Genomic DNA, 57,671 nt, shown 5'->3' on the forward strand with positions numbered 1-57,671 from the left:
CAACTGCCAGCAAACCTACCAACGCGGCACCATCACCTGGACCCCCACCACCGGAACCCGCATCACCTACAAATAGATCCGATGATTCATCCCGCGACTCATGTGATGTCCGTGCGATCGAGCGCACAAGCGATTAGGGTTCAGCAATAGAGAAGCGCCCCTGGCCGAGTAGTCAGGGGCGCTTCTCTATTGCGCCTACTTCTTGGGACTAAAGGACGGGCGGCGTGTGGGCACGGCCGCGGACTGCGGGTACTCCGAGAAGCTTCGTGGAGTGGGCGTGATTCACACCACACCAATGAGAGATACGGACTTCCGGCGTCCTGATGCGAACAGGATTCCCTCGCTCCTCGACGCCCCCAAAATTCTCTGCAATCCATTTCGGCGAAATCAGGGCGACAGTCGGGCGGGTGCACCGCACCCGGATAGCTGGCGCCATGGGCGTCGCGGCGAGCGGGAGGGACGCGGTCAACTGAGCAGGGACGACTCCGATGGTCCATCTCACGTCTGGCTGCAAATCGTCACGGGCTGTGAGGGGCGACCAGATCAAACGGCCTCACCGACGTGAGCCCTGGCACATTCTGAAGGTCCTCGTCTAATCAGCACTGGCTGCAGCGAACCGCCCCCGAGCTCTGACGGCCTGCCGGCACTATAGCTGGTGACGCACTTCCGCCTGTCGGTCCTCCGGCAGAGTCCGAATCAGGGTGCCGATCGGTTCTTCCCGCGGTGCACGGAAGAGCGCCTCGAAGACACCCTTGGCAACCGACTTGGCCCACAATCCCTTGTCAGCCGCATGAGGGCCCTGGCCTAGCGCATGAACGACGTAGAAGGTGGAGTCGAAGATTTTCCTCGGCAGTGACAGTTCCGGGTTGGTCTTGATGACCCAGATCTGATTCCGCAGGTGGTAGAAGAGGCGTCCCTTCATGTCCTTCGAGCCACCGGCATTCATCGGGTGCTTGATTCTGCTCCTGCTCACCATCACGGCGGGAGCCAGCCTCGAGAGACGAAGCGTGTACTCCATGTCATCGATCCAGATGAAGTAATCCCGCTGCGGCAGGTGGGTAGTCCTGGCGATGGCGACGTTGACCAGGACCCCGACGAAGGTCGCAGCACGGACCGCGATCGTACCGATTTCCTGGGCCTTCAGCTGATGCTTCATGTCACTGCTGAGGACTGGCAGGTTACCGGCGTTCGGAGTGCCGTCCTCGTGCGTCGTCACCATGGAGGCAGCGAAGGACAAAGGTTCGTTGCTCGCCTCGACCGCTCCCATCAACTCTTCGAAGGAGTCCAGGTCCGGCTCGCCGTCGTCGTCCATCAGCCACACGTAGTCGTGGCCGCGTTCCGCAGCGAGCTCCACTCCCCACGCAAATCCGCCTGCCCCGCCGAGATTGGCTCCCGTCTCGAACAGGAAGACCTGGGGATACAGCTCCCGAACCATCTCCGGTCCACCGTCCGTCGATCCATTGTCGATGACGATGACCTCATCCAGGGGGCGTGTCTGCTGGGTCAGCGCGGACAGGCATTTCTCAAGCAGTTCCCTCCGGTTGTAGGAGACAACAACTGCTGCATTCGACATGGTTTCCTTCGCTTCTTCCCTTGCATCAACGATCCGATACTATCGGGCCCGGCCACCGACAGCTCCATCACGACGGCGTGGCCCGGACTACCACTGCCGGATAAAGGCCTACTGCTCGAGCAGGCCCATCAGGTACCGGCCATAACCGCTCTTGATCAACGGCTTCGCCCGCTCGGCAAGCTCGTCGTCCGAAAGGTTGCCGAGGCGCCAGCTAATCTCCTCCGGACAACCGATCGACAGCCCCTGACGCTTCTGGACCGTCTTGATGAACTCGGATGCCTCGTTAAGTGAGTCGAAGGTACCCGTGTCGAGCCATGCGGTGCCCCTGGGCAGTATCTCGACACGCAACTTCCCGCGTTCGAGGTACACCCGATTCACATCGGTAATCTCAAGCTCGCCGCGCGGCGATGGCTGCAGATCGGCAGCGATGTCGAGGACGTCGTTGTCATAAAAGTAGAGACCGGGCACGGCGTAGTGGCTTTTGGGGTGCTCCGGTTTCTCCTCGAGTGACACGGCCCGCCCGTCGGTATCGAATTCGACGACGCCATAGGCCGTCGGATCAGCTACCCAGTAGCCAAAAACAGCACCACCGTCGATGTCGGCGAAACGTCGAAGCTGTGTACCCATCCCTTGGCCGTAGAAGATGTTGTCGCCGAGTACGAGCGCCACGGGGCCACTGCCGATGTGTTCCGCACCGAGGATGAACGCCTGCGCGAGCCCATCCGGCGAGGGCTGCTGTGCATACGTGAGGTTCACCCCGAACCGGCTCCCGTCCCCGAGCAGCCGTTCGAACTGGTCCGCATCGTGAGGAGTCGTGATGATCAGGATGTCCCGGATACCGGCAAGGATCAGCGTTGACAGCGGGTAATAGATCATCGGCTTGTCATAGACCGGCACCAACTGCTTGCTCACGCCGAGAGTGATGGGGTGCAGCCGGGACCCAGTTCCGCCTGCAAGAATTATTCCGCGCATGGTGGCCATCATTCCGGGGATCGACGACGAACAGCAAGTTCGCCCCGACACGGAGGATTAGCGGCGGTCCAGTCCGCCTGGTCGAGCACGTGACGCTTCCGCGATTGTTGTTCCAGGCGGCCTGCGGTGTGCCTCCGGGCAGGCGCCTGAAAAGCAATATGGGATACTGAGGCAGTGAATCGCACCTGGGTCGTCATTCCGATGTACAACGAAGCAACTGTGGTCGGCTCGGTCATCGAGGGCCTTCGCCCCGTTTTTCCCCACGTGGTCTGCATTGACGACGGCAGTTCGGATGGTTCACAGGACATCGCTCGGGCAGCCGGAGCGGTCGTCGTGCAGCACCCGATCAACCTCGGCCAGGGCGCTGCCCTGCAGACGGGAATCGAATTCGCGCTACAGGATCAAATGACCCGCAACATCGTCACGTTCGACGCGGACGGCCAGCACCGGGTAGTGGATGCCGCAGCGATGGTTACGCGTCTGGACGCCGGCGAGGCAGACATCGTGCTCGGCTCCCGGTTCCTCGACGACAGGACTCAGATCGGCCCGATGAAGCGGCTCGTGCTGAAGACGGCCGCCGTGCAATCGCGGCTGGCCACCGGGATGAATCTCACCGATGCACACAACGGGCTGCGCGCCATGAACCGCGAGGTCGCTTCGCGCATCCACCTCACCCAGAACCGGATGGCCCACGCGTCGGAACTGGTCCATCAGATCGCGGAGATAGAGCCTCGCTGGGTCGAGCATCCGGTGGAAATCATCTACACCGACTACTCCAAGTCCAAGGGCCAATCGCTGTTGAACTCCGTCAACATCCTCGCCGAACTCTTCTTTAGGTGATCCCGTGCTGCTGATAGTCCAAATAGTCCTCGTTCTCGCCGTGATCCTGGTGTCGCTCGTGCTGATGCGTGGCGGCACCAACGCACGCCATCTCGCGATCCGTCGGATCATGCTGATGATCTTCGCAGTGGCCGCCGTCGCCTCGATCTTCTTCCCGAACGTGCTGACGTCCCTGGCGTCCTTCCTAGGGATCGGCCGGGGCACCGACCTGGTGCTCTACGCGACCATCGTCAGCTTCTTCGTCTTCATGGCAACGACGTACCAGCGATTCCGCCACGCCGAGAACGCCCTGACGGCCCTGTCCCGGCGCATTGCGCTGGATGAGGCACCCAAGCCCTGGGCTGAGGACCGCCACTAGTTGACGCGCTCCACTACGTTGCACCCGAGGGAGTCCCGCTCCGTCCCTCATCCGCGGTGCGGGCGGGGCGCGTCCTAGCGGACGACGTGCCGGGTAAGGCTCGAGATGGATGCCTTGCGCCCCTTGAGGAGTGACGTGGCGAGCAGTGCCACAGCGTTCAGCCGTGACGTTATGTGCAGTGACGCCGCACGGGCCGCCTTGTGCCACCCGAGAGCCGCGAAGCGCTCTGCCTCGATCTCGAAAAACCGGCGCTCCTCGTCAAAACGCCGGCCGTCGAGCGCGCGTACCGACGAATCCGACCCCGAGTGGCGGCGGTACAAGAAGGCCAGTTCGGGCTGTAGCACCATCGTTCCGCCGCCGGCAGCGATATCGAGCAGGAGGGCAAGGTCCTGCACGACGTCGAACTCCGGGCGGAAGCCGATGCGCGTGATGGTTTCGGAGCGCCATGCGAGCGACGGGAAGTAGTGCCAGCCGGCATGCAGCAGGCTCGTGGCGAGCCGCTCTCCCTGCAGCACCGTCGGCGTAGGAGCGCCGCCGGGCATGGCGATGCTCTTCACCCTGTCCACGAGGGGTGCGACGGCCGCGCCGTTCTCATCGATGACTTGCACGCCGGGCTGAACCACGTCGGCGGTGGGGTACGCGGCGAAGGTGTCGACGACCGTCTGCAGGTAGTTCGGCAGCATCAGGTCGTCGGCGCCCATGATGACGGTCAGGGGTGCCTCGACGAGCTCGAGAGCGCGCCGGTAGTTCCCGTTCGCGCCGAGGTTGGACGCATTCCGCTGGTAGGAGACCCGTTCGTCGTCGAGCTCTCCGAACCAGCGGGCAGGCTCGGGGTCGGGGTACCCATCGTCCACCACAACCAGCCGCCAATCCTGGAACTGCTGGCTCAGAACGCTGCGTGCAGCCTTCTTCATGAGTTCGACATCCCCGTAGTAGGGGAACAGGACATCAACGGAGGCCATGGAGAACTTTCTGCAGGAGTACGGCTGGGACGGATTTATCCCGAAGAACAGTCCAACTATAGGGATGTGGATTGTACGAAGTGAAAAAGCGCGTTGGGTAGACTCGTTCGGGATCATCGATGACTAGGACAGGATGGGCATGGGAGCGGGCCAACACTCCGACGAGGAGCGCAGCATACGCGCCAGCGTATGCATGGCGTCCTACAACGGATCAGCCCACGTGGTGGAGCAGCTGGAGTCGATTCTGGCTCAGCTGGGACCAGAGGACGAGATCGTCGTGGTCGATGACGCGTCCACGGACTCCTCCGTCGACGTCATCGCGGGTCTCGAGGACGGGCGGATCCGTCTCATCCGCTCCCCCGCCAATCGCGGTTACGTGAGGACCTTCGAAGCGGCACTGCTTGCGAGCCGCGGCCAGTACATCTTCCTCTCGGACCAGGACGACATCTGGTTGCCCGGGCGCCTGGAGCTGATGCTTGGCGCGCTGTCCGCGTCACCCGTCGTTGCCAGCAATTTTTCATTCTTCGGCCAGCCGCCGCGAGCCATCGAGTCGCTCCGCCTGAAAGCGGACGACAGCACGAAGAAGTGGACGAACCTGCTGCTGCTGTGGATCGGAGTGCGCCCGTACTACGGCTGCGCCATGGCGTTTCGTCGCGACGCCGCTCCCTTGATACTGCCTTTCCCAGCGTTCCTTCATGAGACGCACGACCAGTGGATTGCCATGGTAGGCAACCTCGCCGGCGGCATGCAGCACCTGGAGCAGGACACGCTGTCCCGCAGGTTGCACGACACCAACACGACGCCGAAGAAGGTTCGGTCGCCGCTGCTCATCCTGCGGGCAAGGATCATGCTCGCCCGGGCGTTCCTCGTCGCGGTGCAGCGTGTCCGGCGGTACCGGAACCAGGAGGCCTCCCGTGGATGACGACTTCTCCGGAAGCTTCGGGATCGTGGCTCTCGCCGCCTACCGGCCCCCCGAACGCCTCTTCGCACGCCAGCTGCTGTCGATCCAGGCGCAGACACACAAAGACTTCCGGTGCCTCATCTCGGTCGACGGCGACCACGAACAGGTCGCGAAGGACGTTGAACGGATTTGCGGCGGGGATGAACGCTTCGAGGTGATCGGTTACGAAGATCGCCGGGGCTTCTACGGCAACTTCGAACGCGTGCTTGAGGCGGTTCCGCCAACGGCGCGATGGATCGCCCTCAGTGACCAGGACGACTACTGGTACCCGGAGAAGCTGGCGACGCTGCTCCCCTACCTCGCGCACAACTCGCTGGTGTCCGGGCAGGCACGAGTGGTCGGCGACGACGGACGCGTGCTCACCGCCTCCACGGCACGGCGCCGCGTGCAGCTCGTCGATCTCTTCACCGAGAACCAGGTCACCGGGTCCCTCAGCGTCCTGCGCACCAACCTCCTGTCCGTAGCACTCCCCTTTCCACGGCTCAACACTCCGGCGCAGTATCACGACCACTGGTTGGCGGTCTGCGCCGGCGCTGCCCACGGCTTCAACGTGGTCGATGTCCTCGTCCAGGACTACATCCAGCACCAGAACAACGTCGTGGGCGAGAACCGCACGGGTGTCACTCGTCTGGTGTCCCGCGTCCGAAAGCTAGGGCGCCGGTTCGAGGGATCGGCGTCGCCTGCGGCGCTCGCCCGATTCCTCGCTGCGGCCGGAATCGGCTGGCGGTCCCTGATGGCCGATACCCTCGCGACGAGGACGTCGGTCAGGACGGCGGAGCTCAACTCCGCTCTTTCCGCCTACTCGTCCGATGCACGCCGCGGCGCCGCGGCCCTCGCCGTCGCCCGCGGTGTCCGACGCGGGACGGTACCACTCCGGCGCGGTGCCGAACTAGCCGCAAGCCTTGCCGCTGCCGTCGTCCTCGGCCGACCTGCCAGAGGGGAACTGTGAGCGACCCGATCGTCGTCGCGGTGGTCAGCAGCTACCGCCCGCCCCAAGCCGTCCTCGCAAGGTACGAAGCCCTGGCGCGTCAGGTTGCCGCCGTGGTGGTCGCCGATGACGGCTCCGGGCCGGACGCCGAAGGAGTCCTCGGACGCCTGGAGTCGCTGGGGGCCGATGTGGTCCGGCGGGACACCAACGACGGCATCGCCGTCACACTGAACGCCGGGATCTTCCGGGCGCGCTCGGACCACGGAGCCGAGTGGATCCTCACACTCGACCAGGACACCGCCTTGGTTCCCGGCTACGTCGAACAACTGTTGGCGACTGCACGCGCAGCGCTTCAGGCCGGACTACCGGTGGGAAGCGTCTCCTATGCCGAGCAGAACGGACGCCCGGTGGCCCGGCTCGGAACAGAGCAGGGCTTCGACCTCGCATACGACCCCATGCAGTCGGGCCTTCTCCTGCCGGTCTCCACACTCGACACCGTCGGAGGGCTCCGCGAGGACCTCTTCATCGACTGGGTGGACACCGAGTTCAACGAGCGCGTGCGTGCGGCCGGTCTCCTGACGATTGTCGCGGCCGGTACCAACCTGGACCACTCACTGGGCGCCATGCGGCGCCTGACGGTTCTGGGACGTCCCCTGATGCGCCATGGCAAACAGTTGTCGGTCGCCTACCATCCGCCGTTCAGGACCTATTATATGAGCCGAAACGCGGTTCTGGTCGCCCGGCGTTCGTTCCCACGCCATCCCCGCTGGACCGCGTCACGCCTTGCGCACGACCTGATCGGGCATGCCGCGAGGGTCGTCGTCGGGCCGCAGCGCCGGAGCCATCTCCTGGCGATGGCGGCAGGAGCCGCCCACGGCCTTCGCGGCCACGCGGGCAAGATCCCGGCACCACTCCTGCAGCGTCTGTCCTGACGCGCCAGCGAGCCGACGACGCCCCGCTTGACCACCACCGCCCTCCCTCGAACCCGTTAGGCGCACTGTGAGACCGTTGATAGCGCGATTCGGCACGTACACAGCGGCCGTCGCTATCACCAGCATCATCGGGCTGATGGCGATTCCCGTCGTCGTGACCCAGGCCGGTGACGTTGCGTGGGGCGTTATCGCCGTCGCGCAGACGCTCGCCGGGTTGCTCGGGGTCATCGTGTCGTTCGGCTGGGGCACGACGGGACCGGCGATGGTCGCCGGGATGCCGGCTAACGACCGGCCGCAGATGTTCATGGAGTCCCTCGTATCGAGGCTGTACCTCGCCACCGTCACCTTGCCGTTCGCGATCCTGATTCCATTCCTGCTCACCACCCCGGAATACCGCGGGATGATGATCGCTGCCTGCTGCGTGTACCTGATTCCCTTCCTCGGCGGAGCGTGGTATTTCGTGGGCGAGGCACGCCCCCGGCGGCTGATCCTCTTCGATTCGCTTCCGATCAGCATGGGGACGCTGGCGGGGGTCGTGGGCATCCTGCTCACCCAGGAGATCTATGTCTTCATCGCCTGCCAGGGTGTCTTCAATATCGTCGCCGTCCTCGGGACCGCCTCAGTGATCCGACGGTCCGGGGGCACGATGGCCCGTCCTGATCCTTCCCCCCGCGCCGCGTTCGGTCGGTTGCCACGCCAACTCCACGGGGTGATCACGGCGGCCACCTCGTCGCTGTACGTCGGCGCACCGCTGATCATGGTGTCCGCGTTCCTTCCCGCGTTCAGGGAGGTGTACGCCATGGCCGACCGTTTCATCAGGTACGGCCAGATCGCCCTCGGACCCGTTGTCCAGGTGCTGCAGGGGTCCATCGCGTCGACGGACAAGACGGTCGAACGCCTCCGAATCGGGCGCACGACGCTGCTGGCTCCGCTGGTCGGCCTCCTCGGCGGCGCGGGCATCGCCCTCGTGCTGCCGTGGGGCAGCGCGCTGCTGTCCAACGGCAGGATCCACGTCGGCTTCGCGCTCAGCATCCCGATCGGCGTCGTGTTCGCCGGCGTCGCCGTGTCGTCCATCGTCGGCCTCGCCTGCCTGATCCCCTTGGGACAGGGCAGAGCGCTGGCCGTTTCGACCGTGCTCGGCGCGTCCATCGGCCTGCCGCTCATCGTCCTTGCCGCGGCCTTCCTGGGACCCGTCATGGTCGCTTGGTCGGTCGCGATCTCCGAACTCGTGGTGGCGTCGTATCAGGTAGCGACCGTCCGCCGAGTACTGAGGGAGGGCAAAGGATAGCCCTGGAAGCCGTTCGTGTCGGAAACTGCGGGTAATTGCCTACCAGCAACGCTGCGGTTACAGTCCGCAAGACTCGATCTTGTAGACGGCTGCGCCGTCGTCACTGTGATCCACTAGTGTGAGATCGCCCGGAGGAATTCCCGCCGCGGTCAACCCGCCCATGTTCTTTCTGTGGATGATCTCTGGAAGGTAGCGGCCGTCGTCGTCGTAGAAGTAGGAGACGCGGTATTTACGAATCAATTCACAGACGCGAGGGTCGCTGTCCAGCCGGTAGAAATTACGACCGAGATACTCTGCGTCTAGGTCCCACGCGCCAGTACCTGTTGGGAAGACGACGTCGCGGTCCGCCAGAGCGTACACGAGGGCGGCGCCGGACGTCGGATCGCCAAGCACAACTGCGTCCTCTGGTAATTCATCGCCCAGACGTTCAATCATCTGCAACTCGGACAAACTCGCGATGCCATCGCTCCACTCGAGGTGTCGCCAGTAATCCGCAGCTAGGCGGTCGGATCTAGCATCCGCCCGCAGCTCTCCTGTCTGCGGATATAGGACTGCAGCCAGTGCAACCACGAGGGCGAGCGCAACAGCGCCGGCCACTTGCGGGCGAGCGAGTAACGGAGTCCGGGCGGCGGCGGCTGCTATCCCGGCCTCCACAACCCTGGTGATCGCGAACGCGGCCAGGAGCGATGTAAACAGCGGCACGAGTCCCCCAAGCCGGACGGGATCGGAGTACCAAAGCCCGACCAGCGGGCGCAGGACCGTCTGTTCACCGGCGGCGACGACATACAGCAGGATCGTGGTCATCCAGCTTATCGACACCCACCGCCCCTCCCGCAGGGCTATGGTCAGAATGAATCCGACGATAGCAAGTAGTCCGGCCACCCAAAACGGCTCCGTGTTGCCATGAGCAAGTGGTGCAAGCATGGTGTCAAAGACCGCTGCGCCGACCGCATCTGTCGCCGGTCCAACTGGAGTCGTCTCGAAGTAGAATACCGATCGAACGCTTGGAATGGTGCTAACGGCGGCAATGACGCCCAAGACTGCAAGAATTGGCGCCGCAATCAGTGCCACCACGAGAGCTTTCCGTCCACCCCTGGATAGGTCCTGGATCCCGGCAACGTAGCGGTAGACCACAAAGGGCACGCTGAGGTAGGCAGCAGCGATGGTGGCAGTGGGATGGCAGAGCGTTGCTCCAGCGAGCGCGATAAGCAGCAGCAGGACGAGTCGGATTCTTGCGGCGCATGTAGTGCGGCTAGACGTGATCAGGAGGAGCAGTGCCAGTATCACCGGAAGAATCGCCGTACCCATTGCTGCGGGCCAAACTGTGCCGTAGGAAATCATGCGGGCCGGGAAGGCAACGAACCCCGAGGCGATGACCGGAGCCAACATCGGAATCCACGTCAGGCGGGGGAAGGCTACTCGCGCGAGGTAGGCCACGGATAGGGGCCAGATGACGCAGGCCATCACCAATGCGGTCACGTTGATGCTCACGCTGATAGGCAGTTGCCCCACTGTCAGGCTGACTAAATCGTGCCAAGCCCCGGGATAGAACGCTGGGGCCTTGCTATTGGACGCTACGGCGCCCAAATTGAGGCTTGACCCGTTACCGGTCTCGATGATGTAGCGCACCGAGCTGTGGTGATGGATGGAGTCCCAGGTAAGTGCTGGGTAGTCCGGCCACCGCATACCTTCCTTCAACGGCGTGAAGCTCACGATGGCGGCCACAACGACCCCCATCAGGGTCGCAATCCCGCGCGGCACCCTACGCCACCAGGACCTGCTCGGCGTCTCGATGGGAGCGGCCCTCGGTACGCCTGCCGTCGCCCCTCCACCAACGTAGATCGTCAGGACCCTGGCGAGAACGAAAACAGCAACCGTCACCGCCGCAGTGAAGCCCAGGTAACTCCAGAGCGTCCATTGGACACCCAGAAACGCCAACAACACGGCACCGACGCCAGCCAGCCCAAGAGACAGTGCGGGCGCGAGAGCAAGCATGCCAAGCCCCCGGGCGCCAGCCGCCAAGCCCACCAGTATGCCCGGCAGAAAGAAGCAGGCCAGCGTCGCGAAAGCGACCGGGAGCACCTCCACCCAACTCATCGCCGTGCTCCCCCCGAATGGTCGATGCTTGTGCTAATGACGACTCCTGAGCGTCGCAACGGCGTCATCCACGGTTGAATCGAGAACGACCCGACCGTGCTCCAGAAGGACGCCACGCTTGCAGATCTGCGCCACCAGGTCGAGGTCGTGGCTGACGACCACCAGCGTCTTCCCGTCGTCCGCCAATTCTTTGATGCGAGCAATGCATTTCTTCTGGAACGGCTCGTCCCCTACGGCGAGGATCTCGTCGACGAGGAACACTTCGGGATTCGTATGGACCGCTACCGAGAACGCAAGCCGAAGATACATTCCGGAGGAGTAGAACTTCACCTCGGTGTCGATGAACTGACCGATCTCGGAGAATTCGAGGATGTCATCGAAGCGCTCCTCAATTTGCTCCTCACTCATGCCCAGGATGGCACCATTGAGGTACACGTTGTCGCGACCCGACAAGTCAGGATGGAAACCGGCACCGACCTCGATCAGCCCTGCAACCCTTCCCCTGGTCTGCACCGTTCCCACGTCCGGCAGCATCACTCCGGAGATGTGCTTGAGTAGCGTCGATTTCCCCGAACCGTTCAGACCGAGCAACGCGACGGACTCGCCCTGCTCGATGGTCAGGCTTACGTCGCTGAGCGCATGAAACTTCTTGGAGAGATCTCCCTTGCGCCCCTTCATGATCCACACGAAGGCTTCCTTGATGGAGCGGGTATGCCTCAGGACGAATTCCTTCGATATTCCTCTGACCTCTATTGCCGTCGTCATTGTCAGAGCTCCTGAGCGAAACGGCCCTCGAGCCGCCTGAAGGTGAACTGGCCCAGGAGGATCACGAGGACCGAGATCGCGACCCCGATGGGCATCCATAGGTCGAGCAGGTTCGGCGGGACGGCTGTCAGCGGATCTGTCACGCCGCTCGTGGTCGGCATCCAGAAGGCGAAGTGGAACAGTTCCACAGCGATGGTGAGTGGATTGACCTGATAGATGGTGTGCAGGATTCCGCCGGTTCCTGCGCCGAAAGCGTCGAATAGTCCGTCCCGAACCATCGTCCACGAGTAGAGAACTGGCGACGCCCAGGTCGCAATCATCAACAACATGTCGACGAAGTTCTCCGAATCGCGGAAGTAGACATTGACGGAGCCAAAGAACAGGCCGAGGCCGATCGCCAACAGCGCGACGATGAGGAAACCGATAACAGCTGCGCCGATCTGCACCACCCCTGGTGTCCAGCCCGCGATGAAGCAGGCAATGAGCAGGACGAACAGTTGCGGCACGAAGTGAATTGCGGATACCCAGACTGAAGCCACCGGGAACAACTCCCGGGGAAGATATATCTTTTTGATCAACCCGCCGTTGCCGACGATGGATCGAGACGCGTTGCTCAACGCTTCGTTGAAGAAGTTGATCAGGACGATGCCGGAAAACAGGTAGATCGGGTAGTTCTCCGTATTTCTGTTCATCCCCAGGAAGATCCCGAGGGCGAACCAGAACACGACGAACTGCACGCCCGGTTTCACGTAGGACCACAGCAGGCCAAGGACCGAGCCGCGGTAGCGAACCTTCAACTCCTTCTGTACCAGGAGTTTCAGTAGGTACCGCGACCGCAGCACGTCCTTGAGACCACCTCCGAGGCCGGGGGTGGTCAGGTCGATGGTGCTCAATCTACTTGCCTTCCCCGGAATGCTGGTCGAAGGTCTTCTTCCAGGACTCGAAGGACGTGATGTCGTCGAGCGATGCCCGGTACTGCTCCCGCAGTTGTGGCCACTTCCTGAGGATCTCCGCATTCAACCGGCCGGCCTCAGCGAGTAGAGCACGAAGCTGCTGCGGATCCCTGCGGTACCAGGACGCCCCGGTTCCTTCAGCATTCGACACGATCGCGCTGTCGTATTGCGACATCCGCCACCACTTGTTGTCCTGGTGCGCGACGAATGCCTGGGGCCGCTCCTTGCTCTCCGAAGCAACCGGCTTGCTCAACTGACGCGCGATCGTCTTCACTGCCCACGGCACGAGTGTCGTGTAGGAAGGAGCCTTGAAACCCTGCCCATGACGCGGCGGTTTGTCCATCTTCGGAGCCGGGAAGTCGTCGGGGTTCGGCTTGAGTTGTGCATCGGAGTGCCCCTGGCTCAGGGCCCGGATCTCGGGAAGCTTCGTCGCGAGAATGGCGTGCAGCTGATCGGGACCACGCAGGACATCGCGCATGGCCATCACGCGGCCACGAGCTGTGTAGTACTGCATCGACACGAGGTGCTTCACGTCCGAGTACCCGGACTCGCGGATCACCCTGCCCCCCCGTTCGTACGGGCTGTGGATCAAGGCCGCGATCATGCGGTTGCGGGTGTGGAAGTAGGCCTGCCACCCGACCATGTCGTCCTTGTCGATCCAGGACACGTGCCATACTGCCGATCCAGGCATCGAGACGGTCGGATAACCTGCCTTCTTCGCCCGCAGGCCGTACTCCGCGTCATCCCACTTGATGAAGACCGGCAGCGACAGACCGATCTCGCGAATGACCTGAGTCGGAATGAGGCACATCCACCAACCGTTGTAGTCGACGTCGATCCGTCGGTGCAGCCACGGCGTGTGGCGGAGATTGGAGCGCATGAAGTCGTGCCCCAAAGTCTGCTCGGCGACAGGCTGGTCCGGCTGGAACCGGTAGGGGTTCACGATCTCGCCGAACGTGTGCAGTACCGTCCGGTTGTAGAGGTCGAACATGTGACCACCGACGATCGTCGGAGTCTTGCAGTGGTCGGCGAAAGCCAGGAGCCTGGTGATGCTCTCCGGCTCCATCACGACATCGTCATCAAGAAGCAGCGCGTAGTCGCTGCCGTTCTCCACCGCCTCGTACATGCCCCGGGCGAAGCCGCCGGAACCACCGAGGTTCGCTTGGTCGATGATCCTCAATTTGCCTTCGAGGGCGGCACTGATGCTCGCGAAGCTCGCTTCGTCGGCGACCTTCTTCGTGCCTTGGTCGACGATCAGCACTTCCTGCACGTTCTCGAGCACGTCCAGATTCTCGGCAAGTATCGAGAGGTTGTTCGCGCAGAAGTCGGGCTTGTTCAGCGTCGTGATCTCGAGCGTGATCTTACCGGGTGTCGGGGCCTCTCCCGGAGCAAGCCATTCAGCATGATTCAGTACGAGCGGGGCCGATCCGGCCACCAGGTCGAACCAGTACCACCCGCCGTCCCCGAAGGGCTCCAATGAGAGGTCGAATGTACTCGTGGCGGCGTCGGACACGCGCTTGGTCTCGACGTGTTGCAGTGAGCCGCGCGCGTTCGACTTGTAGACGCTGATGCCGCCCGCGCCGCGTGTCCCGACGGACAGCCTCACGTTCCGCACATTGGTCCAGCGACGCCAGTAGCTCGCAGGGAATGCGTTGAAGTACGTGCCGAAGGAAACGCGCTCTCCCGGACGAACGGACGTCGACCGCCTCGATCGGAAGTCCTCGACATGGAGTTCCTGGCCGGGCGCGGCGAGACTCGTGACATTCGACTGGGTGCTTGTGCTGCCATCTGTGGTGTTTACCTGCACACCGACCGCGCTGCCGGTGTCGACGTAGAGGGCCGCGGTGTCCATCTGGTTCTGATTCGGAAGAACCACCCGCTGGATGGCATGCCACGCCTGGGCGCTCTGGATCTGCTCGGCTGCGGCATCGGTCAGCGTGGCCTCGCTCATGCGTCCACTCCCCCGCTTTCGAGCTTCTGTCCGCCCTTGAAGTGAGGCGTGATCTTGTTGTCGAACATGGACAGGGCGGACCCGATCGCCATGTGCATGTCGAGATACTTGTAGGTTCCGAGGCGACCGCCGAAGAGTACCGACTTCTCGCCCTTCGCCAGGTCACGGTAGGCGAGCAGCTTCGCGCGGTCGTCGGAGGTGTTGATCGGGTAGTACGGCTCGTCGTCCTTCTCCGCGAAGCGCGAGTACTCCCGCATGATGACGGTCGCGTCCTTCGTGTAGTCGCGTTCCGGGTGGAAGTGACGGAACTCGTGGATGCGAGTGAAGGCTGCGTCCTCATCCGGGTAATTCATGACAGAACAGCCCTGGAAGTCCTCGATCGGCAACACTTCCTCCTCGAGGTCGATCGTGCGCCAGGAGAGGTCACCTTCTGCGAAATCGAAGTACCTGTCGACGGGTCCCGTGTAGATGACCGGCACCTGTCCCAGCGTCGTCGAGCGCGAATACTCGTGGCCCTCGTCGAAGAAGTCCGTGTTCAGGTGGACGTCGATGTTCGGGTGGTCGGCCATGCGCTCGATCCACGCCGTGTAACCGTTGACGGGGAGGCCCTCGTACTTGTCGTTGAAGTACCGGTTGTCATAGGTGTACCGGACAGGGAGCCGGGAAATGATCTCCGCGGGCAGATCCTTGGGGTCGGTCTGCCACTGCTTGCCCGTGTAGTACTTGATGAAGGCCTCGTACAGTGGCCGCCCGATGAGCTGGATGCCCTTGTCGTTGAGGTTCTGGGGATCCGTGCCCGCAAGCTCGCCGGCCTGCTCCTGGATCAGGGCGCGCGCTTCCGTCGGCCCGAGGGCTGTCCGGAAGAACTGGTTGATGGTTCCGAGGTTGATCGGCATCGGGTACACCTCACCCTTGTGACGGGTGTAGACCTTGTGCACGTACTGTGTGAACTCCGTGAAGTTGTGGACATAGTCCCAGACGCGCTCGTTCGACGTGTGGAAGAGGTGTGCGCCGTAGCGGTGCACCTCGATTCCCGTTCGCGCTTCGTTCTCGCTGTATGCATTGCCCCCTATGTGGTGACGCCGATCGAGCACGGCCACTTTGAGACCGAGCTGGGTAGCCGCCCGTTCAGCTATGGTCAGGCCGAAAAAGCCCGATCCAACGACAACGAGGTCAACGTTCACAGATGCTCCTGAATTTGATCCGAACAACAGACATGCGGGCTTAAGGCTACCCGACCTCAGGTGTAGCCCCTCCACCGCCGCGGGAAGGAGGCCGATGAAGTCGCTCGCCGCCCGCACCGCCGCGCGCCCTCACGTCGTCGCGCAACCGCACTGCTACCGGCGTGATGACTGCCGGATCGTGGCAACGCGGGTCCCAGTCACCGTCATGTGTGACGACTCTCTCCGGCTGACGGCGGCGACGTTATCCACAAGGAGCGTGCCACACCTCACCGTGCGTCGCTGCACCCTTAGCCTCGGAAGCAGTCGTCGAACCAGGAGGCTCCGATGGAACTGCACGTCACGCTCGCGAGCGCTCCCCCGTCGGCTTTCCCCACTCGGGAGATCGTCGTAGACACCGACGTTCTGACCACCGGCGAGGCACTCGCTCGTCAACTGGGAGCTGACGGGTACATGCACCCCTTCAGCGTCGAGGGCCTCCCGCTTGTCGAGTTGGTTCCTTTCGCCGGCGCGCTGTGCGACGGTGCAATCATCGTTTCCGGGGAGCACCAGCAGCCTGAGACGGACCCCCTGATGCCCCACCTCCTGTTCGTCGTCCATTCGGGTCCGGACGCCGGTCAGGTGTTTCCCCTGGCCAGAGGCACCTACACGATCGGACGCGCCGCCAGCGACATCGTGGTGTCCGATCCCGCGCTGTCCCGAACCCACGCACGCCTCACGGTGACCGAGGATGCGATTCTGCTCGAAGATCTCCAGTCCGCGAACGGATCATTCGTGGATGGTGAGAGCATCAGTACAGCAGCCATCACCGTCTCCACGGCAGTTCGGCTGGGGGCGAGCCGATGCCGCATCGAACTGCTCGACGACGGCGCCTGGGACGACACGGCTCATCCGGAACTGCTCGAGGCACTCTCGGTGGACCAAGCGGTGCCCCGAAAGCCGTCCCGGATCCTCATACTCACGGCCCTGCTGCCACTCGTACTCGGCGTCGCGCTCGCGCTCACCACTGGCATGTGGTTCTTCCTCGCCTTCAGTGCTCTGTCAGCGGTGACCGGCCTCGTGCCCCTCGTCACGTACCGGCGCAATGCCCGCACCTTCACCAGCGCTGTGGCTAGCACCGCCCTCCAGGACAGGGCCCGCCGAGTGCACGGCGTCCCCGATCCCGGCCACATCGCCCTCGATGCTCTCCGTGCGCGGCTTGCCGTGGCGCCACGCCCCACACGCGGCAGGACCTCTCCGGACAGGGTCCTGCTCAGGTTGGGCACGGCCGATCAGCCCGCCAACCTGACCGTCCAAAGGAGCGACGAGCCCTTTGTTCCTCCACTGCTCCTCGATGTGCCACTCGTCCTTGCTTGCCATGCAAGAGGTGAGGGAACCAGCGAGCGCAGCTTCATGATCACAGGCGAGGACGGCGCGGCGCGGAGCCTCGTTCGGGCGCTCCTGCTCCAGGTGTCCCAGCCATACATCGACACGCCACTGGTGGTTCTCTGGGGGCATGCTCACGAGATTCCGCTCCAGGCCCGGTTCCTTCCCAACGTCCGCCTCACGATGGATGCACGGATCCTCACCTCGATCCTCGCGCGTTCGGCAGTCACCGTGGTCTTCCAGTTCTCCGACGGCTTGCCGGATCTGAGTGACACGGCGGGCGTTCTCGTGATCAGGATCTCCACCGGCCGCAGGACACCTGCCGGATCCGGCCCGACGATCGCCACGACGGCCGGGGCAGGAATGGTCATCCACGCCGACAACAGTGCCCGGGCGCGCATTGCGGGGCAGGAGTTCGAGGTCACTCCCGATGGAGTGACTGATGGAACGTTCGACCGCACGGTGAGAGCGCTAGCCCGGGCCGGAGCCAGCGGCGGGGCGCCCGACCGCGCCAACCCTTCGCCCTTCAGCGAGGACACGCCGCCGCCGTCGTCCGCCTCCGTGTGGTCAGTAGAACTGGCGCCCGACAGCCTCACCGGGTCCGTGCCCGCCCGATGGGCATCGTCCGACCCGGACCACCCCTCGGCGCTCGTAGGTGACTCGGGAACCGGCCACGTCTCCATCGACCTTGTGGATGACGGTCCCCACCTGCTGGTCGCCGGCACGACGGGGTCCGGTAAATCCGAGTTCCTTCGGACCCTGGTGCTCGGACTCGCCATGGATCAACCACCCGAGCATCTGGCGCTGCTCCTGATCGACTACAAAGGCGGCTCGGGCCTCGGCGCGCTCGCCGGTCTCCCCCACTGCGTCGGCAACCTCAGCGACCTCTCCTCCGAGTCGACTGCACGTGCGCTCGTGTCCCTGCGCGCGGAGCTTCGCCGGCGCGAACACCTCTGCGCGGAGCACTGCGCGCACGACGTCGTCGAACTGCGCCGTGTGGCTCCCTCGTCATGTCCACCACGCCTCGTCGTGGTCATCGACGAATTCAGGATGCTGAGCGACGAGGTTCCGTCCGCGGTGCCGGACCTGATGAAGATCGCCGCACTGGGCCGCTCCTTGGGCGTCCATCTGGTGCTCGCGACCCAAAGGCCGCAGGGTGCGGTGACACCGGACATGAGAGCGAACATCACCTCGTCGATCCTCCTGAGGGTTCAGACCGCGATGGAATCGCAGGACCTGCTCGGATCAGGGCTGGCAGCGGACATACCGATCGACCTCCCCGGCAGGGCGTTCCTACGACGCGGGGCGGAGTCACCTCTCGCCTTCCAGGTTGCGTCCTGCAGCGAGTTGCCTCCGCCACGCATTACCCGTGGGTGGCAGGACATCACCACCTACCTCGGCGACGATCCCGCCATCGCTGTGGAAGGTCACCCGCACATCCACGGTCCGGATCCGTACACACCCACTCGTTCCAGGACCGTCACGGCCAATCGCCCACCGGTCTCCCTCGACAGCGGCCTCCCGGCCGCTGAATCCTTCACCAGGGGCCCAGCTGGCCCGACCAACGGGGTCGCGACGGGACATGAGCGGGTCGCGCAGAGCGTCCTGCAACGAGCGACAGCCGCGCTGCGAGGTGCAGCTGATGGTGTTGGCTCCAGTGATCCTTTCGTTCCCGTCCTCCCGCCGCTGGCCGCGGTGCTCTCGTCGGCGGCATGTCGCGCCTTCCTGCCTGCGGACCCGGAGCCGCCCGTGCCATCGGCCGTGCGTCGTTCGGCCGGTGCTGGTACCCATGCCGTCGCCCTGGGCGTTGCCGATTTCCCGAAGCACCAGGAACAGCGTCTGCTGCAATGGCGCCCCCGGGACCACTCCCATCTCGCGCTGGTCGGTCTGTCGGATTGCGGTAGCGGCGCATCCCTTGCGTCCGTCATCTCCGCGCTGCCTGTGGCCGACCCGGACGTCCATCTCTATCTACTCGACGGAGACGGGAGCCTGGAGCGCGTTCCGCTCGGCCCCCACCTCGGTGCATATGTTCGGTCGCACGAGACGAAGAGGGCGGGGCGCGTGCTGGAACGACTCACTGCCCTGCCTTCCGTATCGACGCGCGACGTACCGCAGATCGTCCTGGCCATCTCGGGGTGGGGGCGATGGGTGAGCCAATTCCGGAACCTGCGCTCCTCGAGAGCGGAGGAGGACCTCTACTCCCTCGTCCGTGACGGCGCCCGCAGCGGCGTCAGCGTCGTGATCACGGGAGACCGGGAGCTGACGGCGGCACGATTCTTTCCGCTGATGCCGAACCGAATCTATCTGCCCCTCGGTGCGCATCAGGAGACCACTATGACCTGGCCGAGGATCCCGAGTCTGGATGCAGTCGCCGGGCGGGGTTTCGCGCAGGGCCGCATCACGGGGGGCTCGGGGGACGGAGTGTGCCAATTGGTGCTGGAACCGGCCCCGGCCGAAACCCCAGCACGCATTCCGGTCCGCTTGCCCTTCCCCGTACATCCCCTTCCGCATTCCGTTCCACTCACGCGGCTCCTTCCAGCCGTGACGGGTGTACCGGCAGGAGACGACGTCGTGCTGGGCGTGCAGGGCGACGATCTGCGCCCCTACAGCATTCCGCTTCGGGCGGGTGAGAGCTATCTCGTACTGGGCCATCGTTCGTCGGGGCGCAGCAACGCCCTCCGCGTGATCGCCGAGGCTGCACAGGTTCTCGGGAGTCGCGTGGTCCTAGCGCCACCGCCCACCGCTGCCGGTTCCGGCATGGCAGAGTACTGGCGACGACTCGCCGAGCAGTACGCCACGACGAGCGCCATTGATCGATGCATTCTTGTCGTCGACGATGCGGACGATCTTCCCGGTGACGTCCAGCAGATTCTGTCGAAATTCGTCGCCCGGGGCGCCGCTGCTGCCCTGTCGGCCGTACCCGGTCCCATGCTCATGACGCGCGTACCGCTTTCCCTGCAGTCCCGCAGCTCCGGCTGCGGGTTCGTCCTCTCACCGAAGTCACCCTCGGACGGCGACATCTTCGGGGTACGACTCGATCAGGACGGAACGACCATACCGGGACGCGGCTACGCGTGCGCACCGGCGGGGGTTTTAGAGGTCCAGATTGCGCGTGCGACGGGCGATGGGGAGGAAGGACCCGGAATCCACCGACCCGGGGCGTCCAGCGCTACAGCGTTCTTGCGGTCCCTGTAGTCCGCACCGTGAAGTCCACGACCGGTTTCGAGAACAGGAGCACGATGACGCCCGCGGCGGGGACTATCAGCAACAGGCCGATCAGCGGATCGCCGGCCGTGAAATAGGGGAACGCGAGGATCACCAGGAACAGCTGGACGACGAGGGACGGCGAGCGCGGCCACCGAAAGCCCACGGCAAGCTTCCTCGCCATCACGACCAGGGCCGACGCGACCAGCAGCAGCAGAACCGCCATGAAGACCGAACCTCCGACGGAGACGGGATCCACGCCGAAGATCGTGATGGCGAAGCCCACGGCGATGACGACCAGCGCGACCGCCTCGAGTATCAGGACGACGCTGATCAGGAGAACGCCGAGCGGTCGGCTCGTGCCATCTGGCACTGGATTCGCAGCCACCCTCGAACCCTACCGGACCACCACTGCCGGGCCCCGACGCGTGGGCTGGTGCGTTGCTGTGACAAACCCCTCATCCATAGGGCCAATTGAAGCTGTAAAACCCTTGTTTACCGGTTGGTAACGTGACAGCCTTAAATGCAGTGCAAACCCGGGGGCCGAAGTCGGCCCCTTTACTATGAGCCCCCTCGTGAATGTTTTCACAAATCACGAGAAGCGAGGCTAGAGGAGAATGTGATCACCATGGATTGGCGTAGTCGCGCAGCCTGTCTGGACAAGGACCCGGAGCTGTTCTTTCCGGTCGGCAACACCGGGCCGGCGCTTCTTCAGATTGAAGAGGCCAAGAGCGTGTGCCGTCGCTGCCAGGTGCAGGATACCTGTCTGCAGTGGGCCATCGAATCCGGACAGGACGCTGGAGTATGGGGCGGACTGAGTGAGGATGAGCGCCGCGCGCTCAAGCGCCGGGCTGCAAGGGCCCGCCGCGCTTCCTGACGAAGGCCGGTACAGACACCAGGCACGCATCGAGAGGCCGGATCCCAGTTCCGGCGCAATGACGAAGGGCCGCCCCATGGGCGGCCCTTCGTCGTTCGGCCCCTGTCCGGGCCCCGCTCAGCTCGACTGGTTCACATGCAAACCAAGCTCGAGCGTGACCGACGTGCCGCCGCCCGGCCGGGTGCTCCACTCGATCGTTCCCCCGAGTTCGCTCGTCACCAGGGTCCGGACGATCTGCAGACCGAGGCCTTCGGCGTGACCTCCGGCAGGCAGCCCGACCCCGTCGTCAGCAATCGTGACACGGAGTATCTCCTCGCCGTCGGCCTCCGTCCGCCGGTTGGCCATCAACCAGACTGTTCCGGTTCTGCCCGACAATCCGTGCTCGACGGCGTTCGTCACCAGCTCGTTGATCACCAGGGCCAATGGAGTCGCAAGATCGCTCGGCAACTCTCCGAAGTCTCCACTGCGCTCCGTGCGGACGGCTTGTGCCGGCGACGCCACTTCCGCGGACAACCGGAACTGTCGAGAGATCAGTTCATCGAAGTCGACGCTCTGTGCGAGGCCCTGCGACAGCGTCTCATGCACCAGTGCGATGGTGGACACCCGGCGCATCGCCTGCTCCAGCCCGAGCTTGCCTTCCTCGCTGACCATCCTGCGCGACTGCATCCGGAGCAGTGCGGCCACTGTCTGCAAGTTGTTCTTCACCCGATGGTGGATCTCACGGATGGTCGCGTCCTTCGAAACGAGCTCCATTTCACGACGCCGGAGTTCGGACACGTCCCTGCAGAGCACGAGCGCGCCGAACCGTTCCTTCTCATCGCGCAGGGGGATGGCCCGCAGCGAGAGGCTGACGCCCCGCGATCCGATTTCGGTGCGCCAGGGCATGCGTCCCGTGACGACCAGTGGCAGTGTCTCATCGACCATCCGTCGATCCTTCAGGAGTGCCGTCGTGATCTCGGCCAGCGGACGCCCTTCGAGGGTTTCGACGTCTCCGAGCCGCCGGAAGGCCGACACACCGTTCGGGCTCGCATATTGCACGATTCCGTCGACATCCAGGCGGATCAAGCCGTCTCCTACACGAGGAGCCCCCCTGCGGGAGCCCGTCGGCGTCGCGAAGTCCGGCCACAGTCCCAGCGTCCCCATGCGCAGAAGATCGTAGGCGCACTGCCGGTAGGTCAACTCCAACCGGGACGGCATTCGTGAGCTCGAAAGGTCCATATGCGTCGTCACGACGGCGAGAGTCCGCCCGTTACGCACCATGGGTACGGCCTCGACGCGCATCGCCATCTCAGTGGTCCAGTTCGTCTCACCGGACCGCTCGATCTTCTGGGAGGCCCATGCGAGATCGACGAGTGGCTGCAGGTCCGCGCGGATACGTTCTCCGACGAAGTCGCTATGGAACACGGTGTGCGACGTCGATGGCCGGGCATGGGCAAGCGCCACATAGCCACCACCATCCAGCGGGAACCACAGCGCAAGGTCAGCGAAGGCCAGGTCCGCCACCATCTGCCAGTCCCCCACCAGAAGGTGGAGCCACTCGGCGTCGCCGGGTTCGAACCCGGCGTACTCGCGGATGGGATCAGTGAAGATAGCCATGAAATCTCTCTGTAGCTCGGCAGCGACTCGTCGGCATGGCATGCACGCTCCGGACAGGCCGGACCACGGGCGCAATGCCAACAGGTCCAGTCTGTCACCCTCGCCCCTGGGTCGGGAGACAGCAGCGGCCCGGCGCTACCGCACGATGGACCGCAGGAGCCGCAATGCCACCGACAGGGAGGAGATGTCGTCCTGCTCCAGTTGATTCACCTCGGCGAACATGTTGCTGGCCCGTTGCAGCTGGTCCGCGTTCTGCTCCTGCCATACCAGCAGTCGCGCGCCGGCGTCACGGTCCTGCATCTCGTGGGAGGCACGCATGACCGCCACAGTGATGTCGGCCACCGTGGAGTAGAGATCATCACGCAGGGCCGCCCGCGCCAGCGCCTGCCAGCGATCCGTTCTCGGGAGCTTCGTGATCCGCTCGAGCAGGTTGTCCACCTCGAACCTGTCGTACACCGCGTAGTACACCTTCGCGATGTTCTCGACCGGCTCGTCCACCCTGCGAGTGCTGTACGCGATATCGAGCAGGGCGAAGGACTCGAACTGCTCGGCCCAGTGCCTGCCGAGCTCCTCCGGAAGCTGCCAGGCCTTCGCTGTCTCCATGGCATCGTGGGCACGCTCGAGGTCGCAGCCGCGCAGGTACTCGGACAGACGAGCCCGGAAGGGGGCGACGAGCGGCTTGAAAGCGGCGATGTCCTCATCGACCGATGTTCCCGGCTCGACGTGATGCACGAACCAGCGGACTGCCCGATCCAGGAGCCGACGCAGATCCAGGTGGACCGTCGTCCAGCGATCGGTCGGGAAACCGGCCGGAAGCGCAGCGAGCGTCTCGACGGTCTCGTCCAGCGAGTAGATCTCCCGCAGTGCCACGAAGGCACGCGCGACGACGGGCTCGGGAACCGAGGTCTCCTCCATGACCCTGAAGGCGAACGTGATACCCCCGAGGTTGATGATGTCGTTGGCGATGACGGTCGATATGATCTCCCGCCTCAGAGGATGCGTGTCGAGCAGGTCATCGAACCGCTCGACGAGCTGCTGCGGGAAGTAACGGCGGAGGGTCCCTCTGAAGTACGGATCGTCCGCGAGGCTACTGGCGGACAGGACCCGGGTCAGCTCGATCTTCGCGTAGGCCGCGAGCACCGACAGTTCCGGCGATGTCAGTCCCTGTCCGGCATCGATCCTTCGCCGTAGCTCGGCGGTCGTGGGCAGCGCCTCGAGGTTCCGTTCGAGGTCACCCTTCTTCTCCAGCCAGTCCATCATCCGCTCGTAGCTGGGACTCCACTCCACCACTCTCTGGCGGTCGTTGAGCAGGAGCACGTTCTGATCGATGTTGTCCTGCAGCACGAGGCGTCCGACCTCGTCGGTCATCGAGTGCAGGAACTCGGACCGTTCCTCGGGCTGCAGCCGTCCTGCCCGGACCATCCGGTCGACGAAGATCTTGATGTTCACCTCGTGGTCCGAGCAGTCCACACCGGCGCTGTTGTCGATCGCGTCGGTGTTGAGGATGACCCCGGACAGGGCAGCCTCGACGCGGCCCCGCTGCGTCATTCCGAGGTTGCCGCCCTCGCCGACGACACGCGCGCGCAGTTCGTTCCCGTTCACGCGGATGGAATCGTTCGCACGGTCTCCGACTTCGGCGTTCGACTCGACCGTAGCCTTGACATACGTGCCGATGCCACCGTTGTAAAGCAGGTCTGCCGGCGCGCGCAAAATGGCCCGAAGCATCTCCGGCGGACTCAGCTTGGTGACGTCGGCCTCGAGACCGAGTGCCTCGCGCACCTCGGGCGATACCGGGATGGACTTCGCCTGCCGCGGGTATACCCCGCCGCCCTTGCTGATGAGCGAGCTGTCGTAATCCTCCCAACTGGACCTCGGCAGCTCGAAGAGGCGCCGCCGCTCTGCGAACGACGTCGCTGCATCGGGGTTCGGATCGAGGAAGATGTGTCGGTGGTCGAAAGCCGCCAGCAGGCGAATATGCTCGGACAGCAGCATGCCGTTCCCGAAGACGTCGCCGCTCATGTCACCGACACCGACGACGGTGAAGTCATCGGTCTGCGTGTCGACGTTGAACTCGCTGAAATGCCGCTTGACGGACTCCCACGCACCCCGAGCGGTGATTCCCATGGCCTTGTGGTCGTAGCCCACGGACCCACCGGAGGCGAAGGCATCCCCGAGCCAGAAGCCGTACTCGGCGGAGAGCTCATTGGCGATATCGGAGAATGACGCCGTCCCCTTGTCCGCGGCCACGACCAGGTAGGTGTCGTCGTCGTCGTGCCGGACGACGCGGTCTGGCGGCACCACCGACTCGGTGGTGCCGTTCGTGGTGACATTGTCCGTGATATCGAGTAGACCCCGGATGAAGGTCCGGTAACTGGCCTGCCCCTCGGTGAGCCATGCCTGGCGGTCGACGGCGGGGTCCGGGAGCTGTTTTGCGAAGAAGCCGCCTTTCGCTCCGGTCGGCACGATGACCGCGTTCTTCACGGTCTGCGCCTTCACCAGACCCAGAATCTCCGTACGGAAGTCCTCCCGCCGGTCCGACCAACGCAATCCCCCGCGCGCGACCTTGCCGAAGCGGAGGTGGACACCCTCGATCTGCGGCGAATACACCCAGATCTCGAACTTCGGGCGGGGAAAGGGTGCGCCGTCGATGCGCGACGTGTCGAACTTGAAACTGACGTGGCGCTTGTCCTGGAAGTAGTTCGTCCGAAGTGTCGCCTCGATGAGGTTGGCGAACGTGCGCAGTACACGGTCGGCGTCGAGGGTCGGTACTCCCTCGAGTCCCTCGTCGAGCGCAGTACGGGCCGCTGCCGAGGCCTCCGCGCGGTCGCCCTCGAGGTCCGGGTCGAATCGCGCCGAGAAGAGCGCGACGAGCGCACGGCTGACCGCGGGGTTCCTCAGCAGGGTGTCCGCGACAAAGCCGTAGGAGTTCGTATTCCCCATCTGTCGCATGTACTTGGCGTAGGCACGAAGAATCAGCACCTGGCGCCAGCCGAGCTCCTCCCGCAGGACGAGCCGGTCGAATGGATCCGATTCACTGTTACCGACGACCGCGGCCCGGAAGGCGTCCTGCAGCAGCGATGCCGTCGCGAGGGGCTCGATCCCTTTGGGGTACTTCAGGCCCAGGTCGTACAGGAAGAAGGAACGATCGTCGGCACGAGTGATCTCGAAAGGCCGCTCGTCGAGCACCTCGAGTCCCAGATTGTGGAAGTACGGAAGGATCTGCGTGAGGCTCTTCGCCCCGGTCAGGTAGAGCTTGAGACGGGCGTCCTCCGCGCCATCCGCTTCCTTCCGCTCAGGCACGTAGACGTGCAGCTGCGGCACTCCTGCACCCGCTGCGGCGAGCTGTTCGAACCGGGCGATGTCCTCCAGGGCATCCTCGACCTCGTAGTCGACGCGGTAGCTGGGAGGAAAGGACTCGGCCCAGAGCCTGGCCAGGCGCTGTGCCGTATCCTGCTCGAACCTCTGTTGCGCGACTTCCACGATGCCCTCTGACCACGAGCGCGCCGCGCGCACCAGTCGTTCTTCGAGTTGCACCGCATCTACGGCAGGGATCTCCGCGCCTCGCTGAAGCCTGATTCGGAAGAACAGTCGCGCGAGGGCCGACTCGCTCATCCGTGCCTCGAAGTCGATCGAATCGGCATTCAGCGCCGTCCGCAACTCCTCCTCGATACGCAGCCGCACGCTCGTCGTGTATCGGTCGCGCGGCAGGTAGACGAGAGCGGACATGAAACGTCCGTAGACGTCGGGACGCAGGAACAGCCGGGTGCGTCGTCGCTCCTGCAGCCTGAGGATTCCGAGCGCCGTGGTCACGAGATCGGAGACCTCGATCTGGAAAAGTTCGTCACGCGGGTAGGTCTCGAGGATGGACAACAGGTCTTTCCCGGAGTGCGAGTCGGAGGGGAACCCGCAGCGGCGCAGCACCTCTGTGACCTTGTCCCGTACCAGGGGCACGTTGCGGACAGAACCCGTGTAGGCACTCGTCGCGAAGAGCCCGATGAAGCGGCGCTCGCCACTGACATTCCCCTGGGCGTCGAACGTCTTGACGCCGATGTAGTCGAGGTAGGCGGCGCGGTGGACGGTTGAGCGGGAGTTTGCCTTCGTGATGACGAGGACGCGACGCTCGCGGGCCTTCGCCCGCCCCGCTGCTGTGAGCTGCTGCAGGTGTCCTCCACCGCTGCCGTGCCTCAGCAGACCGAGGCCGCTGCCTTCGCGCACGAGGAGGGCATCACCACCGTGCTCATCCGTCACAAGGTCGTATTCCTTGTATCCCAGGAAGGTGAAGTTGCCGTTGTCGAGCCACTGCAGGAGTTCCTGCGCCTGCCGCAGGTCGGGAATGTCCTCGGCACCGGCGATGGACCCGAGGGAAGCCTCGATGGAACGAACCGTGTCTCGCATGGCCGGCCAGTCCTCGACCGCCGAACGGACGTCACGCAGCACCCGCTGGAGACCGTCGATGACCGACTGCTTCGCCTGGCTGTCCGGGAGGCGCGTGATCTCGACCGAGATCCAGGACTCGATATGCGCAGTGCGATCCGTCTGACCGACGAGAGCACCGATGTCGGGCAGCGCCGCGGTGTCTCCACTGGAGGCGCCGGCCGTCGACGGCACTCGCTTGAGGGCTGCGAGGGCGTGGGACTCGTCCTCACGCAACGCCAGGAACGTCGGATGGACCACCAGCTGGATCGCGGCGTTCTGGCGCACCAGCTCAGCAGTCACGGAATCGACGAGGAAGGGCATGTCATCCGTGACGATCATGACCACGCTCGACGCACCCTGGTCCATGATCCCGACCACCGCTGTCCCCGGTTCACGCGCTTCCGCCAGGTCGCGGTGAGCGAACGCCCGCTGGCGCAGGTCTGTCCGGAGATACCCCAGGGCATCCTCGCGGGCGAGGTGCTCGAAGTAGTGCTCTACGAAATCCTCCCGTGAAGTGTCCGAGCTTGACTGATCCGTTGTCCTGGATCGAGACGACATGGGGAGGGCCTCCGTAACGAAATGAAAGGCCGCTCCATTGCGACCTCTTACCGTGGAAGCCTAGCCGTGTTGCCTGAAAACTTCACGTTGCGCAGGCGCACCACAGGGGCACGACGACGCCGCTCGCCGCCGGGCACCTCGGCGAGCTCGGCGATGGCGAGTCGAAGGGGGGAGGCAGGCGCTGTCTCGAGTAGGGCGCTACCCGCCAGGAGGGCGTGATCGGCGGCAGCGAAGTCAGCGGGCAGGAAGGCGGCGATGCCTGCCGTGGGGCCGAAACGCTCCCATGCCTCGCGTAGCTGGGCCTCGGGCGAACGACCGACAGCAGCGGCCCGCACCTTGTTGAACACAACGCGCGCCGCGGCTGTGGGGATGGCGTCGGAAAGAGCGCTGAGTGCCTTGACCATACGCGGCACACCGATAGCGTCCGCCCCGCCCACAGCGATGACGGAGTCTGCGGCCTCCAGGCACGTCAGCGTGACACCATTGCGGCGGGGCGCAAGGGTGTCGAAACTCAGTTCCTCATCGGCTTCGAGGCAGAAGCCACAGTCGACGATAGTGACCTCGGCGAGGGAACGAGCGGCAGCCAGTACCTGGCGGAGCGCCGCCGGTCGCAGTTCCGGCCAGCGGTCCGCCCTCGTGATGCCGGTGAGCACACGGAGCCGTCCGCCCTTTAGCGCGACGCTCACCGCTACCCGCTCCAGTGCTGCGGCTCCGAATTCACCCTGGTCAGCGAGACGGCAGGCATGTGCAAGCCCAGCCGATTCGTCCAGGAGTCCGAGCGCAGCCCCGATGCTCGCTCCGTAGGTGTCAGCGTCGACGAGCAGGACGGACGCTCCCGCTGCCGCCAGTTCCGCGGCGATGTTGATGGCCACGGTGGTGCGGCCTGGCGCGCCGACTGGTCCCCACACCGCGGTGATGCGCCCTTCCCCTGGATCCTGGGTGCTCTGAGCCGGTGCGGGAACGGCAGGCTCGGGCAGGTCCAGGGGATCCGCATAGGCCAGGGACCCGCGCTCGTGGGCAGCCCTGGAGTCGAACCGTTCGACCGCCCGTGAAACTGCCTCCGCCAGTCCCGCGGGCTCGATCGACGACTCGACGTACTCGATCCCGACGATGCCGGCCGTGCGCCCCTTCGAATCGCTGTCGGCCAGTGCAACCACCACGACGCCCGCGAATCGGAGCCTGTCCACCATGGACACCGAGATTTCGGCGTCAGGATCGATGATCGCGGCGCGGGCGATACCCGTCTGGCAGGCGGCGACCAGCTCCGGCAACTGCTCACACCTGCGCACGACAGTCACCGGCCCACGGAGTTGCTCGAGGCCTGGCACGTAGGCACTCGCCACCGCTCCGAGGGTGATCACGGGAATGCTCACGAACCTGCACCCGGGTTCAGCACAACGGCTATGTGGGCGTCGTTCGAAAGGGCATTGAGCAGCTCGGGCATCGCGTCGTCGTCGACGAGGACCTGTACCAACGTCGAATTACTTGCTCCGAGTGCTGATTCCCCTACCGTCAGTTCCGCGACCTCGGCCGCCTCCAAGAGCAATCGTGGTTGCTCGAAGGTGTTGGTATCGGCGCGCAGGGAAACCCAGACATCGACTCGATCGCCTGCCGTCGTTCCCGTGGGCAGTGGATGGTCGACGGTGAGGCCGACTGGCTTCCGGTCGAGGCCGTCGGCGCTTCCGAGGGCGGCGGCCGGTATCAGTTCACCCTCCGTGATCAACCTCGTTGCCACCGCATCGGCGGGCACACCCCCTGAGACCGGCAGGTATGCATCCGCCGAATCGCCGAGGCGCACGGGAACGCGGGTGAAGTCCTCAGGAGACAGGGCAGACCCGACGGCGATATCCGCGCGCGCGGAGTACACCTCGGTCGTGGTGTTCTGGCTCTCCAGCAGCGCGATTGTGCCTGCAGTCGAAGCGAGCACCAGCAGAAGGCCGATGAGGAGACGAGGATCCTTCCACGAAGGCTTCCTCAGCCGCGGCGCATCGCCTGGCGGCTGCGCCGCTCGCATATCCGAACTCACTGTCGTCCCCCATAAGACCTGCGCCACCCTGAGCGGGCAACACTCCCGCGGCAATTCTGATGCACAGCTCGCACTAAGGGAACCGGCTGGCCACAAACCGGTACAAAGTGTGGATATCACCGGCAAAGGACGGGCTGGGTGGCAGACTGGATCCAAGCAACACAGATCAGGAAGGGTGGACCCGTGGCCGAGCGGCGATTTCTCACTCTCGCGGATGTTGGAGAGGTGCTGAACATCAGCTCGTCACAGACGTACGCACTCGTACGGTCCGGGGAGCTACCCGCGATACAGGTCGGTGGTCGCGGTCAGTGGCGCGTGGAGACGCGGGTGCTCGAGGAATACATCGCCAAGGCCTACGAGAGAACTGCCTCCGCGCTGAGGAACGAGTCGGAGAGCACTCCCCTCCTCTGACCGGCAGCGGTGAAGCACCTCTGACCGGCACTGATGAAGCACTTCTTACCGGCACTGATTGATCACGGGGACGCCTTCGGTCACTCCATCGGAACTGCTGAGTCGACCGTGTCGATCGAAGCGAACGGCACAGTCAGTACTTCCCGGACGCTGCCCGTGCGTCGCTCATCGCCCGCTGCTACCGAACCGAGCTCCAGGAAGTCGGCGCCGACCCGATCCACGACCCCGGAACAGCAAGTCGCAGGGAGTCCCAGCCAGAGCGACACCTGTGCGCGGTCACGCGACAGCTCCCGCATGACCGACCCCAGGCCGAGCCGGGCCTGGACTCCGGATAGCGGTTGACCCACCTCGCGCCGCAGCCCCCGCAGCACCTGGATGGAGGCCAGCGGAACGATCACTGTACGGTTCTCAACTCCCATCGCGATCCACTGCGATCCGACGTGAGCCAGAACGCCGAAGAGTGACCGTCCGCCTCTCGTGACCACCCCGAGCGGATTTCCACGCTGCCCGTCGAGACGCTGGACGAGCATGAGGCGCGACTGCTCCGAGCGCGTCCGTTCACTGATCTCGCTCTCCTCTTCATCCGAAGACATCGATCGCAGCTGTGATTCGAGGTCGTTGAAGAGGGATTCCCATCGCACCTGCCCAACGTAGGACCTGCAGGCGGACAGGTCAATACAAATCAAATGCACAGAACCTGACTGAGTATTTACAAAACGGGTCAAACTGCATCAAACTGACTCTAAAGGGGAGGTAGTCGCTATGAAAAGTTCGGATGCACTACAGGCGGGTCTGGTTCTGGCCTGCGGGATCGTGCTGACGGTGACGGGCCATGTTCTGAGACACACGCAAACATCCGGAGGCATGCGGGGACTGGACCACCTCCTCGGCGTGATTCTGTCGATCGTCGGTGTCGTGATCACCGTGTTGTGGCTTCTCGCCTTGGCCGCCGCCCTTGTCGCCGAATGCCTCCAGCAAGGAGGTCGGCTGACAGCTGCCCGGTTCACCGGCGGATGGACGCCTGCAGTCATGCGCCGCCTGGCCGCAGCGCTGCTCGGCGTCAACATGCTCGCGGTGCCGGCGATGGCGAATGCGGCTCCTCAGACGCCCGGCGCAGGCGCCGCCTCCGCTGCTGTCACCAGCTCTACCGTGAGCCATGCTGCGCCGCGAGCATTTCATGAATCTGTTGCCGTACAGCCCGGAGGCACGGCCGGAACCACTGCAGGCACACGCGCTTCTCCGTATTGGTCACCACGGCTCGTCGCGGCGGGGAGCGCGGAGGGCCAAGTGTCACCGACGAGCCACCATGTGTCGCCGGACGAGGCGCCCGACGTGTCAGCCGACGTGTCGCCCGACGTATCGCCGGCGTGGGAGCCCTCCCCGATGCCGCCTGATGGCGGGCTCCTGGTGCGGCCCGAGACCAGGAAGACCGTGGACGTGCGGGAGGTGGTCGTCGGCCCGGGCGATTCCCTGTGGTCCATCGCGGCACAGCACCTGGGCCCGCTGGCTACCGCAGCCGATGTGGCGGAAGCATGGCCCGCCTGGTACCAGGCGAATCGCAGCACGATCGGGAAGGATGCCTCCCTCCTTGTTCCGGGACAGCTCCTGCGCGCGCCCACCCACTGAACCGAGTTCCCGGGTTGCGGTCCGATTCCTCATCGTTCGACCATGCACCAGCGCGGAGGCGACTCCTCGCGCCCATCCGTCGCTCCGACGCGCACCGCTCAGTCGCTGGCCGAGCGCTCGCCCAGCACCCCTCCAACACCTCAGCCTCAACACCTCCGGCACCTGACCAGCACCTATCCAGCACCAGGAAGGAATCGTATGTCCTCCGTAACCCAGCTTCGCCGCAACGCAACCGCCCGTCTCGCCGAGGTCAGCGGAGCCCCTCGCCCAGTCCTTACCCCGACAGCACGGGCGGTGGCTTCCGAGCCTGCGCAGGTCATCCCGCTTCGCTCCGGGTCCGGCCTTTCCGGCGTGACCGACGAGCCGACGGGTCCCATCGAGGCGCTGGGACAGCATGCACCGGCAGCCTCCGAGCAACTCCGTGGCGCTCCCTCGGCGAAGACGGACGAGGCGAGCTCCTTGCGCATCTCCGGCATCGCCCGGTCGGTCACTCAAGGCGCACTCGAAGTCCTGGCCGGCACGAGGCCGCTGCAACAGATGGCGCGTTGGCTGGATCCCGAGAACTATGAGCGGCTTCAGCTCCGCGCCAACCTCGTGCGCTGCATCGACGCACCGGAGCTCGGGCGCGGGAAACCCCGCACGACAGCACACCGTCACGTCGTCGTCCGCTCCGCCCGCGTATGCCCCGTCAGCCCGGGTGTCTACGAGGCATCGGTCGTCGCCTACGACCAGAAACGCATCCGCGCCGTCGCTCTTCGTATCGAGCAACGGCGCGGAGCATGGCGGGTGACGGCCCTTGAGATCGGCTGACTACTTCTTCTTGGCTTTCCTGCCGGTCACCGGTACCCCCTGCGACTTGTCCCGCTCCACATGCACCTCTGCGTCACCCTGAGCGTTCGGGGCCGTGAAGTTCAGGGTGGCAGGCTTCGCGGGCGCGTCGAGTCCGGCCGCCTTGATGGTAGGCGCTTGGACGATCCCCCGCCCGTCGGTCACGCCCGGAAGACCCGTCTGGGCCGGCGCCGAGACTTCGACCTCCAGATTGAACAGGTAGCCGATGCTCTCCTCGCGAATGGACTCCATCATCGCCTGGAACAGGATGAAGCCTTCCCGCTGGTACTCGACGAGCGGATCCCGTTGCGCCATGGCCCGAAGCCCGATGCCCTCCTTGAGGTAGTCCATCTCGTACAGGTGCTCCTGCCACTTCCTGCCGATGACCGAAAGAACCACCCGGCGCTCCAGCTCGCGCATCGTCTGCTCGCCGAGAGCCTCCTCTCGGGCCTGGTACGCAAGCTTGGCATCGGACAATATCTCATCGTGCAGGAAGTCCCTGGTCAGCTTGGACTTGCCGCCGGCCTCCTCGATCACTTCGTCTGCCGTCAGGGTGATCGGGTACAGCGTCTTGAGATTCGTCCACAAAAGCTCGTAGTCCCAATCGTCGCCGTGGCCCTGTTGCGTCGCCTCGTCGACCATTGCCGTGATGACGTCCTCTAGGAAGAACTGCACCTTTTCCTTGAGGTCGCCGCCCTCGAGGATCCTGCGACGATCGCCGTAGATGGCCTCGCGCTGGCGGTTGAGGACGTCGTCGTACTTCAGCACGTTCTTGCGCTGCTCTGCGTTCCGGCCCTCGACCTGGCCCTGCGCGTTCTCGATCGCCTTGGATACCAGCTTCGATTCCAGCGCCACGTCGTCGGGCATGGTCGCACTGTTCATGATGCGCTCGGCGCCACCTGAGTTGAACAGCCGCATCAGATCGTCAGTCAGCGAGAGGTAGAAACGCGATCGGCCGGGATCGCCCTGGCGGCCGGAGCGCCCGCGCAGCTGGTTGTCGATGCGCCGCGATTCGTGCCGCTCGGTGCCGAGTACGTACAGGCCTCCGAGGTCGCGGACTTCCTCCTGCTCGGCCTTGACGGCTTCCCTCGCCGCCTCGAGAGCTTCAGGCCACCTGGCCTCGTACTCCTCGGGGTTGTCCGCCGGATCGAGACCCGCCTTCTCCAGTGCCGCGACCGCGTTGAACTCCGCGTTGCCTCCGAGCATGATGTCGGTACCTCGACCGGCCATGTTCGTTGCAACGGTGACCGCGCCCTTGCGTCCGGCCTGCGCGATAATCGCTGCTTCCCGTGCATGGTTCTTCGCGTTCAGCACCTCGTGGCGTACCCCGGCCTTGGCCAGCTGCTTCGACAGGTACTCGCTCTTCTCGACGCTCGTGGTGCCGACGAGGACTGGCTGGCCCGTCTCGTGACGCTCGACGATATCCTTCACGACGGCGTCGAATTTGGCGACCTCGTTCTTGTAGATGAGGTCGGAGAGGTCCTGGCGGGCCATCTCTTTGTTCGTGGGGATGGGCACGACGCCGAGCTTGTAGGTCGACATGAACTCGGCGGCCTCCGTCTCGGCGGTACCGGTCATACCCGAGAGCTTCCCGTACAGGCGGAAGTAGTTCTGCAGCGTGACGGTGGCGAGAGTCTGGTTCTCGGCCTTGATCTCGACACCCTCCTTCGCCTCGATGGCCTGATGCATGCCCTCGTTGTATCGACGTCCCGCGAGGATACGCCCCGTGTGCTCGTCGACGATCATGACCTCGCCGTTGAGTACCACGTAGTCCTTGTCCCGCTTGAACAGCTCCTTGGCCTTGATGGCATTGTTGAGGAAGCCGATGAGCGGGGTGTTGGCGGACTCATAGAGGTTGTGGATGCCGAGGTAGTCCTCGACCTTCTCGATCCCGTCCTCGAGTACGCCTACGGTGCGCTTCTTCTCGTCCACCTCGTAGTCGCTATCGGGAGAGAGCTTCTGCACGACCTTCGCGAACTCGTTGTACCAGCGATTGACATCACCAGAGGCCTGGCCGCTGATGATGAGCGGAGTACGGGCCTCGTCGATGAGGATCGAATCGACCTCGTCGACGATCGCGAAGTTGTGGCCGCGCTGGACGAGTTCGGCTGCGCTCCACGCCATGTTGTCGCGCAGGTAGTCGAAGCCGAACTCGTTGTTCGTGCCATAGGTGATGTCTGCGGCGTACTGCTCGCGACGCGTCGCGGGATCCTGCTTCGAGAGGATGCAGCCGCTCGTGAGACCGAGGAAGCGGTACACGCGGCCCATGAGGTCCGACTGGTATTCGGCCAGGTAGTCGTTGACGGTCACGACATGGACGCCCTTGCCGGTCAGGGCATTCAGGTAAGCGGGCGCTGTCGCGACGAGCGTCTTTCCCTCACCCGTCTTCATCTCGGCGATGTTTCCGAGGTGAAGGGCCGCGCCGCCCATGAGCTGCACGTCGAAGTGGCGTAGGCCCAGTGTTCTGCTCGACGCCTCGCGCACGGCCGCGAACGCTTCGGGGAGGAGTTCGTCGAGCGTCACGCCGTCTGCGTAGCGCTGCTTCAGCCGATCGGTTTCGCCACGCAGCTCTGCGTCGGACATCTCGCGGAACTCGTCCTCGAGGACGTTGACCGCGTCGGCGTAGTTGCGGAGTCGCTTCAGTGTCTTCTTATCGCCGGTGCGAAGTACTCGTTCAAGAAGTGATGGCACTGGTATCTGCTCCCAATCTGATGCTGCCCAAAGATGGCGTGTCTAGTCTACGTCGACGTTCGGGCCCCCCGTTCGGTTCCCTGCGGCACAGGAGCAACGACGCGGAACTCCGTGTCCGCTCAGACTAGCCTGCCGACCTCCGGAGCGAGCGCCGACGCGAGGTTTCCCCGCTCCTCGACGACGACGTCGGCCAGGCCGAGCCAGCCGGCGAGGAGCCGGAGTTCGTCCGCGAGTTCGGCGGCGGTATCTGCTGGCGCCCCGGGTTCTGCGTAGCTGGCCCGGACGATGAGTCGGCCGGCGGCGCGGTCCGCCTTGAGGTCCACCCGCGCGACGATCGAATCCCGGAGGAGGAACGGAAGGACGTAGTAGCCGTGGATGCGCCGCTCTGCCGGGGTGTAGATCTCGATGCGGTAGTGGACGTCGAAGAGCCTGTGCAGGCGGTCCCGGTCGAAGACGAGCGAGTCGAACGGGCTCAGCAGGGCCCTGCCACGTGCCTTGCGTGGCAACACCGCCGACGGATGCAGATACCAGGGCTCGATCCCGTCGTCGACGATCGCTGTCTCAAGGCGTCCGACTGCGACGAGGCCGTCGAGCGCCGCCCTGGTCTCGCGCACCGGGGTTCGAAAGTAGTCGGCAATGGATCGGGCGGGGGCGACGCCGAGGGCGCCTGCCGCGCGCTCGGCCAGTACGGCGAGAGCCTCCGTCCTGTCCGTGTGGCCGAGGGCCACGGCGGCGCCGGGGAGCACGTCGCCGATGGGCGCGTAGAGCCGCTCGAACTGGGCCGTTCGGCCCGCCGACCCCACCTCACCCCTGGCGAAGAGGTCCTCGAGGATGCGCTTCGAGGCCGTCCACCGCCAACCCCAGCCTTCGGCGGGGCGCTCGGCGCCACCGCCGAGCATCGCCTGGACGCTCGATGCCGTCAGGGGCCGGCCGCGCTCGAGGAGCTCCAGGATCGATGCTTCGAGTGGTCCGCGCAGCTCTGCAGGAACGCCCGACGCGCCCATCCAGGTGCGGCGCTGCCACGCGCGCAGGTGCGGGAACAGCTCGGGAGGCACAAGGCTCGCCTCGTGCGCCCAGTACTCGACCAACCGGCGTGGAGCCTTCGAGTACAACGCATCGAGATCCGCCCGATCATAGGAACCGAGTCGGGAGAACAGCGGCAGGTAGTGGGACCGGACGAGGACGTTGACCGAATCGATCTGGAGAAGCTGCAGCCGCTGCACCGCGGCATTGACGGCGCGGCGCGAACTCGGCGCCTCGAGGCGGGGGCGGTGCAGCCCCTGGGCGGCGAGGACGATGCGCCTGGCCTGGGCGGTGGTGAGAGACGGCAAGACGCTCCTGCGCGGAACTGCCTCCGCACACTGTGCGGAGGCAGTTCCTGATATAGGGGTTGGACGCCCGGTGGGGACCGGCGTCGTGAACTCGCTAGGCTGTGGCTGCTTCCTTGGCCCGGTAGGCCAGGAGTTCCTCGTGGGGTTCCTCCGTACCCTCGGCACACTTCGAGTCGAGGGTGATGACGCCGTAGGTCCAGCCCTGTCGGCGGTAGACCACCGACGGGGCTCCCGTCGCGGAATCGACGAAGAGGTAGAAGTCGTGCCCGACGAGTTCCATGTTGTCCACGGCATCGTCAAGGCTCATCGGTATGCCCGAGAAGACCTTTCGGCGAATCAGGACAGGAGAGTCCCCGGCCGGGACATCATCGGCCGAGGAGTAGGCGTCGATATCCTCGGGCTGGTTCTCCGGCTCATGCGAGGTCGGCTCGATGGTCGGCGTCTCGAGGTAGATCGGCTGGGCCGGATCTGCGGGTTCGAGGTCTGCCGTGGCGACCGCGACGGCCACTGGTGTGTGCCGGCCGTGGTGGACCTTCCGCCGGTCACGAGCACGGCGCAGGCGCTCGAGGAGTTTCCCGTAGGCGAGGTCGAACGCGGCGAACTTGTCGGCCGCCGACGCTTCGGCGCGGATGACCGGGCCCTTGCAGAGCACTGTCAGCTCAACCGTGAGGGAGGTGTCCGCCGCGCGCGCACTGGCTTCCTTGGTGATCTTCGCGTCGACCCTCTGCACCTTGTCGCCGAGCTGCTCTATCTTGTCGATCTTCTCCGTCGCGTACTCACGGAAACGATCCGATACCGCCAGGTTCCGGCCGTTGATCACAAACTCCATGGTGCCCTCCACATCGCTAGGTGACACGACGGCGACCGGGCTGTCTGCTGAGCCACCGCCGACGGGTACGTGTCGTCACTGTGTGGTACCCGTACTTCACGGTAGATCACCCCTGTCCTTTATTCATCCCTTGGCGCTCCGAAATTTCCGGTAGTTCACTGGACGTCCGGAGGGGTGGCCGACCCGTGTCATGTGCCCGCGTACCCGTCGCAGCGGCACCACTTCCTGCAGGGGCGGCCGTTGCCGCGATGACGACGGCACCGAGGACCCGGGCGCCACTGGCGACCAGGACACGGTGCACCTCGGCGATGGTCGCTCCCGTCGTCAGGACGTCGTCGACGATGAGGCAGTCCCTGCCGGCGAGGGCGGGCCGCGCTCGTCGGGACGGCTCCATCGAGTGCAGGACGTTCATACGGCGGCGGCGCCGTCCGTGTCCCTTCTGCCCGCCGCCGACTGCGGAGAAGGCCGCCGCGAGGGCGGTTCGGGCGCCCGAGGCTCCTCCCCCGCACCCGACTGCGGATGCCAGGCGGGCCGGCAGCGGACGATGCCGAACGGCGGAAACGAGCTCAGTGCCTGCGGGAAGGTGTCCGCTCCGCCGCAGCCGGGACAAGAGCAGCATCAGAGGGTCGTACCCGCGCCGCCGACGGGACGACGCCCTGGTGGGCACGGGGACGACCAGGACGGGTGCGGTACCGGTGCGTCCGGTGCGGAATGCGGGGACTGCGTGATGCAGGGCCCCGACCAGAGCTGCTGCGACGGGCGGAGCCAGATCGACGTGACCATGGTTCTTGTAGGCCAGCAGGACCACGGAGACGGCTCGTCCGTACCGGCCGGCTGCGATCACGGGCAGGGGGCCGTAGGGCGACTCGCGGGGCCTGGTCGGGTACCCGGCATCCGCGGTGGTTCCGCGGAGGAGGTCGCCTGCCGTCCGCTCGACGTCGGGCAACGACTCGGCCCCGGCCTCCGCTTGGAAGGGCCGCGCCGTCGCTGCTCGGAAGAGGGCCGAGCACGCCTGGCACAAGGACGTGTCCCAGGCTCCGCAGACCACGCACGAACAGGGCATGACGAGAGCGCCGAAGGCAGCGAGCGCACCGGTCAGCCGCCGAAAGTTCCGGCTGAAGACGACGTCGTCGAGGAAGAACGCGAGGTTGGCACGAATCATCTGCTCAGCGGACCACGGGAGAGCTCGAACCCGGGGGACGCGGGAGCTATGTGGACATCCTTATCCGGGGAAGGCGGGATCCCTGACGTCGAGCTGCTCGTCGACCCAGCTGTTGCCGATGCGCTTGTAGAGCGTCGTTCCGGCCTGCGCATAGAAGGTGTCCTCGGCGTCGGAGCCCGCGCTGATCGCGAGCACGCCGTCCAGGGCGGCCATCTCCTCCTGTTCGCCATCGAGTTGCAAGATCACGGGAGTCGCCTCCTCGTTCGCTCCGGTGGACGAGGCCGCGATCGTACTCTGGCCGGCCCACACGGCCGTGTCGATGGTCCCTGTCGTCGGCAGCGCGAGGGGCGTGGTGAGGGACTGCGGAGCGCCTTCGGCGGACCGCGTGACGCCCGCAAGCAGCACCTCGCTCGCGCCATCACGATCCGTGACGACCAGCGCCCGGGAGCCGTCCCGCGAGACACGCAGTTCCTTCACCTTCCGGTCCCCCAGCCAACCCGCCGCCAGAACGGACGCATTGGCCTCCGTTCCTCCGGGCGGGATCGCGAGAACCTCGCTGCGGCCCTCGGTGACCCTGCTCGTCCAGACCCAGTTCTCGGGGTCGAAGGACGGCTGCGTCAGCGCGTTGCCCCTGACGACGTCGCGGGCCTCGCTGCCGGGTGCCGTGACGTAGAGCGCGGTCGCGTCCGCGTTCAGGAAGGCGTAGGCGCTGCCGGAGACCGACGCTGCCGGATAGCGAGGTGCGACGTCGGCGACGGGCGCCAGTCCCTCGATCGGCACGATCGCGCCGTTCCGCACCCGCACCAGTTCGCCCTGCGCGACGGCGACCTGTTCGGCGCCGACGTCAGGGGTCAGCTCGGGCACCACCAGCTCCGGCGAAGGGGCCCCGAGCTCGATGCGCTGGCCACTGGTCATCTCGACCGAGGTGACGTCGTTCAGGCCCAGGAGGTTGACCTGCAGTTGCTGGTCCATCTGCTGCAGCCCCAGATCCGTGGCGTTCTCGAGTATCTCGGAGGAGAGCTCGACGGACGCCGTACCGGACGTGATGGGCACGGAATCCCTGGCGAGCATCACGCCCTCGGGGAAGGCGCTGGTCACCGACCCCTGGAGGTAGGGCGCAGGGCCGGCGAGCATGGCACTGACGATCCTCGCCGTCACGCCGGTCCTGCGCACGAACCAGCGGGCGTCGGGCACCCAGAAGCGATAGTTGCTGCTGTAGAAGTACAGGCTGTGCGAGATCAGGAGGTCCTGCGCAGCGCTCTGGGCGATCATGATGCCGTCGGGCACCTCCGCTATCCGCCACTCCCCGTTGACCTGCTCCATCCGGACGCCGAGGGTCTCCGTCGCGGGAACGGCACTGTTGGTCCGCAATCCGAGCGCGTCGACCGTGCCCGTCGTCTCGAGCTGGATCTGGTACACCCCCTCGGTCTCGCGCTTCTCCACCCGCGGGTCAGACCGGAACAGGACGATCCGTTCTTCGGGCTTCCAGGTTTGCGCCAGATCCCGGGTGAGGAACTGGCGAGCGACGCTGTAACCGTCCCCCGCGCCTGTGCCCGCCGTGATGAAGTCCCGAAGGATGCGCTCGGGTGCGGCGCCGGGGGCTGGGCCTTCAGGCGAGAAGGCGGGCGCGTCGGCATCGGCCTCCCCCTGCGCAGCCGGGATCACGCCGACCGGCCCTTTCGCGGGTATGGCCGAACACCCGGAGAGGACCACGAGGCAGACCGCGAGGAGTGCGGCGAGGACCGACGTCAGTGTCCCGCGGAGGGAGACGTGACACCTGCCCTGATCACGCGCCGTCGAACTACTGCGTCGCATCGCTGCCCCTCCTGTCGGCTCCGGTGTCGGTCCTGGTAGTGCTTCGGGTGTCGGTTCCGGTAGTGCTTCGGGTGTCGGTCCATGCGTGCGTCGTCGCGTCCTGCACGGAGCGCACAGCCGTACGTGCAGTGGACGACGGCGGCAGTGGCAGGGGTGACGACGTCAGGTCTGCTCCCTGGTGCCGCGGCAGCGTCAGGCGGAAGCACGCTCCCTCGCCGGGCATCCCCCAGGCCTCCAGCCACGCGCCGTGCAACCGGGCATCCTCCGTCGCGATCGACAGCCCTAGACCGCTGCCACCCGTGGTGCGGGCACGCGCTGGATCAGCCCGCCAGAACCGGTCGAAGACGCGCGAGGCCTCCTCCGGCGTCATACCGATGCCCTGGTCGCACACCGCGACGGCGGCAGCTTCCGGACTGCAGGCGATATGGATGTCCACGGGTCGTCCCTCTCCGTGCTCGAGGGCGTTGACGATCAGGTTGCGGAGAATCCGGTCGATCCGCCGGGCATCCGCGTCGACGATGCAGCTCGTCTCACCGGACACGACGCGCAGGTCCGATCCGAGCCGCTCCGCGAGGGGTCGGGCCCCGTCGATCGCGTGCTTCACGAGCTGCACGAGATCCACCGATTCCGCTTCCAGCACCGCCGCGCCGGCATCGAACCGGGAGATCTCCAGGAGGTCCGCGAGGAGTGCCTGGAAACGCTCGACCTGATCGAAGAGGATCTCCGCGGATCGCTTGTTGACCGGGTTGAACTCCTCCCGGGCGTCGTGCAGGACCTCCGCGGCCATGCGGACGGTGGTCAGGGGCGTCCTCAGCTCGTGGGACACATCCGACACGAAACGCTGCTGCATCTGGGACAGCTGCGCGAGCTGGGTGATCTGGTCCTGCAGGCTGCCCGCCATGTGGTTGAACGACGCGCCGAGGCGAGCGACCTCGTCCTCCCCGGTGACCTCCATGCGTTCCTGCAACTGGCCCGATGCGAGCTTCTCGGACACGGACGCGGCGTAGCTGACCGGCCGCACGACACTTCGGGTGACGTACCAGGTGATCGCGCCGATCACGAGCAGCAGCACGAGGCCCACCAGCCAGAGCACTCCGTGGATGGAGTCCAGCGTGGACTGCATCGAGGACAGGTCGTAGTACACGTACAGCGCGTAGGGGCTGCGCTCGGGCGGGAGTGTCACCTGGGTCCCGAAGGCGATTCCGGGCGCGTCCTGCTCCCCGGTCTGCGTCACCGGGATGGTGATCGGTGCCCAGTAGATGTCCTGGCCGGCGGCCACGGCAGCTTGCAGGTCGTCCGGCAGCATGCCCTCCGTGACACCCTTCTGGCTGACGGTGGTCGGGATGATCAGACCCTCACCGCCCGAGATGGACATCAGGATGGCCTGCCGCGGCGCTTCCGTCTCGTTCCCCACGAGTGCGTTCACGGAATCCAGCACCAACCGGTTGGTGGTGTTGCGGTCCGTTGCGGAGGAGTCCCTGAAGACGGCCTTCGTGGACGTCAACGCGCGGCCGGCCTCCGCGCTGAACTGGTCGAACCGTTCCTCGTACAGCGCGCTGGCGATCTGGTTGGACAGGACCCCTCCGACGGCCACGAAGGAAACCGACGTGAGCAGCATCGTCGCGACGACCGTGCGGAACTGGAGGGACCGGCGCCAGTGACCCGGCACCTCACGCATCAGGGTCCGGATCCGCACGACCACGGAGTGCAGCCGCGCTCCGAACGAGCCGGGACGATGACGGCTCTCCGCCGGTGTCCCGCCGGTCGCCTGGGGTGCCTGGTCGCCGTCGGCGGCTACGACGTCGGCCACGACGACGTGGGCGTCGGGGGCGCGGACGTCGGCGCCCGCCGCATCAGCCCTGTCCGGCTTTGTAGCCGACACCACGCACCGTCAGGACGATCTCGGGTGCTTCGGGGTCGCGCTCGATCTTGGAGCGGAGCCGCTGCACATGGACGTTGACCAGCCGGGTGTCGGCCGCGTGGCGATACCCCCAGACCTGCTCGAGCAGCAGTTCGCGGGTGAAGACCTGCCAGGGCTTCCGGGCGAGGGCGACCAGCAGGTCGAACTCCAGCGGCGTCAGGGAGACCCGCTCGTTCCCCCGCGTGACCTCGTGCCCGGCGACGTCGATGCTCACCTCTCCGATGCGCAGCGTCTCGGGAGCCTTCGAGTCGGCCGGACGGAGCCTTGCACGCACCCGGGCCACGAGTTCGGCCGGCTTGAAGGGCTTCGGAACGTAGTCGTCGGCCCCCGACTCGAGTCCACGCACGATGTCCGAGGTGTCCGACTTGGCGGTGAGCATCACGATCGGGACGTCGGACTCGCTGCGGATCTGCCGGCACACCTCGATGCCGTCCATGCCCGGGAGCATGAGGTCCAGCAGGACGAGGTCCGGATGGCTCGTACGGAAGACGCCGAGCGCTGCGGCACCGTCAGCGCAGAACACGGGGTCGAAGCCGTCGTTGCGGAGGACGATGCCGATCATTTCGGAAAGAGCCTGGTCGTCGTCGACGACCAGTATGCGAGCCTTCATACCCCAATACTGTCCCATCGTGCCCGCAAAGTCCCACCAGCCCCACCACGCGTGGCATGGGAGGTGCTGCACACAGCTGTGCGACTGCCCGGAAAAGGCGGTAGGCCTCACTATGATGCAGGGGGGACGCTGCTGGTATGCCTCCCGGAGCACCGACCGAGGGGACGCTATGAGTGATCAGGTGAATGGTCAGCCGGACGACAGGGCGATGCCCGACGGGCAGCGTGCCGGCGGAGCAGCCGCGGACGATGCGGGCACCGACACGACTGGAACGACGGGCACCCGGCTCGGGGCGTCGAGCCCGGGCGGCGCAGCAACAATCGGGCAGGGACCGGCTGCAGCACCGTGGCAGCCTCCCGGCCCGCAGAACCCGCCCGTCAACCCCTATGACACAGCCCGACCCAGCCGTCCTGCCGAGTTCAATCCCTGGGAACAGCCCGATCGCCGGCCTCATGACGCCGACCCGGCGAGGGCAAGCGACTACCCTGGCAGCCACGGCATGAACCAGGGCTCTCCGCTCCCCCCGGGTGCGATCCCGCCGCCACCCTCCGGCCAGCAGAACCAGGGCTGGGGCTGGAACTCGACCTATCCGCCCCACGGGCAAGGATCCGGTGGCTTTCCCAGTGGCGGCGCCTTCGGAGCTGGTCCCTATGGTGGTGGTCCCTATGGTGGTGGTCCCTACGGTGCAGCCCCCCAGTACCAGGCCCCGCCGAAGCCCGGTGTCATCCCACTGCGCCCGCTGGGTCTCGGGGAGATTCTCGACGGCGCGTTCCAGGCCTGCCGCAGGAACCCTCTCGCGACCTTCGGTATCGCCGTCCTCCTCCAGGCGGTGGTGGCCCTCGTGACCGTCCTGCTCATCGGTAACGTCCTGTCCTCCTTCGAGGTGTTCGAGGCGCGGAATCCGACGCCCGACAGCATGATCGGCGCTTTCGCCAGCCTGGGCGTCTTCGCCTCGGTAGCCGGCGTCGTGTCCGCTGTCGCGTTGCTCGTCCTGCAGGGCATCCTCGTCATCCCGATCGCACGTGCCGTCATCAACCAGAGGACGTCCTTCGGACAGGCATGGCGGCTCGCGCGCACGCGCTTCCTCCCCCTGCTCGGGTTCGGCCTCCTGTCCTTCGTGGCCGGCCTCCTGGGCCTCGTGCTCCTCGTCGGGATCTCGGCACTGGCGATCCTCGGCCTCGACGAGTACTCCGCGGTGGTCATCGTCCCGCTCGTGATCGGCGCCGTCGTGCTGATGGTCTGGGTGACCGTCAAGCTCGTCGTAGCGCCGGCGGCCCTGATGCTGGAGGGCACCGGGCCATGGACCTCCATCAAGCGTTCTTGGCTGCTGACCCGAGGCAATTGGTGGCGGACGTTCGGCATCGTGCTGCTGACGAGCATCATCGTCTCCATCATCGCGTCGGTCATCTCCACGCCGCTCACCTTCGCCGTGTCACTCATCTTCGGATTCAGCTCGACGTCATCCACCGCGCCCGATGCCCTGGCTTCGCTGCCGATCCTCGTCGCGACCCAAGCGATCACCGCCCTGTTCACCGCCATCGGTTACGCCTTCCAGGCGGGCGTGACATCACTGCTGTACGTCGACCTCCGCATCCGCCGCGAAGGCTTCGACGTCGTGCTCCTGCGTGAACACGAGCAGGCCGCGTCCGGACGGACGGACGTCCTCCCGGGCGGCACCGCCTCGTTCGGACACCGACCGGACGACGCCGGCTGATGCCGCACCACCCGACCGACGAGACGCCCGGCCCCGAGACCCCGTGGTCACCGTGATGGCCCCGCTGCCGGCACCCGTGATGGCGCCGTTCGCGACAACGTTCACGGCATCGTTCGCCACACCGCGCCTGGTGCCGGACGCCGATGAGGCACGCACTCTCCTCGAACAGGAACTGGCCAAGCCGTCCTACGTCGAGGCGCAGCCCAGCATCTTCGAGCGCATTATCGGCGACGCGCTCCGAGGCCTCGCGAGACTGTTCGACGGGCTCGGCGGCCTGGGCGCCGGTCCGGGGACCCTCGTGGTCGCGGTCGGTGCTGCGCTCATCATCATCGTGGCCATCGTGCTCATCAAGCCACGCCTCAACGCCCGCGGAAAGCAGCAGGAGGCAGCAGTGTTCGACGACGGCGCGCGGCGATCGGCGAACCACCACCGCAGCCGTGCAGCAGCCCACGCCCACGCCGGGGAGTGGAACGGCGCCGTCGCCGAGCTGCTGAGGGCGATCATCCGCTCGGCCGAGGAACGCGTCGTGATCGACGAGCAACCCGGCAGGACGGCGACGGAGGCGAGTCTTCAGCTCGGTGCCGTCTTTCCACCCGTGTCTCCGGACATCGAGTGGCTCGCCGACCTGTTCAACGAGACCCACTACGGCAGTGGCACCGCAACGGCGCAGGATTACCGCCGCGCCTTCGAGGTCGATGCCCGCCTGTCCTCCGAACGTCCTGCCCAGAGCGCCAGTCCCACGACGTTGGCGGCGCCGCGGTGATCACGGGGAGTAGGAAGCCGCCCTCCGTACCGGCCGCAGCCACGGCCGGAACCACGCCCGGAGCCAGGGCCGGGAGGCGCACGAGTGCAGGAAGTGTGCGTTCTCCGGGGAATCCGGGACGTCCGGAGGACGAGGTGATGGGCGACGGCAGCACTGCGCTGGCGACCGCCCGTTCCCGGCTGCGGCGTGCCGTCCCGCTCCTGATCGGCGCCGTCGTCCTCGCCGTGGTCGTGCTGGTCAACCTGTTGTCCGGACAGGAGGAGGACGACCGCCCACTGTCCCCCGGCAACCCCGCTCCCGACGGTGCACGCGCGGTGGCAGAGGTGCTCGAGTCGGAGGGGGTCGACGTCGTGCGTGTCCACACGTACGAGGATGCGATCGAGGCCCTCGGCGACGATTCCGCGACGTTGTTCCTGAACGACGCCCAGCAATATCTCAGCGCGGACCAGCTGTCCAAGCTGACGGCGGGCGCGGAGCGGGCCGTCCTCGCGGCGCCGGGTGAGCGGCAGTTGACCGCCCTCGACGAGGAGTTCGCCGTCGTCGGTGCCGTTCCTGTCGACTTCGCCGGCGAGGCGTCCGCAGTGGCCGCCGAGTGCTCCGATCCCGATGCCCTGGCAGCAGGCACACTCTCCGGGAACGGAACGGCCTATTCAGGCGCCGTCACGTGCTTCCCGGCGTCGATCGACGGCGAGACGGGCGGCCTCTACATCACGGACACCGACGGTTCGGTGGCCGTTCTCGGGGCGCCGGAGATCCTGTCGAACGGCCTGATCACGGACGAGGGGAACGCGGCCCTCGCCCTCAGGGCTCTCGGGTCCACCCCGACGCTCGTCTGGTACGAGCCGAGCGGGGCGGACGTCGCGTCGACCGGCGAAGGTATCGATCCGCTGACGCTCCTGCCCGCATGGGTGGACTTCCTGCTCATCTGGCTCCTCCTCTGTGCTGTCCTGGCGATGGTGTGGCGGGGACGCCGCGTGGGTCCCCTGGCCATCGAACCGTTGCCCGTCGTCGTCCGCGCCGCCGAGACAGCAGAGGGGCGAGCACGGCTCTACCAGGACTCCGGCTCCGTCGCGCATGCCGCGGCCACGCTCCGCGCAGCAACGCTCGCCCGTCTGGCCCAGCGCCTGCGGGTGGAGCGCTCAGCGTCCCCCACCGAGGTCCTTCAGGCAGCTGCCCGTCACAGCGGACGGAGCCAGGTGGAACTGGAGCAGAGGCTGCTTGGCCACACACCGACCACGAACCGCGAGCTTGTGCTGTGGGCACAGGAGATTCTCGACCTCGAGAAGGAGATCACATCATGAACCCATCCGACGGCTGGCAGGACGGCTCGCAGCAGGGGCCACCGGTAGCACCGCAGGCAGCACCAGCGGCGACCCATTCGTCGACGCGCACCGAGGACCGTGGGCAGGAGGCAGGGCTGCCCGGGTCTCCCTCCCCCGACGGCGAAGGCGCCCGGGAGGCGCTCCTGCGGGTGCGCACCGAGGTCGGCAAGTCGATCGTCGGTCAGGACTCCGCGGTGACGGGACTCCTGATCGGGCTCCTCGCCGACGGGCACGTGCTGCTCGAAGGTGTTCCCGGCGTCGCCAAGACCCTGCTGGTGCGCACCCTCGCGGCCGCCCTGGACCTCGACACCAAGCGCGTCCAGTTCACGCCCGACCTCATGCCCGGCGACATCACGGGCTCGCTCATCTACGAATCGAAGACCTCGGAGTTCACCTTCCGGGAGGGCCCGGTCTTCACGAACATCCTCCTCGCCGATGAGATCAACCGCACTCCGCCCAAGACGCAGGCCTCGCTGCTGGAAGCCATGGAGGAACGACAGGTCTCCGTGGACGGCGTCTCACGACGCCTTCCAGCGCCGTTCATCGTTGCGGCGACGCAGAATCCCGTCGAGTACGAGGGCACCTATCCCCTGCCGGAGGCCCAGCTGGACCGCTTCCTGCTCAAGCTCACCCTTCCGCTTCCTGGGCGCGACGACGAGATCGAGGTGGTCCGCCGTCACAGCGTCGGTTTCGATCCGCGCAACCTCCGCTCGGCCGGTGTGCGGGCCGTCGCCGGCGCAGAGGACCTCGCGAGGGCCAGGAGTGCAGTGTCGCGGGTGGAGATCGCGCCCGAAGTAGTCGCCTACATCGTGGACCTGGTCCGGGCCACCCGGGCCTCGCCGTCGTTCCAACTCGGCGTGTCCCCCAGGGGTGCGACGGCGCTGCTGAACACCTCCCGGGCCTGGGCATGGCTCTCGGGCCGCTCCTTCGTCACTCCCGACGACGTGAAGGCACTCACCCTGCCCGCACTGCGGCACCGTGTCGCGCTGAGGCCCGAGGCGCAGATGGACGGCATCGATGTGGACGACGTGCTCGGCGGCATCCTCAGCACCGTCCCCGTCCCGAGGTAGCGCCAGGCCCGAACGCACGATCCGGCCGTTGCAACCACGCCGCCGGATCCGAAAGGAGAATTCGTGGTCATCACCGGGCGTCTCGTCCTCCTGGCGCTGATCGGCGTCGTTCCCGTCGTCCTGTACCCGGGCATCGTGTCGACCCTGCTGTGGGCAGGTCTCCTCGCAGCGGTGTGCGGCCTCGATGTCGCGCTCGCCGCTTCGCCCCGCCGCGTCGGAATCGTCCGTACCCTGCCGGACGGCGTCCGCCTGGGCGAGGAATGCAGCAGCACCATGGTGCTGCGCAATGACAGCCGACGCCCCCTGCGCGCCACGGTCCGCGAGGCGTGGCAGCCCTCGGCGGGGGCCGTCGATCCCGAGCAGTTCGTGGCGGTCCCGGCGGGTGAGTCCCGGCGCATGTCGGTATCGCTGCGGCCCACACGGCGGGGCATACGCCGGGTGGAGACGGTGACGATCCGCAGCACAGGCCCGATGGGAGTGGCCGCCCGTCAGGTGACGGTTCCGGCTCCCGGCGTGCTACGGGTCCTTCCGCCGTTCAACTCCAAACGGCACCTGCCCTCGAAACTGCGCAGGCTGCGCGAACTCGACGGGCAATCGGCCGTCCAGATCAGGGGGGCGGGTACGGAGTTCGACTCCCTGCGCGACTACGTGCGCGGCGACGACGTGCGGTCCATCGACTGGCGCGCGACGGCTCGACGGCAGGACACCGTCGTGCGGACGTGGCGTCCCGAGCGGGACCGGCGCGTCGTCGTCGTGCTCGATACCTCCCGCACCTCCGCAGCTCGGGTCCTCGACGAACCGCGGCTGGATACCGGCATCGAGGCCGCGCTCCTGCTGTCGGTCCTGGCCGAGCGCGGCGGCGACAAGGTGCACTTCCTCGCCTTCGACCGCAGGCTGCGCGCCCGTGTCGACTCCACTGCCAAGGGCAGCCTTCTGGGTGCCCTCGTCACCGCCATGGCACCCCTCGACGCCGAACTGATCGAGGCCGACTGGTCACGGCTTCCAGCGCATGTCCGGAGCGCGTCCGCACACCGCTCCCTCGTGGTGCTGCTGACGTCGCTCGATGCGGGGGCAGTGGAGGAAGGTCTGCTGCCTGCACTGCCGGCGCTGACCGAGCGCCACGTCGTCGTCGTCGCCTCCGTTCGGGACCCGCGGCTCGAGGAGTTGAGCATCGACCGCTCGACGGCCGCGGCGACGTTCCGCGCAGCGGCAGCCGAACGGGCGCTGCTCGACCGCGCTGCGGTGGCGAACCAGATCCGTCTCCTGGGCGCGGAGGTCGTCGATGCGGTTCCCGCGGACCTTCCGCCGCTGCTCGCGGATACCTACATCCGGCTGAAGGCGGCCGGGCGCCTGTAGCAGGAGCGGGGCCCCTGGTCCCGCACGTCCGTCCCGCTGGCAGCGCGGCCGGTTCAGCTCGCGTCATGGTTGACTGGTTGTCCGAGCGACGGAAGTGGGCGGCATGATCTCGATCTACCAGCAGGCGATGGGCAGTGCCTTCGGCCGTCTGCAGCCGGAGCTGCGATCGTATTTCGGTCTGCATGCCGGGAGCGGGCTGTCCGGGCATGGGCGCGGCGTGTTCGAGGTCGCCGGATGTCCCGCCTGGTTCGCCCGCCCGGCCTTCCGGCTCACTGCTCGCGAGAACGCCTTCTTCCCCGAGTACGACAACGATGTGCCCTTCGAGATCAGGAACTACCCCCACATCGATCCCTTCGGACGGCAGGCTCTCACCGCGCGTCGGGAACTCGACTTCGGCACCGCGCTGCGGGTGTTCGAGGACACGACATCGCTTCAGGACGGCATCCTGGCGGACTACGTGGGCAAGCACCGGCGCATGGCCACTCTGCTGACCTGTTCGGCCACGGATGAAGGGCACATCCGGATGGTCTCTTCGCGGACCCGGGTGTTCGCCGGCCTGTGGCTGTCCGTGCCCGATGCCCTCGGAGCGCTCGCGTACGTCGAGCAGTGGTGGGACGACGAGTCCGGAGCCTTCCGGATCAAGACCCGGGTGGTGCACCGCCAGCTCGGCACCCTGCTCGTGTACGCGGGCCGGTTCGACTACACGCTCGAGGAGTTCGACGGCGAGCTTCCGGCCGACGCGCAGCCGCGGCGCTGGGAGCAGCGCGTCTGATCCGACGTCCCGCCGCCCCCGTCGTCGCGCTGTCATCCCTCGGCGCGGACCTGCTCCAGTGCATCGGCCACCTGCACCAGGCGTGCAAGAAGGCGCACGGCGTCGCCCTGCGATCGCGCCTCCAGCCCCGGCAGGGTGGTGACGGTCAACGCGCCGAGCGCCCGCACCGGCAGTCCGACACGCTGCCAGCCCGCCAGTGCCGATTCCACGAGGGCGGTCACCTGCGGCAGTGGCGCGCCCGGGTCGACGACGGCCAGCTCCAGGCGGCGTCCGGCCTCGATGTCCTCCGCGAGATCCTCCCAGCGGCGGTCGGAGATCCTGTGCACGGCGAGGGACAGCGCTGACGCAGCACTGGTACGGGCCGCGTCGATCGCCACGTCTCCGGGGCCCGGCGCCACGACGGTACCGGTGGCTCCGGCCGCGACCGCCGATGCCGTCACGAGGTCCCATGCTTCGGTGGCCTCACGCCGGTCGACGGCCCGGAGTGTGCGGTAGCCACTCGCGGTGGGCACGCGGCCTGTGAGGACGACGTCCGCCTCCGGTTCGTCGAACTGCAGCAGGATCTCCGCGCCCTGTGCCACGGCGGAGACGCGGCGGACGAGGTTCCCCACGCCCGCAGCCAGCGACTCGTAGAGCTCACGCCGCGCACCGTGGTCGACCAGGACGCGTTCGCCGCGGTGCAGGTGCGTGCCGGCGGCGAGCGACAGGGGCCCGTGAAGGTGTAGTCTCAGGCGCTGCGCGGGCTGCTCCTCCGCACCGGCTATGTCGCCGAGCGCGTTGATGTCCGAGGACAGCGCGGACTCCGCGCGCCGCTGATCCCTGCCCGGTCGTTGAACGAGGCGCCAGCCGTGCGGCTGGAGATCGAACGGCAGGTCGACCAGCACACCGAGGGTACGCCCGACGGCGTCACTGCCGGGTCCACGTGCGGGAAGGGACGGGAGGAACGGCAGATGTGCTCCTCCGAGTTCACCGCGCACCGCCCGGTTGGCCTCCAGGGGATCCGTTCCGGGCCAGTCTCCGGCGGCCGTCGCTCGGACCGTCCTCGGTTGCAGATCCTCAGGCATGGGTGCCGCGGGCTTCCGTTCCTAATGCCGCCGACGCCGAAGGTGCGCCCTGCGGTGACGGATCGCCCGCAGGCCTGCGGTTCTCGGAGATCGCCTGATGGTGGCGGATCACCTCGGAGATGATGAAGTTCAGGAACTTCTCGGCGAAAGCAGGATCGAGCTGCGCCTCCTCAGCCAGCGCGCGGAGCCGGGCGATCTGCGCGGCCTCACGCTGCGGGTCACCGGCAGGCAGGCTGTGCTCCGCCTTGAGGTGTCCGACCCGCTGCGTCGCCTTGAAACGTTCGGCGAGGAGGTACACGAGCGTCGCGTCGATGTTGTCGATCGAGCTCCGCACCGAGAGCAGTTCGGCCATGACCTCCGGAGCCACGTCTCCTGCGAGTGAACTGGCTGCCGGGTCGAAGCCACTACGGGGATGCGTCATGACTCCAGTCAAGCAGAAGCCGGCGGGGCTCCGTGAACTGCGACTAGGCCTGCGTCGCCGCCAGTTCGGGCCGGAGCGCGGACCGTGCGGAGTCGATGGTCGCCTGACCCAGCACCCGGGTGCCCTGGTACAGCACCACCGTCTGACCCGGCGCAACTCCGCGCATCGGCTCGACGAGGCGTACCACGAGGTGCTGGTTGCCGTCGTCGCCGACCTCGACCAGCGCTCGCGCAGCGACGGGGTCCCCGTGCGCCCGGACCTGCGCCATGCACTCGAACTCCGCGCCGGTGCGCACCTCGTCGATGGGCAGGCCGGCCCAGGACACCTTGATCCCCCGCATTTCGTCGATGGCGAGCAGGTGCTCGGGCCCGACGACGACCTCGTTCTGCTTCGGCCGGATCTCGAGCACGAAGCGGGGCTTGCCGTCCGCAGCAGGAGTGCCCAGCTTGAGTCCTCGACGCTGGCCGACCGTGAAGGCGTTCGCGCCCGGATGGCTACCGATCTTCTCGCCGTCGACGTCGAGGATGTCGCCCTCCGTCAGGTCGATGCGCTCCTCGAGCCACCCCCGCGTGTCGCCGTCCGGGATGAAGCAGATGTCGTGGCTGTCCGGCTTGTTGGCCACGGACAGTCCGCGCCGCTCCGCCTCGGCCCGGACCTCCGCCTTCGACGGCGTCTCGGCGAGCGGGAACATGGAGTGCTTCAGCTGTTCGTGCGTGAGCACCCCGAGGACATAGGACTGATCCTTCGCCCAGTCCGCGGCGCGGTGCAGTTCGGGGTTGCCGTCCGCATCCTCGACGACCTTCGCGTAGTGGCCGGTGCAGACGGCGTCGAAGCCCAGCGCGAGAGCCTTCTCGAGCAGCGCCGCGAACTTGATGCGCTCGTTGCAGCGCATGCACGGGTTCGGGGTGCGCCCGGCTGCGTACTCGGCGATGAAGTCGTCGACGACGTCCTCCTTGAACCGCTCGGAGAAGTCCCACACGTAGTACGGGATTCCCAGGATGTCGCATGCGCGCCACGCGTCCCGTGAATCCTCGATGGTGCAGCAGCCGCGACTGCCTGTACGGAGCGTTCCGGGCATGCGCGAGAGCGCGAGGTGGACGCCGACGACGTCGTGGCCCGCCTCGACCGCGCGCGCCGCTGCCACCGCGGAATCGACGCCGCCACTCATCGCTGCCAGTACCCTCATGATCCGAATCCCGTTCCTGCCGTCTGGATGGTTGATGCGTGTCCCGCCATACCCGCCTTGCGGGCACGGCGATAGGCCTCGCCGATGGCGCCCACCACCGCGTCAACGTCGTCGCGGGTCGATGTATGCCCCAGGCTGAAGCGCTGGGCTCCCCGGGCCTCGTCCTCCGTCAGGCCCATGGCCAGCAGGACGTGCGAAGGGCGCGGAACACCTGCGGTGCAGGCGGAGCCGGTGGAGGATTCGATACCGGCGAGGTCGAGGAGGAACAGGAGCGAGTCCCCCTCGCAACCCGGAAACGTGAAGTGCGCGTTGCCGGGGAGCCGCGCGCCTTCCGGCGCCGGGTGCGGCACGCCGCGCAGCACGGCCTCCGGCACCTCCCGGAGGATCCCTTCGATGAGTGCGTCCCTCAGGTCCGCGAGCCGGGGTGCCTCGGTGGGTAGCTGGGCGACGACGTCGTCGGCCGCAGCGGCGAACGCGGCGATGCCGGCGCCGTCGAGCGTGCCCGACCTGATGTCGCGCTCCTGGCCGCCGCCGTGCTGCACGGGCGTCAGGGCGACGGCGCGTCCGACGAGGAGGGCGCCGACCCCCACCGGGCCACCCATCTTGTGGGCGCTGATGGCCATGGTGTCCAGTCCGGACTCCGAGAAGGACACCGGAAGGGACCCGAAGGCCTGGACGGCGTCACTATGGACGGGGACGCCGTACCGCTTCGCTTCGGTCACGACGTCGTGCACCGGCTGTACCGTTCCCACCTCGTTGTTGGCCCACATCACGGTCACGAGCGCGACGCGCTCGGGTGCGTCGGCGAGTGCAGCACGAAGCGCGTCGAGGGACATGACCCCGGCCGGGTCGACGGGTAGCCAGACGACGTCCGCGCCGTCGTGGCGCTCGAGCCACTCGACGGTGTCCTGCACTGCGTGGTGCTCCACGGAGCTGCAGATGATGCGGGTGCGTGCGGGGTCCTCGGCGCGTCGAGCCCAGTAGAGCCCCTTGATGGCGAGGTTGTCCGCCTCGGTGCCGCCCGAGGTGAAGATGACTTCCGAGGCGTGCGCTCCCGCCGCGGCGGCGATCGTCTCCCTGGCGTCCTCCACCGACCGCCGGGCGCGGCGGCCCGAGCCGTGAAGGGAGGACGGGTTTCCACTCCGGCTGAGTTCGCGGGTGAGGGCGGCGAGCGCCGGCGTCGAGATCGGCGTGGTCGCCGCGTGATCGACATACACGGGCATCCCTCAATTCTACCGGCGCCACGCCGCAGTGCCGATTCCGGTGGTGCCGGTCACGTGCGGTTCGATGCAGGTGGTGCGTCTAGCCCCCGGTGGTATGAATGCAGGGTGGACAGTCAAGCAGCGGCTCCTTCCCCCTCGGGCACCTACAGCCCCACGTTCCGGCACCCTGTGCATACCTTCGGTTCCAGGACCCTCGATTTCGATCACCAGGTAGCCCTGATGGCGGTGATCAACAGGACACCGGACTCGTTCTACGACGGCGGCGCGACCTTCGCGCTGCAATCCGCCGTCGACGCGGCGCTGAAAGCCGTCGACGACGGCGCCGACTGGGTCGATATCGGAGGAGCGCCGTTCTCGCCCGGTGACGCGATCCCGGCGGCCGAGGAAGCCGACCGGATCGTTCCCCTCATCGCCGCCGTCCGTGCCGCATCGGACGTGGTCATTTCCGCCGACACCTTCCTGCCCGACGTGGCCCGGCTTGCCCTTGGGGCCGGCGCCAACGTCATCAACGACACCACCGGGCTGCGGGACCCGGACATGGCGGCCGTGGTCGCCGAAGCAGGAGCCCACCTGGTCATCACCCACAGCCTGGCCGAGCCCCGCACGGTGTACCCGAGGCCCACGTATGGCGACGTGGTCCGGGAGATCGCTGACTTCCTGCTGCGCAAGGTGGACGACGCCGTCCGACTGGGCATCCCTGAGAACCGGATCCTCCTCGACCCCGGGCACGACCTCAACAAGAACACCCTGCACTCCCTGGAGATCACGCGGCGATTTTCCGAGATAGCGGGCTTGGGCTTCCCCACCCTGGCAGCCGTCTCGAACAAGGACTTCATCGGCGAGACCCTCGACCGGCCGAAGCACGAGCGCGTCGAGGGCTCCCTGGCCGCCGCCGTGATCTGCATCCTCGGCGGAGCCCGTGTGGTTCGGATGCACAACGTCGAAGCCTCACGCGCGGCGATCAACATCACCGAGGCGGTGCTGGGCTGGAGGGCCCCGGTCTACCTGCGGCACAACATGGGCGACTTCAACGAGCCGGTCGCTCCGTGATCAGGTCCCTCCTGCCGGCCTCCCCCGGCGCGCTCGACGACGACGCCCTGCACCGGCTCTACGCGTATCCCGCCGTCGAACGGCCGTATGTCCGGTTCAACTTCATTGCCTCCGCCGACGGCGCCGCGACGAGCGGAGGCCTGTCGGCAGGCCTCGGGAACGACGGCGACAAGCGCATCTTCGTCGTGCTGCGTCGCCTCGCCGATGTCGTGCTGGTGGGCGCCGGAACCGTTCGTGCGGAGGGCTACGAGGGCGACCTCGTCGACGGCGCCTCTAAGTCCTGGCGATCAGCCCGGGGCCTCGCGGCGCACCCGGGAGTCGCCGTCATCTCCGGCAGCCTGGACCTCGACCCGACCGCCGGCTTCTTCCGCGAGGCCCCGGTTCGTCCGCTCATCCTCACCTGTGGGCGGGCTCCCGCGGGGAAACGGGCCGCGCTCGAAGCGGTCGCCGACGTCGTCGACTGCGGCAGGGACACCGTCGAAACCGCCGGAATCCTTGCGGAACTGGAGAGGCGCGAGCAGCGGCGGGTGATCTGCGAGGGCGGTCCGGCCGTGTTCGGGAACTTCACGCGCGCGGACGCCGTCGATGAGCTGTGCCTCTCGATCAGCCCGCTGCTCACCGGCGGCGAGGGGCCCCGGATCTCGGTGGGCGGCGGCCCGGACGAACCACGGGCGTTGGCCCTGGTGTCCCTGCTCACGGAGGACTCGGCCCTGTACACGCTGTACCGGAGGATTCCCTGACGGGACGGGTTTGGCGGCCCGGACGAACCACGGGATCGGGACGGAATCAGGATCGGGGCGGCACCACGGAGACGCGGCTGCGGACATCGGAGACGGCTGCGGTCAGCTGCTCGTCCGACGGGCAGGAGACGGTGAACGCCAGTCCCGTCCTCAGCTGGTGGAACAGTCGCAGCGACACGGCGCTGGCCGGCGCGGACCCGGTGGCGGGCTGGACCTACGTCAGGAATTCGATGCCCGCCGTGGACTCGCCGGGGTTCTCCCCCACAACCAGGTCGTCGCCAGGAGGTACTCCGGCAGGATGCTCGGGTCGAGGAACTGGAAGAGCGCCTCGGTGGAAGCCCTGTCATCTCCTTCCGCGACGAGTGGCGCCTGCAGACCCGTGGAGCGCAGCGACGCGATGCACCCGGCCCCGTTCTCGTACACGGATTCGCCGTTGACCATCCTGGTGCGCTGCGACCACCCGTCGGACTGCGTCATCCCGTCGGCGAAGACCAGGGTCGCATCCGCCTCGATGTAGCCGCCGCGCGCGAACGTCATGTCCTCGCTCGTGATCTGGGCCCGGGTGAGCGGAGGCAGTTCCGGCTCGGCGACGGCGGACCCGGGAATGGATGCCGGGGTCTCCGAAGAGGCCGCGGACGGACTGGCACCCGGCACCCGACGGGGCGCCGTTCCAACTCTAGTGCCGCACAGCAGGGCACCAAGGGGAAGGTCTCCCCATCCGGCTGTGGGCACCCGACAGGCCGAGCGAACTTCCGGAACGCGTGCGCCGTTGTACCCGGTAGGAGCCGCGTCCCACCCCATCGGTGTCCACTGCCGCTCCGAGGCTTTGGACCAGACCCGCCTGTGCCTCTAGTCTCAGGTGGTATTGACGCGGTGCGACACCCTACACACCTGTGGCGCACGGTGCAGCAGCGAGCGGTTCGCCGCCGACACCGCTCTACCCAGAAAGGCCGGATGGATGGCAGAGGCACCACGGAAGTCGTACTACGACGTTCTCGGCGTGCCCGCGGAAGCCGACATCAAGGACATCAAAGATGCCTATCGTCGCGCAGCCCGCGCGTCGCACCCGGACCTCGGCGGCAGTGCTTCCCAGTTCCATGACGTGGCCGTCGCGTACGAAACGCTGAGCGACCCGCAGCGCCGCGAACGGTACGACGCCGAGACCGGGCGCGGCCGCCCCACCACTGCCGGGTCGGCAAGGAACACCGCGGCAGGAAGCGCAGCGGGGGGACCAGGGCGGCCAGGATCGGCGGGAACGACACGGACGAGTGTCGAGGACGAGGACGCCGCGAAGTCCCCGCCTGTCTATCTACCTCCGTTCTCGCCGTCGAATCCACCGACGGTACCCCTGATCCTCGCGGGTCGGCAGGTCCACGGAGAACCGCAACAGCCCGGCATGTTCGCCCGGTTGTCGTCCGGTGTCCGCTCCCGCGTCGACGGCGAACTGCGCACGTCGAACTTGATCGAACGTGCCCTGCTGCCTTCCTACCCTGCCGCGCGGCTGGTGAACGGGGTGCAGTTCGATGACAAGAACAGGACCTCGGCAGGGCATGTCCTGCTCGCCGGCTACCGGATGGCCGTCATCGACTCCTTCACCGGCCCGCCCGGCAACTTCTCCTGGGACGGCCGGTCGTTGCGACACCAGGGCAGGCCTGTCGACCTCCGTCTGCCCACGACGTTGAGGGCCGTGCAGGAACTGTTCCCCGAATGCAACGTGGCCGGCTGGGTCGTGATTCATGGAGCACCCGACAACCCGTTCGCACCCGTCATCGACGTGCCGCCGGGCTTCGACCGGACCTCGCCCACCGTCACCCAGGTGGTCAATGCCGGCACCGCCGTCCGGACGATCCGCTCGTTCCTGTCCTCCGGCCCCTCGCCCAACGTGGTGCAGTTGCCCGTGCTTGCGCGTCTTCTCGCTTCGGCCGGAAGCTAGGATGGAGCGGTGTTCCGCATCCTCTTCCAC

The 57,671-nt window shown here is 66.4% G+C and carries 49 protein-coding genes (1 of these 49 running past the window's edge); 22 read left to right on the plus strand and 27 right to left on the minus strand.

Annotated elements, in window-relative coordinates:
* Positions 1 to 76, plus strand: a 76-nt coding sequence (locus CXQ96_RS19035) for a hypothetical protein (protein WP_146070945.1), incomplete at its 5' end; no start/stop codon positions are given.
* A gap of 570 nt (positions 77 to 646) precedes the next feature.
* Here the strand turns inward: CXQ96_RS19035 and CXQ96_RS05550 are convergent.
* Positions 647 to 1,573, minus strand: a complete 927-nt coding sequence (locus tag CXQ96_RS05550; RefSeq protein WP_104117057.1) for a glycosyltransferase family 2 protein — start codon at positions 1,571 to 1,573, stop codon at positions 647 to 649.
* 108 nt (positions 1,574 to 1,681) lie between these two features.
* A complete protein-coding gene (rfbA, locus tag CXQ96_RS05555) occupies positions 1,682 to 2,545 on the minus strand; it encodes a glucose-1-phosphate thymidylyltransferase RfbA (RefSeq protein WP_104117270.1) in 864 nt (287 codons plus the stop codon).
* A 201-nt stretch (positions 2,546 to 2,746) separates the two neighbouring features.
* Between rfbA and CXQ96_RS05560 the strand changes: the two genes are divergently transcribed.
* On the plus strand, positions 2,747 to 3,385 hold the full coding sequence (locus CXQ96_RS05560) for a glycosyltransferase family 2 protein (protein ID WP_104117271.1): 639 nt from the start codon (positions 2,747 to 2,749) through the stop codon (positions 3,383 to 3,385).
* A gap of 4 nt (positions 3,386 to 3,389) precedes the next feature.
* Positions 3,390 to 3,743 carry a DUF2304 domain-containing protein gene (locus CXQ96_RS05565; RefSeq protein ID WP_104117058.1) on the plus strand — a complete coding sequence of 118 codons (354 nt, stop codon included), beginning with the start codon at positions 3,390 to 3,392 and terminating at the stop codon, positions 3,741 to 3,743.
* 74 nt (positions 3,744 to 3,817) lie between these two features.
* Here the strand turns inward: CXQ96_RS05565 and CXQ96_RS05570 are convergent, their stop codons facing one another.
* The gene (locus tag CXQ96_RS05570; RefSeq protein WP_104117059.1) at positions 3,818 to 4,705 is read right to left on the minus strand and encodes a glycosyltransferase; all 888 of its coding nucleotides are present in this window, start codon (positions 4,703 to 4,705) and stop codon (positions 3,818 to 3,820) included.
* Between the two features lie 193 nt (positions 4,706 to 4,898).
* Between CXQ96_RS05570 and CXQ96_RS05575 the strand changes: the two genes are divergently transcribed.
* The 4 genes from CXQ96_RS05575 to CXQ96_RS05590 all read left to right on the plus strand — a co-directional run bounded on the left by CXQ96_RS05575 (position 4,899) and on the right by CXQ96_RS05590 (position 8,814).
* Positions 4,899 to 5,627 (plus strand): glycosyltransferase, encoded by a 729-nt coding sequence (locus tag CXQ96_RS05575; RefSeq protein ID WP_104117272.1) that lies wholly within the window; start codon positions 4,899 to 4,901, stop codon positions 5,625 to 5,627.
* On the plus strand, positions 5,620 to 6,615 hold the full coding sequence (locus CXQ96_RS05580; RefSeq protein ID WP_258058890.1) for a glycosyltransferase: 996 nt from the start codon (positions 5,620 to 5,622) through the stop codon (positions 6,613 to 6,615). The genes CXQ96_RS05575 and CXQ96_RS05580 overlap by 8 nt, the downstream gene beginning before the upstream one ends.
* Complete coding sequence (locus tag CXQ96_RS05585) at positions 6,612 to 7,526, plus strand: glycosyltransferase (RefSeq protein ID WP_104117060.1); 915 nt, start codon at positions 6,612 to 6,614, stop codon at positions 7,524 to 7,526. The genes CXQ96_RS05580 and CXQ96_RS05585 overlap by 4 nt, the downstream gene beginning before the upstream one ends.
* Before the next feature lie 67 nt (positions 7,527 to 7,593).
* Positions 7,594 to 8,814: a lipopolysaccharide biosynthesis protein gene (locus tag CXQ96_RS05590; RefSeq protein WP_146070826.1), complete on the plus strand. Its 1,221-nt coding sequence runs from the start codon at positions 7,594 to 7,596 to the stop codon at positions 8,812 to 8,814.
* 57 nt (positions 8,815 to 8,871) lie between these two features.
* On the opposite strand, the gene CXQ96_RS05595 is transcribed toward CXQ96_RS05590, so the two are convergent.
* The 5 genes from CXQ96_RS05595 to glf are packed head-to-tail and all read right to left on the minus strand — an operon-like array spanning position 8,872 to position 15,764.
* Complete coding sequence (locus tag CXQ96_RS05595; protein ID WP_104117062.1) at positions 8,872 to 10,911, minus strand: DUF6541 family protein; 2,040 nt, start codon at positions 10,909 to 10,911, stop codon at positions 8,872 to 8,874.
* 33 nt (positions 10,912 to 10,944) lie between these two features.
* Positions 10,945 to 11,676 (minus strand): ABC transporter ATP-binding protein, encoded by a 732-nt coding sequence (locus CXQ96_RS05600; protein ID WP_104117063.1) that lies wholly within the window; start codon positions 11,674 to 11,676, stop codon positions 10,945 to 10,947.
* 2 nt (positions 11,677 to 11,678) lie between these two features.
* Positions 11,679 to 12,569: an ABC transporter permease gene (locus CXQ96_RS05605; protein ID WP_104117064.1), complete on the minus strand. Its 891-nt coding sequence runs from the start codon at positions 12,567 to 12,569 to the stop codon at positions 11,679 to 11,681.
* 1 nt (position 12,570) lies between these two features.
* Positions 12,571 to 14,580, minus strand: coding sequence for a glycosyltransferase (locus tag CXQ96_RS05610; RefSeq protein WP_104117065.1), 2,010 nt, complete (start codon positions 14,578 to 14,580; stop codon positions 12,571 to 12,573).
* Positions 14,577 to 15,764, minus strand: a complete 1,188-nt coding sequence (glf, locus tag CXQ96_RS05615; RefSeq protein WP_104117066.1) for a UDP-galactopyranose mutase — start codon at positions 15,762 to 15,764, stop codon at positions 14,577 to 14,579. Before glf ends, CXQ96_RS05610 begins: the two co-directional genes overlap by 4 nt.
* 324 nt (positions 15,765 to 16,088) lie before the next feature.
* Between glf and CXQ96_RS05620 the strand changes: the two genes are divergently transcribed.
* Positions 16,089 to 20,321: an FtsK/SpoIIIE domain-containing protein gene (locus CXQ96_RS05620; protein ID WP_104117067.1), complete on the plus strand. Its 4,233-nt coding sequence runs from the start codon at positions 16,089 to 16,091 to the stop codon at positions 20,319 to 20,321.
* Here the strand turns inward: CXQ96_RS05620 and CXQ96_RS05625 are convergent.
* A complete protein-coding gene (locus CXQ96_RS05625; protein WP_146070828.1) occupies positions 20,296 to 20,718 on the minus strand; it encodes a hypothetical protein in 423 nt (140 codons plus the stop codon). The genes CXQ96_RS05620 and CXQ96_RS05625 overlap by 26 nt on opposite strands.
* Before the next feature lie 240 nt (positions 20,719 to 20,958).
* On the opposite strand from CXQ96_RS05625, the gene CXQ96_RS05630 reads away from it, so the two are divergent.
* Positions 20,959 to 21,207, plus strand: a complete 249-nt coding sequence (locus CXQ96_RS05630; protein ID WP_055769355.1) for a WhiB family transcriptional regulator — start codon at positions 20,959 to 20,961, stop codon at positions 21,205 to 21,207.
* Between the two features lie 117 nt (positions 21,208 to 21,324).
* On the opposite strand, the gene CXQ96_RS05635 is transcribed toward CXQ96_RS05630, so the two are convergent.
* The 4 genes from CXQ96_RS05635 to CXQ96_RS05650 all read right to left on the minus strand — a co-directional run bounded on the left by CXQ96_RS05635 (position 21,325) and on the right by CXQ96_RS05650 (position 29,704).
* A complete protein-coding gene (locus CXQ96_RS05635) occupies positions 21,325 to 22,803 on the minus strand; it encodes a sensor histidine kinase (RefSeq protein WP_104117069.1) in 1,479 nt (492 codons plus the stop codon).
* 135 nt (positions 22,804 to 22,938) lie between these two features.
* Positions 22,939 to 27,777, minus strand: coding sequence for an NAD-glutamate dehydrogenase (locus CXQ96_RS05640; RefSeq protein WP_104117070.1), 4,839 nt, complete (start codon positions 27,775 to 27,777; stop codon positions 22,939 to 22,941).
* 47 nt (positions 27,778 to 27,824) lie between these two features.
* Positions 27,825 to 29,150 (minus strand): P-loop NTPase, encoded by a 1,326-nt coding sequence (locus tag CXQ96_RS05645; protein WP_104117071.1) that lies wholly within the window; start codon positions 29,148 to 29,150, stop codon positions 27,825 to 27,827.
* Positions 29,147 to 29,704 carry a hypothetical protein gene (locus tag CXQ96_RS05650; protein WP_258058891.1) on the minus strand — a complete coding sequence of 186 codons (558 nt, stop codon included), beginning with the start codon at positions 29,702 to 29,704 and terminating at the stop codon, positions 29,147 to 29,149. The genes CXQ96_RS05645 and CXQ96_RS05650 overlap by 4 nt, the downstream gene beginning before the upstream one ends.
* Positions 29,705 to 29,986: 282 nt before the next feature.
* Here CXQ96_RS05650 and CXQ96_RS05655 point away from each other — a divergent pair, with 282 nt between their 5' ends.
* Positions 29,987 to 30,214 carry a helix-turn-helix domain-containing protein gene (locus CXQ96_RS05655; protein ID WP_104117073.1) on the plus strand — a complete coding sequence of 76 codons (228 nt, stop codon included), beginning with the start codon at positions 29,987 to 29,989 and terminating at the stop codon, positions 30,212 to 30,214.
* An 80-nt stretch (positions 30,215 to 30,294) separates the two neighbouring features.
* Here the strand turns inward: CXQ96_RS05655 and CXQ96_RS05660 are convergent, their stop codons facing one another.
* A complete protein-coding gene (locus CXQ96_RS05660) occupies positions 30,295 to 30,855 on the minus strand; it encodes a hypothetical protein (RefSeq protein WP_104117074.1) in 561 nt (186 codons plus the stop codon).
* A 121-nt stretch (positions 30,856 to 30,976) separates the two neighbouring features.
* Between CXQ96_RS05660 and CXQ96_RS05665 the strand changes: the two genes are divergently transcribed.
* Both CXQ96_RS05665 and CXQ96_RS18600 read left to right on the plus strand, forming a co-directional pair.
* The gene (locus tag CXQ96_RS05665; RefSeq protein ID WP_146070830.1) at positions 30,977 to 31,840 is read left to right on the plus strand and encodes a LysM peptidoglycan-binding domain-containing protein; all 864 of its coding nucleotides are present in this window, start codon (positions 30,977 to 30,979) and stop codon (positions 31,838 to 31,840) included.
* A gap of 198 nt (positions 31,841 to 32,038) precedes the next feature.
* Positions 32,039 to 32,650, plus strand: a complete 612-nt coding sequence (locus CXQ96_RS18600; protein ID WP_219816100.1) for an Rv3235 family protein — start codon at positions 32,039 to 32,041, stop codon at positions 32,648 to 32,650.
* Here CXQ96_RS18600 and secA read toward each other — a convergent pair whose 3' ends face one another.
* From secA to mtrA, 7 genes are all read right to left on the minus strand, one after another.
* A complete protein-coding gene (gene secA / locus CXQ96_RS05675) occupies positions 32,651 to 35,359 on the minus strand; it encodes a preprotein translocase subunit SecA (protein ID WP_104117076.1) in 2,709 nt (902 codons plus the stop codon). It lies immediately after the preceding gene.
* A gap of 119 nt (positions 35,360 to 35,478) precedes the next feature.
* Complete coding sequence (locus tag CXQ96_RS05680) at positions 35,479 to 36,690, minus strand: winged helix-turn-helix domain-containing protein (RefSeq protein ID WP_104117077.1); 1,212 nt, start codon at positions 36,688 to 36,690, stop codon at positions 35,479 to 35,481.
* A gap of 94 nt (positions 36,691 to 36,784) precedes the next feature.
* Positions 36,785 to 37,519, minus strand: coding sequence for a ribosome-associated translation inhibitor RaiA (gene raiA, locus CXQ96_RS05685; protein ID WP_104117078.1), 735 nt, complete (start codon positions 37,517 to 37,519; stop codon positions 36,785 to 36,787).
* 106 nt (positions 37,520 to 37,625) lie between these two features.
* Positions 37,626 to 38,681, minus strand: coding sequence for a ComF family protein (locus CXQ96_RS05690; RefSeq protein ID WP_104117079.1), 1,056 nt, complete (start codon positions 38,679 to 38,681; stop codon positions 37,626 to 37,628).
* A gap of 60 nt (positions 38,682 to 38,741) precedes the next feature.
* Positions 38,742 to 40,496 (minus strand): LpqB family beta-propeller domain-containing protein, encoded by a 1,755-nt coding sequence (locus CXQ96_RS05695; protein ID WP_104117080.1) that lies wholly within the window; start codon positions 40,494 to 40,496, stop codon positions 38,742 to 38,744.
* Entirely contained in the window at positions 40,483 to 42,378 is a 1,896-nt protein-coding gene (gene mtrB / locus CXQ96_RS05700) for an MtrAB system histidine kinase MtrB (protein ID WP_258058892.1), read from the minus strand. Before mtrB ends, CXQ96_RS05695 begins: the two co-directional genes overlap by 14 nt.
* Positions 42,350 to 43,027 (minus strand): MtrAB system response regulator MtrA, encoded by a 678-nt coding sequence (gene mtrA / locus CXQ96_RS05705; protein WP_104117081.1) that lies wholly within the window; start codon positions 43,025 to 43,027, stop codon positions 42,350 to 42,352. Before mtrA ends, mtrB begins: the two co-directional genes overlap by 29 nt.
* 169 nt (positions 43,028 to 43,196) lie before the next feature.
* Between mtrA and CXQ96_RS05710 the strand changes: the two genes are divergently transcribed.
* The 6 genes from CXQ96_RS05710 to CXQ96_RS05735 all read left to right on the plus strand — a co-directional run bounded on the left by CXQ96_RS05710 (position 43,197) and on the right by CXQ96_RS05735 (position 50,024).
* Positions 43,197 to 44,741, plus strand: coding sequence for a hypothetical protein (locus tag CXQ96_RS05710; protein WP_104117082.1), 1,545 nt, complete (start codon positions 43,197 to 43,199; stop codon positions 44,739 to 44,741).
* Between the two features lie 55 nt (positions 44,742 to 44,796).
* Positions 44,797 to 45,504, plus strand: coding sequence for a DUF4129 domain-containing protein (locus tag CXQ96_RS05715; RefSeq protein ID WP_146070831.1), 708 nt, complete (start codon positions 44,797 to 44,799; stop codon positions 45,502 to 45,504).
* A gap of 137 nt (positions 45,505 to 45,641) precedes the next feature.
* Positions 45,642 to 46,805, plus strand: coding sequence for a DUF4350 domain-containing protein (locus CXQ96_RS05720; RefSeq protein ID WP_104117084.1), 1,164 nt, complete (start codon positions 45,642 to 45,644; stop codon positions 46,803 to 46,805).
* Positions 46,802 to 47,896: a MoxR family ATPase gene (locus tag CXQ96_RS05725; protein ID WP_104117085.1), complete on the plus strand. Its 1,095-nt coding sequence runs from the start codon at positions 46,802 to 46,804 to the stop codon at positions 47,894 to 47,896. The genes CXQ96_RS05720 and CXQ96_RS05725 overlap by 4 nt, the downstream gene beginning before the upstream one ends.
* A gap of 63 nt (positions 47,897 to 47,959) precedes the next feature.
* On the plus strand, positions 47,960 to 49,252 hold the full coding sequence (locus CXQ96_RS05730; protein WP_104117086.1) for a DUF58 domain-containing protein: 1,293 nt from the start codon (positions 47,960 to 47,962) through the stop codon (positions 49,250 to 49,252).
* 103 nt (positions 49,253 to 49,355) lie between these two features.
* Positions 49,356 to 50,024 (plus strand): DUF4166 domain-containing protein, encoded by a 669-nt coding sequence (locus CXQ96_RS05735; RefSeq protein WP_104117087.1) that lies wholly within the window; start codon positions 49,356 to 49,358, stop codon positions 50,022 to 50,024.
* Positions 50,025 to 50,056: 32 nt separating this feature from the next.
* On the opposite strand, the gene CXQ96_RS05740 is transcribed toward CXQ96_RS05735, so the two are convergent.
* The 4 genes from CXQ96_RS05740 to CXQ96_RS05755 are packed head-to-tail and all read right to left on the minus strand — an operon-like array spanning position 50,057 to position 53,918.
* Complete coding sequence (locus CXQ96_RS05740) at positions 50,057 to 51,088, minus strand: hypothetical protein (protein ID WP_104117088.1); 1,032 nt, start codon at positions 51,086 to 51,088, stop codon at positions 50,057 to 50,059.
* On the minus strand, positions 51,081 to 51,509 hold the full coding sequence (locus CXQ96_RS05745; protein ID WP_104117089.1) for a chorismate mutase: 429 nt from the start codon (positions 51,507 to 51,509) through the stop codon (positions 51,081 to 51,083). Before CXQ96_RS05745 ends, CXQ96_RS05740 begins: the two co-directional genes overlap by 8 nt.
* 43 nt (positions 51,510 to 51,552) lie before the next feature.
* A complete protein-coding gene (gene mnmA / locus CXQ96_RS05750; protein WP_104117090.1) occupies positions 51,553 to 52,695 on the minus strand; it encodes a tRNA 2-thiouridine(34) synthase MnmA in 1,143 nt (380 codons plus the stop codon).
* Positions 52,692 to 53,918, minus strand: a complete 1,227-nt coding sequence (locus CXQ96_RS05755; RefSeq protein ID WP_104117091.1) for a cysteine desulfurase family protein — start codon at positions 53,916 to 53,918, stop codon at positions 52,692 to 52,694. Before CXQ96_RS05755 ends, mnmA begins: the two co-directional genes overlap by 4 nt.
* Before the next feature lie 105 nt (positions 53,919 to 54,023).
* On the opposite strand from CXQ96_RS05755, the gene folP reads away from it, so the two are divergent.
* The gene (gene folP / locus CXQ96_RS05760; protein ID WP_258058893.1) at positions 54,024 to 54,968 is read left to right on the plus strand and encodes a dihydropteroate synthase; all 945 of its coding nucleotides are present in this window, start codon (positions 54,024 to 54,026) and stop codon (positions 54,966 to 54,968) included.
* Positions 54,965 to 55,708, plus strand: coding sequence for a pyrimidine reductase family protein (locus tag CXQ96_RS05765; protein ID WP_181036372.1), 744 nt, complete (start codon positions 54,965 to 54,967; stop codon positions 55,706 to 55,708). The genes folP and CXQ96_RS05765 overlap by 4 nt, the downstream gene beginning before the upstream one ends.
* 46 nt (positions 55,709 to 55,754) lie before the next feature.
* Here the strand turns inward: CXQ96_RS05765 and CXQ96_RS18795 are convergent, their stop codons facing one another.
* Both CXQ96_RS18795 and CXQ96_RS05770 read right to left on the minus strand, forming a co-directional pair.
* Positions 55,755 to 55,886, minus strand: a complete 132-nt coding sequence (locus CXQ96_RS18795; RefSeq protein ID WP_258058894.1) for a hypothetical protein — start codon at positions 55,884 to 55,886, stop codon at positions 55,755 to 55,757.
* 41 nt (positions 55,887 to 55,927) lie between these two features.
* Positions 55,928 to 56,362, minus strand: coding sequence for a hypothetical protein (locus tag CXQ96_RS05770; protein ID WP_104117093.1), 435 nt, complete (start codon positions 56,360 to 56,362; stop codon positions 55,928 to 55,930).
* 304 nt (positions 56,363 to 56,666) lie between these two features.
* On the opposite strand from CXQ96_RS05770, the gene CXQ96_RS05775 reads away from it, so the two are divergent.
* Together CXQ96_RS05775 and CXQ96_RS05780 are read left to right on the plus strand one after the other, a co-directional pair.
* Positions 56,667 to 57,641, plus strand: a complete 975-nt coding sequence (locus CXQ96_RS05775; protein WP_104117094.1) for a J domain-containing protein — start codon at positions 56,667 to 56,669, stop codon at positions 57,639 to 57,641.
* 9 nt (positions 57,642 to 57,650) lie between these two features.
* A protein-coding gene (locus CXQ96_RS05780) for a tRNA (cytidine(34)-2'-O)-methyltransferase (RefSeq protein ID WP_104117095.1) crosses the window boundary here: on the plus strand, positions 57,651 to 57,671 show its beginning. It continues 447 nt past the right edge of the window; 21 of the gene's 468 nt are visible here — the first part of the coding sequence; its start codon is at positions 57,651 to 57,653; its stop codon lies off the right edge, out of view.

It is taken from the genome of Arthrobacter sp. B1805, from assembly GCF_002929745.1.
Taxonomy (GTDB): Bacteria; Actinomycetota; Actinomycetes; order Actinomycetales; family Micrococcaceae; genus Arthrobacter_D.

Bases quoted from the DNA above. Each gene is read 5' to 3' on its own strand.
- mtrA (WP_104117081.1), bottom strand. From the start codon at position 43,027: ATGAAGGCTCGCATACTGGTCGTCGACGACGACCAGGCTCTTTCCGAA.
- CXQ96_RS05735 (WP_104117087.1), top strand. From the start codon at position 49,356: ATGATCTCGATCTACCAGCAGGCGATGGGCAGTGCCTTCGGCCGTCTG.
- CXQ96_RS05575 (WP_104117272.1), top strand. From the start codon at position 4,899: ATGGCGTCCTACAACGGATCAGCCCACGTGGTGGAGCAGCTGGAGTCG.
- CXQ96_RS05710 (WP_104117082.1), top strand. From the start codon at position 43,197: ATGAGTGATCAGGTGAATGGTCAGCCGGACGACAGGGCGATGCCCGAC.
- CXQ96_RS05695 (WP_104117080.1), bottom strand. From the start codon at position 40,496: ATGCGACGCAGTAGTTCGACGGCGCGTGATCAGGGCAGGTGTCACGTC.
- CXQ96_RS05715 (WP_146070831.1), top strand. From the start codon at position 44,797: ATGGCCCCGCTGCCGGCACCCGTGATGGCGCCGTTCGCGACAACGTTC.
- CXQ96_RS18600 (WP_219816100.1), top strand. From the start codon at position 32,039: ATGTCCTCCGTAACCCAGCTTCGCCGCAACGCAACCGCCCGTCTCGCC.
- raiA (WP_104117078.1), bottom strand. From the start codon at position 37,519: ATGGAGTTTGTGATCAACGGCCGGAACCTGGCGGTATCGGATCGTTTC.
- CXQ96_RS05560 (WP_104117271.1), top strand. From the start codon at position 2,747: ATGTACAACGAAGCAACTGTGGTCGGCTCGGTCATCGAGGGCCTTCGC.
- CXQ96_RS05725 (WP_104117085.1), top strand. From the start codon at position 46,802: ATGAACCCATCCGACGGCTGGCAGGACGGCTCGCAGCAGGGGCCACCG.
- CXQ96_RS05740 (WP_104117088.1), bottom strand. From the start codon at position 51,088: ATGCCTGAGGATCTGCAACCGAGGACGGTCCGAGCGACGGCCGCCGGA.
- CXQ96_RS05640 (WP_104117070.1), bottom strand. From the start codon at position 27,777: ATGTCGTCTCGATCCAGGACAACGGATCAGTCAAGCTCGGACACTTCA.
- CXQ96_RS05600 (WP_104117063.1), bottom strand. From the start codon at position 11,676: ATGACGACGGCAATAGAGGTCAGAGGAATATCGAAGGAATTCGTCCTG.
- CXQ96_RS05775 (WP_104117094.1), top strand. From the start codon at position 56,667: ATGGCAGAGGCACCACGGAAGTCGTACTACGACGTTCTCGGCGTGCCC.
- CXQ96_RS05595 (WP_104117062.1), bottom strand. From the start codon at position 10,911: ATGAGTTGGGTGGAGGTGCTCCCGGTCGCTTTCGCGACGCTGGCCTGC.
- CXQ96_RS05635 (WP_104117069.1), bottom strand. From the start codon at position 22,803: ATGGCTATCTTCACTGATCCCATCCGCGAGTACGCCGGGTTCGAACCC.
- CXQ96_RS05620 (WP_104117067.1), top strand. From the start codon at position 16,089: ATGGAACTGCACGTCACGCTCGCGAGCGCTCCCCCGTCGGCTTTCCCC.
- CXQ96_RS05745 (WP_104117089.1), bottom strand. From the start codon at position 51,509: ATGACGCATCCCCGTAGTGGCTTCGACCCGGCAGCCAGTTCACTCGCA.
- CXQ96_RS05690 (WP_104117079.1), bottom strand. From the start codon at position 38,681: ATGATTCGTGCCAACCTCGCGTTCTTCCTCGACGACGTCGTCTTCAGC.
- CXQ96_RS05550 (WP_104117057.1), bottom strand. From the start codon at position 1,573: ATGTCGAATGCAGCAGTTGTTGTCTCCTACAACCGGAGGGAACTGCTT.
- CXQ96_RS05570 (WP_104117059.1), bottom strand. From the start codon at position 4,705: ATGGCCTCCGTTGATGTCCTGTTCCCCTACTACGGGGATGTCGAACTC.
- CXQ96_RS05610 (WP_104117065.1), bottom strand. From the start codon at position 14,580: ATGAGCGAGGCCACGCTGACCGATGCCGCAGCCGAGCAGATCCAGAGC.
- mnmA (WP_104117090.1), bottom strand. From the start codon at position 52,695: ATGAGGGTACTGGCAGCGATGAGTGGCGGCGTCGATTCCGCGGTGGCA.
- CXQ96_RS05665 (WP_146070830.1), top strand. From the start codon at position 30,977: ATGAAAAGTTCGGATGCACTACAGGCGGGTCTGGTTCTGGCCTGCGGG.
- CXQ96_RS05720 (WP_104117084.1), top strand. From the start codon at position 45,642: ATGGGCGACGGCAGCACTGCGCTGGCGACCGCCCGTTCCCGGCTGCGG.
- rfbA (WP_104117270.1), bottom strand. From the start codon at position 2,545: ATGCGCGGAATAATTCTTGCAGGCGGAACTGGGTCCCGGCTGCACCCC.
- CXQ96_RS05755 (WP_104117091.1), bottom strand. From the start codon at position 53,918: ATGCCCGTGTATGTCGATCACGCGGCGACCACGCCGATCTCGACGCCG.
- CXQ96_RS05630 (WP_055769355.1), top strand. From the start codon at position 20,959: ATGGATTGGCGTAGTCGCGCAGCCTGTCTGGACAAGGACCCGGAGCTG.